We start from the raw sequence: 57,671 nt of genomic DNA, 5'->3' as shown, positions 1-57,671 counted from the left end.
CGGATACCAGCTTCCAGCAGGACGTCATCGAGGCGGACAAGCCCGTCCTCGTCGATTTCTGGGCGGAATGGTGCGGCCCCTGCAAGATGATCGGCCCCGCTCTGGAAGAGATTTCGGAGGAACTGGCTGACCAGGTCACCATCGCCAAGATCAATATCGACGAAAATCCCGACGCGCCGGGCAAATATGGCGTGCGCGGCATTCCGACGATGATCCTGTTCAAAAATGGCGAGGCGGCCGCGACCAAGGTCGGCGCCGCGCCCAAGAGCGCGCTCAAGGGCTGGATCGAAAGCGTCCTCTGATCAGGACCCGAAGGGCCGGCTCATGTCAACGGGATCATGACCGTTTCGGCATAGGCCGGCCTTTCCCGGAGCCTGTTGTACCAGGCGCGCACATGCGGCACATCGGGCCGCTCCATCTCCAGCGTGAAGAATGTATGGGCATAGGTGCCCATGGGTATGTCCGCGACGCCGAACGCCTCCCCCGACAGCCAGGGCTGCGTGGCGAGCGCCCCGTCCAGAATCAGCATGGCATCGCCGGATTGCCGGGCGGAACGGGCGATCGCGGCGCTGTCCCGGTCTTCGGCTTTTCTGCGGACGAGGTTCACAAAGGCGTCCCGCTGCGCATCGGCAAAGCTGAACTGCCAGTCCATCCATTTGTCGCCTTTGGCCCGTAGCGCGGGATCAGTGGGCCACATCGTTCCAGGCGCATAACGGCTGGCCAGATAGCGCAGGATCGCGTTTGACTCCCACAGCAGCAGATCGCCATCCTCTATGGTCGGGACCAACCTGTTCGGGTTCATCGCGACATAGGCGTCGCTCATGCCGAACGGGCCGCCGACATCATGGCGGACATAGGGAAGTCCGATCTCGCCAGCGAACCAGGCCACCTTCTTCACATTATGGGAATTGAGGCGACCCCAGATCGTCAGCATGTCTTCATCCCTTTTCCATCAGCGAAACAGCCGGTCCGCCGCCATGTCCCAAAGCCGGGGCGAGGAAGCCCCCAGCAGTCCACGCTGCAAATCACCCACGACATAGGGCGATCCGTCCAGCCGCTGACAAAGACCGCCCGCCTCGTTGAGGAAGAGCGTGCCCGCTGCATGATCCCAGGGCAAAGTCCGCGCGAAGACCGAAATGTCGTTCTGCCCCAGCACCAGGCGCGGATATTGCTCGGCAGCGCAGCGGGGAATATCCACAAGCTGGAAGGTGGACTGCGACCGGCGCTGGATATCGGCGCGCTCCTCCGGGGTCATGAAATAGACCGCCAGAGCGGCAACCGGCAGGTCGGCCCCGGTTTCCCGCGCATGGACCTGTTGCCCGTCAATATGGCTGCCCGCGCCCAATATGGCGTGGCACAGCCGCCCGGTCAGCGGATCCAATATCCATCCAGCCAGGATGGTGCCCGCGTCGGCCAGAGCCACCATGATACCGAAGGGCGGCTTTCCGGCGGCGAAATTGCCGGTCCCATCGATCGGATCGATGATCCAGTTCAGCCCATCGCCCGCCCGCTCCAATATCGCCGGGTCGGCCGCGCAGGCTTCCTCCCCGATGACCCCGGCTTCGGGCAGGATGGCCGACAGCCCTTCGGCCAGCCTGATCTCGCTTTCCTTGTCGGCAATGGTGACGAGATCGTCGGCCGCCGACTTCTCGCTGATCTCATGGCTGGCGAGATTCTGGTAGCGCGGCATGACGACATCCCGGGCCACCTCGCGCATCAGCGCGACCACCGGCCCATGCAGTTCGGTCGGCATCAGCTCCGATAGTCCGCGTTGATCGAGATATAGCCATGCGTCAGGTCGCAGGTCCAAACCGTCGCGCGGCCTTCGCCCAGCCCCAGATCGACGCCGATCACGATGTCCTGCCCCTTGAGGTGGGCGGCCACCGGCGCTTCGTCATAGCCCTCGACCGCCAGACCGCCGGATGCGACCTGGGTCGCGCCGAAGCGGATGGAGAGCTTGTCCCGATCAGCGGGCTCTCCTGCCTTGCCGACGGCCATGACGACACGGCCCCAATTGGCGTCTTCGCCCGCGATGGCGGTCTTCACCAGCGGGGAATTGGCGATGGACAAAGCGATGCGATGCGCGCTGGCGTCGCTTTCCGCACCCTCGACGGTGATCTCGACGAACTTGCTCGCGCCTTCGCCGTCGCGCACCACCAGGTGGGCGAGTTGGCGGCAAAGATCGCCCAGCGCGGCCGCGAAGGCATCCGCCCCGGCATCGTCCATCGACGCCAGCAACGCATTGCCCGCCTTGCCGGTGGCGAAAGCCAGCACCGTGTCGCTGGTCGAGGTGTCGCTGTCGACCGTGATGCAGGAGAAGGTCCGTCTGTTGACGGAGGACAGCATCTGCTGAAGCAGCCGGGGATCGATCGCCGCATCGGTGAAGATATAGCCCAGCATCGTCGCCATGTCGGGCGCGATCATGCCCGACCCCTTGATGATCCCGACCAGTTCGACGCGCTGGTCCCCGATCATCGCCGAAACATGCGCGCCCTTGGCATAGGTGTCGGTGGTGCCGATGGTGTTGGCGGCATCCTCCCAGCTACAGGTCTCGGCGGTGAAGGCCGCTTCCAAGCCGGCTTCAGCCTTGTCGACGGGCAAGGGGACGCCGATCACGCCCGTCGAGGAAATGAACACGTCCGACGGCTTGCAGAACAGGTGATTGGCGACCTTGGCCGCGATCGCTTCCACCGCCGCCCGGCCGCGATGGCCGGTAAAGGCATTGGCGTTGCCCGCATTCACCACCAGGGCCCGCGCCGAGCCGAGCGGAATCGCATCCCGGCACCATTCGACCTCGGGCGAGGGGCATTTGCTCTGCGTGGTCACGCCGGCGACCGCCGTGCCTTCGTCCAGTTCGACATAGGTCAGGTCGCACCGGTCCCAATTCTTGTATCGCGCACGCGCGATCCGGAGCGTGACGCCGGAAATGGACGGCAGGATCGGGAAGGATGGGGGCGCGAGGGGAGAGCGTGTGGTCATCGGCGCGGGATGATGGAAATCGCGCCGCGCGTCAATCCGCGGGGGGCGTCGCCATCATCCTATGGCCAAAGGCTCGGACATAGGAAATCCCGATAGATCCGCTTGTGCGAACTGAAACAGGTTCCGGCTATATGTTGGCTTTCATGATGATCGAACGGGGTTGCGCCCGCGGCGAGGCCGCATCAGAGGGCCGATATCGAAAGGATGAGTAAAGTCGCGCCACGCAACTTTATGCGCGCACCGCCGGGATATATGTCGCTCAGCTTTCATTTTGCGGACGATAGGCCACAGAATGCCACTGGCCGCCCCCATCCTGCTCATGGGGCATTCGATAAGGACTATCGGCTGTGATTGCCGTTCAGCATGGCTTCACCGCATCTTTGCTCTGATTGACTAAAGCCTGTGTGGTCCCTAAATCGCCGCGCATGTCTGTGCGCGTTGCCTCAGGGCTGCGCGTTCCCCTTTTGTCAGGAACTTGCATGTTCGGCGCACTCGCCAAGTCCATTTTCGGCTCATCCAACGACCGCTACGTCAAGTCGCTGGGTAAGACCGTCGAACGCATCGCCTCTTTCGAACCCGCCATTTCGGCGATGAGCGACGAGGAACTGACGGCGCAGACCGTGAAATTCCGTGAGCGGCTGGCGCAGGGCGAAACGCTGGACGACCTGCTGCCGGAAGCCTTCGCCACGGTGCGCGAAGCCGCCAAGCGGACGCTGGGCCAGCGCCATTATGATGTGCAGATGGTCGGCGGTATCGTGCTGCATCGGGGCGAGATCGCCGAAATGCGGACCGGCGAGGGCAAGACGCTGGTGGCGACGCTCGCCACCTATCTCAACGCGCTGGAGGGGAAGGGCGTCCACGTCGTCACCGTGAACGACTACCTCGCCAGCCGCGACTGCGAATGGATGGGGCAGGTCTATCGTTTCCTGGGCCTCACCACCGGCGTGATCGTGCCCAACTTGTCGGAAGACCAGCGCCGAGAGGCCTATAATGCCGACATCACCTATGCGACGAACAACGAACTCGGCTTCGATTATCTGCGCGACAATATGAAATATGACCGCGCGTCGATGGTGCAGCGGCCCTTCAACTTCGCGATCGTCGATGAGGTGGACTCGATCCTGATCGACGAGGCGCGCACGCCGCTGATCATTTCGGGGCCGACCGACGACAAGTCGGAACTCTATGTCGCGGTCGACACCATCGTGAAGCGGCTCGACGAAGCCGATTATGAGAAGGACGAGAAGCAGCGCACCGTCACCCTGACCGAGGACGGCACCGAGAAGATCGAGCGCATGCTGGAAGAGGCCGGGCTGCTGCAGGGCGCCAACCTCTATGATTTCGAGAACACGGCCGTCGTCCATCATGTCAATCAGGCGCTGCGCGCGAACGTGATGTTCCGCCGCGACATCGATTACATCGTCAAGGACGGCAAGGTCATCATCATCGACGAGTTCACCGGCCGCATGATGGACGGCCGCCGCTGGTCGGACGGCCTGCACCAGGCGGTGGAAGCCAAGGAAGCGGTGAATATCGAGCCGGAAAACCAGACGCTCGCCTCCATCACCTTCCAGAATTATTTCCGCATGTACCCGAAGCTGGGCGGCATGACCGGCACGGCCGCTACCGAGGCGACCGAATTCTACGAAATCTACAAGATGAACGTCGTCACCATCCCGACCAACCGGCCGGTGCAGCGGATTGATGAGGAAGACAGTTTCTACAAGAATCTGGAAGACAAGTTCCGCGGCATCGCGCGTACCATCCGCGAGCATCAGGAAAAGGGCCAGCCCGTGCTGGTCGGCACCGTTTCGATCGAAAAGTCGGAAATGCTGTCCGAATTCCTGAACCAGGAAGGGGTGAAGCATGCCGTCCTCAACGCCCGCTTCCACGAAAGCGAAGCGCATATCGTGGCGCAGGCCGGCCGCAAGGGCGCGGTGACGATCGCCACCAACATGGCCGGCCGCGGCACCGACATCAAACTGGGCGGCAACCTGGAAATGCGCGTCGAGGATGAACTGCGCGACATGCCCGAGGGGCCGGAACGCGACGCCGCGATTCGCCGTATCGAGGCGGAGATCGAAGCGGAGAAGCAGGAAGTGCTCGCCGCCGGTGGTCTGTTCGTGCTCGCGACCGAGCGCCACGAAAGCCGCCGTATCGACAATCAGCTCCGTGGCCGATCGGGCCGTCAGGGCGATCCTGGCCTCTCGCGTTTCTACCTCAGCCTTGACGACGATCTGATGCGCATATTCGGACCGGACACGATGTTCGCGAAGATGATCCGCTCCAACCTGGAGGATGGCGAGGCGCTGCCGCCTTCGAAATGGTTGAGCAAGGCGATCGAGACCGCGCAGAAGAAGGTCGAGGCGCGCAACTACGATATCCGCAAGCAGGTCGTCGAATATGACGATGTGATGAACGACCAGCGCAAGGTCATCTATGAGCAGCGCGCCGATATCATGGATGCCGAGACGGTCGATGACGTCGTCACCGACATGCGCCACGAGACGGTCAATGATCTGGTCGGTTCTTCCTGCCCGCCGGGCACCTATCCCGAACAGTGGGACATGGAACGGCTCAAGGCGCGCACCGCCGAGATTCTGAACCTTGAACCGGATTTCGACGCCTGGCTCGCCGAGGATCATGTCGATCCGGAAATGATCGAGGAACGGCTGACCGCGCTGGCGGATGAAGCCGTCGCCGGAAAGATCAAGGAACTCGATCCCGAAAACTGGCACATGATCGAAAAGTCGATCCTGCTCCAGAGCCTGGACCATCATTGGAAGGAGCATCTGTCGACGCTCGACGCGCTCCGCCAGGTCGTGCACCTGCGCGCCTATGCGCAAAAGACGCCGATCAACGAATATAAGCAGGAAGCCTTCGCCCTGTTCGAGCGGATGCTGGACAATATCCGTGAGGACGTGACCGGCTCCATCGCCCGCGTTCAGTTCCGCATGGAGGAACCGCTGCCGGAATTCGATCTGCCGGTCCTGCCCGACTTCATCACGACGCATATCGACCCGTTTTCGGGCGAGGACAATAGCGCGGATATCGACGGGAGCCAGTTGGGCATCACCACCACCATCCCGCGCCCGCCCGTCGGCAGTGCTCAGGCGGGCGAGTTCGCCAATCTGGACATCAGCCGCAACGCGCCTTGCCCCTGCGGCTCAGGTCAGAAATACAAGCATTGCCACGGCGCGCTCAGCTAAGCGCGCCGTCTCATGCAGCCCGGCCCTGTTCTGTCCGGTGTGGCCCGGTCATTCGGAGGGCGGCCGGTCGTGAAGCTGCGCCCATAGGCGGGCGGTGCCGGCCTCCTGTGCTTTGTTCACATATTGAGCGGCAATCAGCCACCCCTTGATGGGCCTCAGCGGCAGCACTGCCGTTAGGATCAGCACGGGAATGCCGACGGCCAGATGCACCCACAGGCCCGGCCGGGCCAGGATTTCCAGCATCACGATGAAGATCACGCCCGGCACGCAGGCAAAGAGCTGGACGAAAACCGCTGGTCCGTCGGCCGGATCGGCAAAGTCGTAGCTGAGACCGCAGACTTCGCACCGGTCCCTGACGGTCAGGAACCCATGGAATATATGCCCCTCGCCGCAGCGCGGGCAGCGTCCGAAAGGTCCGGTCTCAAGGGGTGAACGTTGCGGCCAGCGCCTTCCATCGCTCGCCGTCGTCGGATCGCTGCTCATCTTTCATCACCCATTTTCATGTCATTCTGCATTGCCCGCCATGTCATGATGCAAAGCTTCTGTTTCAATTGGGCCTTTTGCCCTAGCGGCAGCATTGATCCCGGCTTTCCCTTACGGAAAGCTGGACTCTACCTTTAGATAGATTGCCGGAAACGCTATCCTGTGTTACATGGATGGTGATTTGGATGCCCGACAGCAAACAAGTCGCGCTCCCGGCTTTCCCTTGCCCGGGGGCGCTTTTTTATCCGGTTGAAAGAGTGACACGTCCCGCTCGACGGTCAGTGCCTCGTCTTGCCGATATGCGCATCGGCAGATGCCTGGTCCCGTTCCATGGCGTCATGCAGAACCTGATCGGGGCAGGACATGGACAAGGCCCTCACCTTGTAACGCAGCGCCAGTTCGCGATGGGCGGCAATTTCCTGAGCCGGCCCCCTGCGCCTGACCGCGGCCTCGGCCTTGGCAGCTTCTTCTTTGGCTCGGCGGAACAGGTATCGGGCGTCGGTATCGGCAGACATCATCACCTCCGATGGTCAGACTGCGACCCTAACATGCCCCATATGGGTGCGCTTTAATGAAGATCAAACTTCCGCCAGGAGTATCTGGCGGACAGGGTGGGATTCGAACCCACGGTGAGCGCAAACCCACGGCGGTTTTCAAGACCGCTGCCTTAAACCACTCGGCCACCTGTCCGTTGGCACGCTTCCTAGCGAACGGGGCGGCCATGCCAAGCGCAAAATGAGCGGGGCGCTGTTTCGTCGCCCAAATCCAGCTTTGTACCAATAAGGGGATTCACGCCACGGCATCGCTGTGCAACAAATGAGGACAAGGAGATTCTTCAATGCGTTCGTCCATTCTGTCGTTATTGCTGGGGCTTGCCGCCGTTATGGTGGGCAGCCTGACGGCAGACAGCGTGATGGCGCAGGAGGATGTCGGATTCCGCGCCTATCTGGAGTCCCTTCGGCCCAAGGCCCGCGCCATGGGCATCAGCGACGCGACCCTCAACAGCGTCTTCCCGACACTGACGCCCAATCCCCGCGTGGTCCAGCTTGACCAGAACCAGCCGGGCGGTGGCGCCTATTCGCCCATTCCCAATTTCGAGCCTTATCGCCGCCAGCATGTCGATGCCGCCCGAATCAGCCGCGGCCGGACCGCCTACAGCACCAACCGCGCCCGGCTCGCCCGGATCGAGGCCGAGACCGGCGTGCCGGAGGAGATCATGGTCGCCATCTACGGCCATGAAACCAACTACGGCTCCTATACCGGCGATTTCGACCTGATCCGCTCGCTGGCGACGCTGTCCTACGAAGGGCGGCGGCGCAGCCTTTTCGAGCCGGAACTGCTCGCCACACTCAAGATGCTGGACAATGGCGTTCCCCGCAGCCGCCTGGTCGGGAGTTGGGCAGGCGCGACCGGCTATCCGCAATTTCTGCCCAGCGTCTATCTGCGGCTGGGCAAGGATGGCGACGGCGACGGCCGGGTCGATATCTGGAACAGCGAAGCCGATGCGCTAGCCTCGATCGCCAATTATTTCGTTCATGCCGGATGGCGGCGGGGTCAGCCCTGGGGCATCGCCGTGTCGGTGCCGGCGGGCCTTGATCGCGCGGCCATCACTCCGCGCACCAACCCGGCGCGTTGCGAGCGGGTCTTCAGCCGGCACAGCCGCTGGCTGACCATGGCCGAATGGCGCCGCATGGGTATCGTCCCGTCGGGCGGCACCTGGCCCGCTGATCAGGTCCTGGCGACGTTGCTGGAACCGGATGGACCCGGCAAGACGGCCTATCTGCTGACCAGCAATTACCGGGCGATACTGGATTATAACTGCTCCAATTTCTATGCCTTGTCGGTCGGCCTGCTGGCGGATGCCGTCAGGCAATAGACCTCTTTGCGATCGGCCCGGTCAGGGCTAATGAAAGCCAAGGCTCATCAAGAATCCATCATCCGAAGGCAGTCCTGCATGAAGAAGTCCGTCGCCGCCCTCCTGTTTGCCGGGTTGCTCTCCCAGCCGCTGACCGCAGCCGCGCCGCCCTATACCAGCGAGGCGCCGATCGCCTATCTGAAGGATTTGTCTTCCGGGGCCGTGCTGTACGACAAGGGGGGTGAAACGCGGATGCCGCCCGCCTCCATGGCGAAGATGATGACGGTCCATGTCGCGTTCCGCCTGATCCAGAAGGGCGACCTGAAGCTCGACCAGAAATTCACCGTCCGCCCGGAAACCTGGCAGCAATGGCACGGGCCTCAGGCAGGTTCGACCATGTTCCTCTCGCCCGGCGAGCAGGTGTCGGTGGAAAATCTGCTCCATGGCATCGTGACCTTGTCCGGCAACGACGCCTGCGTCGTCCTGGCCGAGGGGATTGCCGGAACCGAACAGGCCTTCGTCGCGCTGATGAACCAGGAAGCCAAGCGCCTCGGCCTCAAGAACAGCAATTTCGGCACGTCCAACGGCTGGCCGGATGAAGGCGTCACCTATGTGACGGCACAGGATCTCGCTTCGCTGGCCGAAGCGACGATCGAGGAAACGCCCAGTCTCTACAAGAAATTCTACGCCACCCGCGCCTTCACCTGGGGCAAGACGATGGGCGGTGCGGATATCGAGCAGGGCAACCGCAATCCCATATTGGGCAAGGTTCCGGGCGCCGATGGCCTCAAGACGGGCCATACCGAGGAAGCGGGCTATGGCTTCACTGGCTCGGCCGAACAGGAAGGCCGCCGCCTGGTGATGGTGGTCGCCGGCCTGACGAGCGCCAACCAGCGCATCGCCGAGTCCGTGCGGTTCATGGACTGGGGCTTCCGCGCATGGAAGGCGCAGCCGCTGTTCAAGAAGGGACAGACCGTCGAAACGGCCGAAGTCCAGCTTGGCAGCGCCACCAGCGTTCCGCTCGTCGCGCCGCAGGACATGGCCGTTACGCTGCCGCGTGCCGCATCGTCCAACATTTCGGTCAAGGTCTCCTATACCGGACCGATCAAGGCACCCATCGCCAAGGGGCAGAAGATCGCCCAGCTCATCATCTCCACCCCCGACACCCCGCCGCAGGTCCTGCCTCTGGTGGCCGGTGAGGACGTGTCCGAAGCAGGCATTTTCGGCCGTCTCTGGAACGGGCTGAAGTCGTTCTTCGGGTGACGCGCGGCCGTTTCATCTCATTGGAAGGCGGGGAAGGCGCTGGCAAGTCGACCCAGCTTCGGGCACTTGCTGCGGCTCTGCGCGCACGCGGTCTGGAGGTCGTCGAAACCCGTGAGCCGGGCGGCAGTGAGGGCGCGGAAGCCATCCGCAATCTGCTGCTGACCGGCGGTGCGGACCGCTGGAGCCCGCGGGCTGAAGCGCTGCTCTTTGCCGCCGCCCGCGCCGATCATGTCGAAAGGACGATCCGCCCCGCGCTCGATCGCGGCGCATGGGTCCTGTCTGATCGCTTTCTGGACAGCAGCCGCGCCTATCAGGGCATGGGCGAATTGACGGATTCCGACATATTGACGCTCCACCGGATCGGCAGCGCAGGCTTTCTGCCTGACCGTACATTGTTCCTGACCCTGCCGGAAACGGAGGCGACCGCCCGCGCACGGACGCGGGACGGCGAGACATCGGACCGTATCGGCGGCCGCGACCGGGCCTTCCACCAGCGCGTGGCCGAGGCGTTTTCCCGTTTCGCAGCGCAGGAAGCGGAGCGAGTGTATTCCGTTGACGCATCGGGCACTGCCGAGGCCGTGACGGAGCGGTTGCTGATATCTCTCCACGACCTGCTGCCATGACGTCACTTCTGGGGCATGACGCGCAGACCCGCATGCTGCTCACCGCCGCGCGCAGCGGCCGCATGCACCATGGCTGGATTCTCGCAGGCCCCCACGGCATCGGAAAGGCCAGCTTCGCCCGCGCCATGGCCCTTCGCCTGCTGGCCGAAGCCGCTGGCCCGGCGCTGTCCGGCGAAGGTCTGGATGTGCCGCAGGACCACCCGATCCGCCGCCTGTTCGAAGCCGATGCCCATCCCGACTATGCCGAACTCTATTGCCTCGAAAAGGAGAGCGGCACGGCGCGCAATATCACGGTGGACCAGATACGCGGGTTGCAGCGGCTGATCCAGTCCGCCCCGTCCATGTCCACGCGCCGCGTCGTCGTGATCGACAGCGCCGACGATCTGGAACGCGGCGCGGCGAATGCACTGCTCAAAAATCTCGAAGAGCCGCCTGCCGACATGCTGTTCCTGCTGGTCAGCCATGCCCCCGGCCGCCTGTTGCCGACGATCCGTTCCCGCTGCCGTACGCTCCGGTTCGACCGGCTGGACGACAATGCGATGCGCATGATCCTTCGCGCCCAGGATGAAAGCCTTTCCGACCAGGAACTCACGGCGCTCATCCATGCAGGGGAGGGGTCGCCGGGCAAGTCCCTTCGTTATGCGGGCCTGGGCATCGCGGATATGGAACGGTCGCTCGGCGCCATTGCGGCCGATGGCGATCCGGGCAACCGCCAGCGCCTCATCCTCGCCAAATCGCTTGCATCCAAGGCTGCGCGGCCCCGCTATGAGGCCTTTCTGGAGCGAGTCCCGGCCTTCATCGCCGATGCCGCGCGCAAGCGGCACGGCGCCGATCTGGGCAAGGCGCTGGATCATTGGGAAGCGGCCCGCCAACTCGCTGGCGGTGCCATCATCCTTTCGCTGGAACCGGGCGCGGTGGTGTTCGAACTGGCCGGTCACGTCGCAGCCCTTGCGCGTTGAAAAGCGGCTTTGCCCAAAGCTAAACAGCGGCTAGGGATGGCGCCATGTCCAAGCCCTATACCATCACCACCGCCATCAGCTATCCCAATGGCCGTCCGCATATCGGCCATGCCTATGAGGTGATCGCCACCGATGCGATTGCCCGTTTCCAGCGGATGATGGGCCGCGACGTTTTCTTCCAGACCGGAACCGACGAACATGGGCTGAAAATGGCCCAGACGGCGCGCGGCCGGGGCATTGAGCCGCGCGAACTGGCCGACGAAATGTCAGGACATTTCAAAATGATGAACGATGGATTGAACATCAGCTATGATCGTTTTATCCGCACCAGCGAACCGGACCATCACCGGGCGAGCCAGGCAATCTGGCGGGCGATGGAGGCCAATGGCGATCTTTATCTCGGCCGCTATGAAGGCTGGTATTCGGTTCGCGACGAGGCCTTTTACGACGAAAAGGAACTGACCGAGGGAGAGGGGGGGCAGAAGCTTTCCCCACAGGGCACGCCGGTCGAATGGACGGTCGAGGAGAGCTGGTTCTTCCGCTTGTCCGCCTATCAGCAGAAGTTGCTGGACCTCTATGCCGGCCAGCCCGATTTCATCCAGCCGGACAGCCGCCGCAATGAGATCATGCGCTTTGTCGAAGGCGGCCTGTCCGACCTCAGCGTCTCGCGGACCAGCTTCGACTGGGGCGTGAAGGTGCCGGGCGCCGACGGTCATGTCATGTATGTCTGGGTCGATGCGCTCACCAACTATCTGACTGGCTGCGGCTATCCCGATGATGCGGAACGGATGGCCCGCTACTGGTCTGAAGGCGGCGATATCACCCATGTCATCGGCAAGGATATCGTCCGTTTTCATGCAGTTTACTGGCCGGCATTCCTGATGAGTGCGAAGCTGCCGCTGCCCAAAGAGATATTCGGCCACGGCTTCCTCCTCAACCGGGGAGAGAAGATGTCGAAATCGCTCGGCAATGTCGCTGATCCGATGGAACTGGCGGAGCGTTTCGGCGTCGACCAGTTGCGCTATTTCCTGTTGTCCGAAGTCACGTTCGGCAATGACGGCAGCTATAGTGCGGAGGCGATCGTCGCCCGTTCGAACAGCGATCTTGCCAATAGTTTCGGCAATCTTGCCCAGCGGACCTTGAGCTTCATCGCCAAGAATCTGGAAGGCCGCCTGCCCGAACCGGCCGCCCAGCCCGTCGATGGCGAATTGCTCCAGACCGTAGCCGAAGCGGCCGGGCTCTTCCGGACCGCCATGGCCGAACTGGCGCCTTCGGTCGCGATCGAGGCGTGGATGCGCGCCGTTTTCGCGTGCAACGCCTATATCGATGCCCAGGCGCCCTGGGCACTGCGCAAGACCGACCCGGCGCGCATGGAGGCTGTCCTCGCGACCCTCTATGAAGCCATCACCCATCTTGCCATCATGATCCAGCCCATCATTCCGGCCAGCGCTGCCGCTCTGCTCGACCAGATGGGCATAGCGCAGGAGGAGCGCGGCTATGCGGCGATCGGCACGGGCGGCTATGCGCGGCTTCGCGCCACGGGCTTCACCCTGGGCACGCCCAAGCCGCTTTTCCCCCGCCTCGAACTGCCCGTGGAAGAGGGATGATTGCATGCTGATCGACAGTCATTGCCATCTGAATTACAAAGGGTTGATCGAGGATCAGCAGAATGTGCTTGAACGTGCCCGCGCGTCCGGTGTCGGCCTGATGCTCAACATCGCCACCCGCGAAAGCGAGTGGGACGATGTGTTGGGCACGGCGTTGCGGGAACCCGATGTCTGGGCCACGGTCGGCATCCATCCGCATGAAGCCGATGAGCATCCGCATGTCGACACGGGCAAGCTGGTCGAACGCGCCGCCCATCCCCGGGTCGTGGGTATCGGCGAAACCGGCCTCGATTATTATTATGACCATAGCGACCGGGAACGGCAGCAGCGCAGCTTCCGATCGCACATCGCCGCCAGCCGTGAAACCGGGCTCCCGCTGATCGTCCACACCCGCGATGCCGAGGAGGATACGCTTGCCGTCATGCGCGACGAGATGGGGAAGGGACGCTATGGTGGGGTCATCCACTGCTTCACGGCCAGCGGAGCCTTTGCCGACGCGGCGCTGGAACTGGGCCTCTACATCAGCATTTCGGGCATCGTGACGTTTAAAAATGCCAAGGATCTGCAGGAAACGGCGGCACGGCTGCCATTGGACCGGCTGCTGATCGAAACGGATTCCCCCTTCCTTGCACCGATGCCCCATCGCGGCAAACCCTGCGAACCCGCCTATGTGGCTGACACGGCCCGCTTTCTAGCCCAGTTGCGGGGGGAGAGCGTGGACCAACTGGCGGCCGCGACGTCCGCCAATTTTCGCACGCTGTTCAGCAAGGCCGCATGAGCCTCAAGCTCACGATATTGGGCAGCGGGACGTCTTCCGGCGTGCCGCGGATCGGGAATGACTGGGGCGCCTGCGACCCCGATGAGCCGAAAAACCGCCGTACGCGGGCGTCCATCCTTGTCGAAAGCCCCACCACGCGACTGCTGGTCGATACTTCGCCGGATATGCGCGCCCAGCTTCTGGCGGCCAATGTCATCGATATAAACGCGATCCTGTGGACTCACGACCATGCCGATCACAGCCATGGCATCGACGATGTGCGGCAACTCTATCATCATCGCGGGCAACCCATTCCCGCCTATGCTCGCGCACAGACGCTCAAGCTGCTTCGGGAACGCTTCGGCTATGCCTTTGAAGGCCGCAGCGGCTATCACCCCACAATAGCGCCGCAGGACCTGCCCGATGGACTGCGCATCGGCGATATCGACATCGCCTGCACCGATCAGCCCCATGGCGAGATTTTCTCGACCGGCTTTCGATTCACACATGATGGCCATAGCATCGGCTATGCCACTGATTTCCATGAGATGACGCCGGATATGATGGCGCTTTACGATGGCCTGGATATCTGGGTGGTCGACGCCCTGCGCGAAAAGCCCCACCCGACGCATCCCCATCTGGCCCTGACGCTGGACGGCATAGAGGCGCTCCGCCCCAGGCGGGCCATATTGGTGCATATGGATCAGAGCATGGACTATACGACGCTGTGCCGGACACTACCACATGGCGTGGAACCGGGATATGACGGCCTGGTCGCCATGGTGGGCAATGCGGCAGGCGAGGGGTAGGGGTCATGGATACCGATCAGGCAATGTCCAGTCTCTGGTATGTGCTGGCACTTGTCCTTGTCGGATCGGCTCTGGTCGCGCGACGTGCGCCATTGGGCGGCCTGTTTCGCATGGCGCTGCTATGGGTCGTGATCTTCGCTGGCCTGCTGGGTCTGTTCAAGGCCGGGGAGAAATTCGGTCTCTTTTCAGGTCGTATCGGCGGGGAAGAGGGCCCCGTTGCCTCCCGCGCCGATCAAGCGCTTCCTCCCCTGCCGCAAGCCCGCGCGGAGGGGCAGGTCCTGCGCATTCCCATTTCCTCCGATGGCCATTATTGGGTCGAAGGCACGGTTAACGGCACGCCGACGCGTTTTCTGATCGACAGCGGTGCCAGCTTTACCGCCCTGTCGGTGGGTACCGCTCGCGCCGCCGGTCTCAATTTCGATCTGAACGCGCCAGGCGTTCCCATGATGACCGCCAACGGCAAGATCGACGCCAAACGCTCCAGCATCTCGACGCTCGCCATCGGCCCGATCCGGGCGAGCGACCTGGACATCGTCATTTCGCCCGCCTTCGGGGAAGTGAACGTCATCGGCATGAACATGCTTTCACGGCTGAAAAGCTGGGGCGTGCAGAATGGTGAAATGGTGCTGACCCCATGACGTCACCTCGACCCGTGCACCCTTCCACCCCCAGCCAGCGCCAACGGCTCAAGGCCATCATCGGCGGCTCCACGGGCAATCTGGTGGAATGGTATGACTGGTATGCCTATTCCGCCTTCACCCTCTATTTCGCCCCGCATTTCTTCCCCAGCGAGGACCGCACAGCCCAGCTTCTGAGCGCGGCGGGCATTTTCGCGGTCGGTTTTCTGATGCGGCCGATAGGCGCCTGGCTGATGGGCGTATATGCCGATCGCCATGGGCGCAAGAGCGGCCTGACGCTCTCCGTCGCGCTGATGTGCGCCGGGTCCCTGCTGATCGCCGTTACGCCATCCTACCAGACCATTGGCGTGGGCGCGCCGCTGCTGCTGGTCCTCGCCCGGTTGATGCAGGGCCTGTCCATCGGTGGCGAATATGGCGCCAGCGCGACCTATTTATCCGAAATGGCGGGACGTGACCGGCGCGGTTTCTATTCCAGCTTCCAATATGTGACGCTGATCGCGGGCCAATTGGTGGCGATCTGCGTGCTGCTGCTGTTGCAGAGGATTTTGAGCGAGGCGGAACTGGACGCCTGGGGGTGGCGCATACCGTTCCTGATCGGCGGGGCGCTTGCGGTGATCGTGTTCTGGCTGCGCCGTGGGCTCTCGGAAACCCAAAGCTATGCTGTCGCCAAGGCGGAGGGCGCACCCAAATCCGGCTTCATCGAATTGGTGACGCGGCATCCGCGGGAAACGCTGACGGTCATGCTGCTCACCGCAGGCGGCACCATCGCCTTCTATGCCTATTCCATCTACATGCAGAAATTCCTGGTCAACACGACGGGATTGAGCCGGGAAACTGCGTCGCAAATCAACGGTATAACGCTGTTTGTTTTCATGTTGTTGCAGCCGTTTGCCGGTGCCTTGTCCGACCGCATCGGCCGCAAGCCGTTGATGGTGGGCTTCGGCCTGCTGGGGATGATCGGCACTTATCCGATCTTCGCGACACTCGCCGTCACCAGAGACCCGGTGATCGCCGGTCTGCTCGTCATGGCGGGGCTGATCATCGTGACCGGCTATACCTCGATCAACGCGGTGGTGAAGGCGGAGCTTTTCCCGGCTCATATCCGGGCGCTCGGCGTAGCCTTGCCTTATGCGCTGGCCAACACCTTGTTCGGCGGCACGGCCGAGTTCGTCGCGCTCTGGTTCAAGCAGATCGGAATGGAGCAGGCCTTTTACGTCTATGTCAGCCTGATGATCGCCATTTCGCTCATTGTCTACATCCGCATGCGCGATACCAGACAGCATAGCCGCATCCTGGAAGACTGAGGCGACCGGGGTAAGCTGCATATTGATTTAACATAATATATATTATCGGACTTTAGTAGGGCTGGCCAATGGGCTGCTCAACCCCTATCCCGTCAGCAGTTCAGCAGTCAGGTTGCCTCATGCCGTCCGATTTGAAAGCCAGTCCCGCCGACATCATGCCGCTCGCCGATGTGATGGCGCGTCTTCGTGATCCGGAAAGCGGCTGTCCCTGGGATATCGAGCAGGATTTCGCCAGCATAGCGCCCTACACGATCGAGGAAGCCTATGAGGTCGCCGACGCGATCGAGCGTGAGGATATGGCGGCGCTTCGCGACGAGCTGGGCGATCTGCTGCTGCAGGTCGCCTTCCACAGCCGGATGGCTGAACAGAGCGGCCATTTCGCGCTTCAGGACGTGATCGACGGCATCACCGAAAAGATGATCCGCCGTCATCCGCATGTTTTCGGCGAAGGGACGCGCCGGGAAGACGGCCATGCCCAGTGGGAGGCGATCAAGGCGGCCGAACGGGCCGAAAAGGAGCCAGATCCCAGCGCTCTGGCTGGGGTCGCGATCGCGCTTCCGGCCTTGCTGCGGGCGGAAAAGCTGCAAAAGCGCGCAGCCCGAACCGGCTTCGACTGGCCCGATACCGATGGCGTGCTTGCCAAGATCGAGGAAGAATTGCACGAGGTCGGCGCCGCCAGCTCCCAGGCCGAAAAGGAGGAGGAGATTGGCGACCTGCTCTTTGCCGTCGTCAATCTGGGCCGCCATCTCAAGGTCGATCCGGAGGTTGCCCTGCGCGCTGCCAATCGCAAGTTCGAGGCACGCTTCCGGGCGATGGAGGACATGGCGGGCGACCGTTTCATCGCCCTTCCCCTCGATGAAAAGGAAGCCCTGTGGCAGCGCGCGAAGCAGCAGTTGAAGCAGCCTTGATCCGGCCGGTCACGACAGCCGATCATGACGCCATCTGGTCGATAGTGGAACCCGCTATCCGCGCGGGCGAAACGCTGGCCATCCCACGCGACATGAGCCGGGAAGAGGCTTTGCGCCTCTGGACCAGCCCCGAACGGACCGTCAGGCTTTTGGAGGAAGATGGCGAAATTCTGGGCGTCTTCTACATTCTGGCGAACCAGGCCGGTGGCGGATCCCATGTCGCCAATGCGGCCTATGTCACCGCGAGCCACGCCAACGGGCGTGGCGTGGCGCGCCGCATGTGCGCGGCTTCGCTCGATCTCGCACGGCAGCAAGGCTATCGTGCGATGCAGTTCAATTTCGTGATCGCGACCAACCACCGGGCAGTGGCGCTTTGGCAGGCGATGGGTTTCGGGGTCATCGGCCGGCTCCCAGCCGTATTCGATCATCCCAAGGAAGGCCTGGTCGATGCGTTCGTAATGCATCGTTTCCTTTAGGGGCCTTTCTTACCGGGCCCTAATCGTCTCGCCGCTTGAGAAACCGCGCCAGCGCGGAATCGGACAGCCGGACATCGACCATCATATCCTCGCCATCGGCCCGGCTGCCGGTCACTTCGCCATGCTCATGCAGCCATGCCATGGCCGCGCCGTCGGACAGGGGTACGCGCAGATGGTGCATTTGCGCCCCGGCGGTCAGCCTGCCGCTGATCACGCGCTGGAGGCCGTCGACCCCCTCCCCGGTCAGGGCGGACAGGATCACCACGTCTTCACGCCGTGCCGCGGTTTCCCGCGCGAGTGCCGCCGCTTCCCCGTCCAGCAGGTCCAGCTTGTTCCATGCTTCGATGATAGGCGGCGGTTCGCTGCCTTCGCCCGCTTCGAGGGCCCCCTCCCCGGCCACGCCCAGTTCGCTCAACACGTCCATGACGTCATCGCGTTGCGCTTCGGTATCGGGATGCGCGATATCGCGGACGTGAACGATCAGATCGGCGGACAGCACCTCTTCCAGCGTGGCACGGAAGGCCGCGATGAGTTGCGTGGGAAGATCGGAGACGAAGCCCACCGTATCCGACAGGATCGCCTTGTCCAGCCCCGGCAGGGCGATCTGCCGCATGGTGGGATCGAGCGTCGCGAACAGCAGATCCTCGGCCATGACGTCAGCGCCGGTCAGCCGGTTGAACAGGGTGGACTTGCCCGCATTGGTATAGCCCACCAGCGCTATGACCGGCCACGGCGCCCGTTGCCGCCGTGCCCGGTGAAGCCCGCGCGTCTTGGTCACCTGATCGAGTTCACGGCGGATTTTCGCCATCCGGTCGCGGATCATGCGGCGGTCGGCCTCGATCTGCGTTTCACCCGGACCGCCCAGGAAGCCGAAGCCGCCCCGCTGCCGTTCCAGGTGGGTCCAACTGCGCACCAGGCGGCCCGCCTGATAGTCGAGATGCGCGAGTTCGACCTGCAAACGGCCTTCATTGGTCGCGGCCCGTTCGCCGAAAATCTCCAGAATCAACCCCGTCCGGTCGATGACCTTCGTTTCGGTCGCCTTTTCCAGATTGCTCTGCTGCACGGGGCTGAGCGCATTGTCGACGATGACCAGTTCGGCCTCTTCCATCCGCGCCAATGTCGCGATCTGGTCGACCTGCCCGCTGCCGAACAGCGTCGCAGGCTTGCGATCGCGCACGCGGAAAGCCTGCGCCGCCCGCACATCAATGCCGATGGCGAGGGCAAGCCCTTTCGCCTCCTCCAGCCGGGCATCGCTGTCGCGGCGTTCCGGGCCATGGACGTCCGCGCGCACGACCACGGCCCGCGCTCCGCGTGAAACTTCGTCAGCGGAATCTCTGTTGAAAACGGCCATGAGGGCTTAACGCTTCTGTCCCCGACCCGCTTCATCCGAAGCCGGGCCGGGATAAGAAAAAGCGATCAATCCTCGCCCTCGCCTTCGCCGGTGAGGTCGAGAGCATGGAGCGGCTGCACCGTCGAGATCGCATGCTTGTAAACCAGCTGGACCATGCCGTCGCGTTCCAGCAGCATGCAGAACAGGTCGAAGGCGGCGATTTCGCCCTGCAGCATGACGCCGTTCACCAGGAACATAGTCACCGGGCTGCCGGACTTGCGCACCGCGCTCAGGAAGATTTCCTGCAGCAGCCTGGACTTGCCGTTGCCGTCGCTTGCCTTGCGCAGATCGGTCAGATCCATGGATGCCGCGGGCATGACGGTGGAAATCGCATGTTTATAGACCAGTTGCGACTGACCATCCCGCCGCAGCAGCACGGAAAAATTGTCGAACCAGGTAATGATGCCCTGAAGCTTCACACCCTTGACCAGGAACATGGTCACCGGGGTCTTGCTCTTGCGCAGGCTGTTCAGGAAAATGTCTTGGAGGTTGTTCACTTTGTCGGCCATGGTCTTCACCAGTCCTTTATTGGCGGGACGTTACCCGCTCTCGCACCCTTAAGCAGGGTGTCTTGCCTGCTCCCGCTTGTCGGAAGCAAGGGGAACCTACCGCAATTGCGAAGAGCCGTCCATGCCCTGATTGCGGTAGGAGCGATCAGCCTGCCTCAACCATCCTTTCCATCCGTGATACCCAGAAGCTTCAACTTCCGGTGGAGCGCCGAGCGCTCCATGCCGATGAAGGTGGCGGTGCGGGAAATATTGCCGGAGAAGCGCCTGATCTGGATGCGCAGATATTCGCGCTCGAAACTTTCCCGCGCCTCGCGAAGCGGCGCACCCATGATCGCGGACTGCCCCATTCCTTCCGATCCACCGTTGCTGGTGAGTTCGGCAGGGAGCATGTCGAGTTCGATGCGCCCGATCCGTTCGCCGGGCGCCAGGATCATCGTGCGCTCGATGACATTGCGGAGCTGGCGGACATTGCCCGGCCATTCATTGGCCTGAAGCGCCGCCATGGCGTCACTCGCGATTTCTGGCGGCGGCACGCGTCGATCGGCGGCGAAGCGCGCGAGATAATGCTCGACCAGGGGCGGGATATCGTCGCGGCGTTCGGCGAGCGAGGGAATGACCAGCGGCACCACGTTCAAGCGGTAGAATAAGTCCTCGCGGAACCGGCGCTCCTCGATTTCGGTCGCCAGGTTGAGCGCGGTCGAGGAAATGACGCGCACATCCACCTTCACCTGCCGCTGCCCGCTCACGCGGGTGAAACTCTGGTCGGTCAGGACGCGCAGGATCTTCGCCTGGGTCGTCAGCGGCATGTCGGCGATCTCGTCGAGATACAGCGTGCCGCCATGCGCCTGCTCCAGATAGCCGGGACGCACCAGTCCGCTCGGATCCTCGACGCCGAACAGCTCTTCCTCAACCCGGTCGGGGTCCATGCGGGCGGCGGCCACGATGATGAAGGGGGCGTCCGCCCGCCCGCTCCAGCTATGCAGCATCCGCGCCGCGACTTCCTTGCCGACGCCCGCCGGGCCCGAAATCAGCACGCGGCTCCCCGTGCCGGCGACTTTCTTGATCGTTGCGCGCACGGCATTGATGGCGGCGGACGTGCCGGTCAGTTCGTCATCCTGTCCGAAACGGGCGCGGAGCACCTGATTTTCGCGCCGCAGCCTTTCCGTTTCGGTCGCCCGCGATACCAGATGCAGCAGCCGGTCGGCCTCGAACGGCTTTTCGATGAAATCCGCCGCGCCCTTCCGGATGGCGGCCACCGCCGTGTCGATATTGCCATGACCGGAGATCATCAGAACCGGAATAGTTGCGTCGCGCCGCTTGATCTCGTCCAGCAGTTCCAGCCCGTCGAGCCTGGAGCCCTGCAACCAGACGTCGAGCAGCACCAGCGAGGGCCGGCGGGCATCCAGCGCCTCGATCGCACTGTCGCTGTTGGCGGCGGTGCGGGTGGCGAAGCCCTCATCCTCCAGCACACCCGCCACCAGATCGCGAATGTCCTCTTCGTCATCGACTATCAGAATATCAAGCGCCATTGGCTGTCACTTTTCCAGTGGTTTTCCCATGGGGCAAGGCAATCACCTGCCCCTCTTCGAGTTTCTCCAGCGCGGCGATGGGGAATCGCAGCGTCACCCGCGCGCCCCCGCCCTCCGCATCGTCGAAGCGAATTTCGCCCATATGTTCCTCGACAATCTTCTTGACGATGGCGAGCCCCAAACCCGTCCCCTTGGTGCGGGTGGTCATATAAGGCTCCAATATGCGCTCGCGTTCGGGTGGCAGGCCGATGCCGTCATCCTGCACCTCGATCAGCAGATGGGTTTCGTCCTGGTGGACGGCCATGCGGACATGGCCACGCACATCGCCGTCGCCAGCCGCGGCCTTGGGCTCGATCGCCTCCACCGCATTCTTGACGATGTTGGTAAGCGCCTGCCCCAATTGCCGCCGGTCGCAGACCAGTTCGATATCCGCGTCCGCCGACCGGTATTCGAACCGGACCTCAGGATGCGCGACCTCATGCAGGAACAAGGCGTGGCGAGCGATGTCGTCCACCCTCTCGCGCCGGAATACCGGCTTGGGCATCCGTGCGAAGGAGGAGAATTCGTCCACGATCCGCCGCAGGTCGCCCACCTGCCTGACGATGGTCCCGGTCAGCCGGGTGAAGGTCGCCTTGTCGCTGGTGACTTCCTCGGCATAGCGTCGCTGCAGCCGCTCGGCCGCCAACTGGATCGGCGTCAGCGGATTCTTGATCTCATGCGCGATCCGCCGCGCCACGTCGGACCATGCCGCGCGCCGCTGGTCGGACAGTTGCTGCGTAATATCGTCGAAGGTCAGAATGTGGCGGGAGGCATCCTCGGACACCTTCACCGCCAGCGTGCGCACATCGCCATGGGTCCGGATCTGGACGATTCCCGCCCCTTCTTCCGACTCCAACAGTTCCGCCAGTTCAGGCGACACGTCCGTGAGCGGACGACCGACCGGATCATCGCCCTCCCGCACCAATATCGCCGCGGCAGAGCTGTTCAGCAACAGGATGATGCCGTCCTTGTCGACCGACAGCACGCCGGCCGACACGCCGGACAAGATCGCCTCACTGAAGGCGCGCCGCTCATCCAACTGGCTGTTCGCCGCCACCAGCGCACCGGTCTGCGCCTCCAGCCGCTGAGTCATGCGGTTGAAGGCCGAGGCCAGAGTACCAATCTCGTCGCGCGCCTGCGGGCTGGTTACCCGCGCGGACAGGTCGCCCGCCGTGATCCTGCGTGCCGCCATCACCAGTTCATTGACCGGCCGCACCATCCAGTCGGCCACCTTGAGCGCGATATAGACCGCCACCCCCACCAGCAGCAGCGACCCGACGAACAGAAGGATGTTGAAGCGCAACTGCAACGCGCGGGATTGGGCGGCGAAAATGTCGTAATCCGACAACACCTTCTGCGCCCGCTCGACATTGCTGAACGCCGTCGAGCCGGAGTCGCGGGTGGCGTAGAGATAGATTTTGGCGTCCGGATAGAGCAGCGTCACTGCCTCGATCTGGTTGGGCTTGGCCGCCACCACGACGTTTTCGCCCGCTTCCAATCGCTTCATCACATCGGGGGAAAGCATCTCTGACGCTGGTCGGCTGTCCGGATCGACGGTCGCCGCGGTCCGTGCCACGCCGTCCTTGCCCACCTCTATGATCGCTGATCGGTTCAGCTTCCGCGTCACGACCTGATAGATATAGCCTTCCGCAAAGCGTGGACTGGAAACCTTGGACTGGGTCAGATAGTCGCGCAGGTCGCCTGCCATGGTGGTGGTTTCATCCCCCACCTCACGCAGATTCTGTTCATAATAACCGCGCGCCAGATCGCTCGCATTTTGCAGCATTCCGCGTGCGCTGTCGGAAAACCAGAATTGCACGCCATATTGGAACAGCAGCGAGGCGAAGATCACCACCAGCAGCATCGGCACACTGGCAACGATCGAGAAGATGGCGACCAGCCGGACGTGCAACTGCCCATCGCTGCCAATGGCCGACTGGGCCACGCGCCGCTTTGCCACCCGCCGCCCGAGGAGTACCAGCAGGGCGATCGCGGGAACCAGGTTGGCCACCAGCAGCAGCGCCACGATGGGCGGAGTGAGCAGCGTGTAGCTCTGCCCTTGTCCGTTCAGCAGGAAATAGGTGATCCCCGCCATCCCCAGAAACAGAACCAGGGTAACCGCCTCGACCAACGCCGCCAGTCGACGGCGCAGGAAAGGCGGAAAATGTCTTTTCCAGGCCCGGCCCCGCGCCGGAAGTGTCACTGCGCCTTCCATAGTGGCGTGGTTACAACATTAATGTGCCCGATCAAACACAGTATTTCACGGCGCTGCGCCTTCGGTCGGAAAGCGCTGTCGCTTCGTCCGGCCGCCTCAATCGCCAATGCGAAGCTGCATCGGATCAAGCCCGTAATCGGTCAGTTTCTTGCGCAGCGTGTTCCGGTTGATGCCGAGCAGGCCAGCCGCGCGGATCTGGTTCCCGTCCACGCTTGCCAGCGTTTCCTGGAATAATATGGGTTCCACCACGGCCAGCAGATCGTCGTGCAGATTGCGGTTCGGCTGGGTAAGACCGACCCCCAATTGGCGCTTCGCCCATTCCCGCACCGCCTGCCCCAGCAAGTCGGCGGGCGCGGCATAATCGGCGGGGACGGCTTCCAGCGGCAGGCTGTTGCGCAGAATATCGGCGGTGATCACATTTTCCCGGCTGAGGACAGCCAGCCGCTGCATCAGATTCTGCAATTCGCGCACATTGCCCGGCCAGTGATAGGCCATCAGCAATTGCGCCGCCTCCTCGGAGAGGGATTTTCGCGGCAGTCCTTCCTGCGCGGCTCGGTCCAGGAAGTGCCGGGCCAGCAGGATCACATCCTCGCGCCGCTCGCGCAGGGCAGGCAGGGCAATCGGCACGACATTCAGGCGATAGTATAAATCCTGCCGGAACCGATTTTCCTCGATCAGCCGCGGCAGATCCTTGTTGGTGGCAGCGATGATGCGGACATTGACCTTGACCGACTTGGAGCCGCCGACGGTCGTCACCTCGCCCGATTGCAGCACGCGCAGCAGCCGGGTCTGCGCCTCCATCGGCATGTCGCCGATCTCGTCCAGGAACAGCGTACCGCCTTGCGCCTGTTCGAACTTGCCCGCCGTGCGCGCATGGGCGCCAGTGAACGCGCCCTTCTCATAACCGAACAGTTCCGCCTCGATCAGTTCACGCGGAATGGCCGCCATGTTGATCGGAACGAAGGGTTTGGTCCGCCGCTGCCCCAGGCTGTGGATCGCCTCGGCCACCAGTTCCTTGCCGGTGCCGGATTCGCCCAGCACCAATATGCTGAGGTCATTCGACAATACGCGGGCGATCGTCCGGTAAACCTCCTGCATCGCCGGAGAGCGGCCAACCAGCGGCAGGCCGTCATGGGGCAGGCCCGCATCGGCCGTTCCTTCCTCCACGCCCTTTCTCGAACCCAGCGCGTCGGAAACCGCCCGCGTCAGTTCATTGAGGTCGAAGGGCTTGGGCAGATATTCGAAAGCGCCCTTTTCCGTGGCGCGGATCGCCGTGTTCAGCGTGTTCTGCGCCGACAGGATGATGATGCTGAGGGCAGGCCGATGCGCCAATATGTCGGCAATGCCGTCCAGCCCATCTCCATCGGGCAGCATGACGTCCGTAATCAGCACGTCGGGCGAAAAGCTTTCCACCAGGGCAGTGCGTTCCCGGATGGAGGCCGCCGTCTTGACCCTGTGCCCCTGCCGCCGCAGCGCTTCACCGACGACCACGCAGATCGCCGGATCGTCATCCACCACCAGAATCGCGCCTGTCGCCCCCATTACCCCATTCCCATCGGCAGCAGGATGCGGAAGGTCGATTCCCCCGCTTCCCGATCGCGCGAATATTGAACGAACCCGCTCATGTCCCGCACCAGCTTGTCGACCAGCGCCAGGCCCAGGCCCGTTCCATCCCGCCGTCCGGTGATGAACGGATTGAACAGATGGTCCAGAATATGCTCCGGCACGCCCGGCCCGTTGTCGACCACCAAAATCTCGATCGGCAGCACGGCGCTGCCCTTGCCCCTCCCCACCACGACGGACACGCCGTGACGGAAGGCCGTCTCCACCCTGATGCGCGGCTTGGCGGTGTGTTCCAGCGCCTCGGCGGCATTTTTGAGCAGGTTGATCATCACCTGCACCAGTGCATCGTCGTTGATGTTGGCAAAGGGGAGCGATGGATCATAGCTTTTCTTGATCCGGATATTCCTGGCAAAGCCCGCAGCCGCGATATTGGCCGCCCGGTCGATCAGCGGGTAGATGTTGCCGCTACGGCATTCCAGCGTCCGGTCGGTGGTGAAATCCTGCATCCGGTCGATCAACGCCGCGATCCGGTCCACTTCATTGCAGATCAACTGCGTCAGCGCCGCGTCGCGCCCGTTATGGCCCGATTCCAGCAATTGCGCCGCGCCACGAATGCCCGACAGGGGATTCTTGATCTCATGCGCCAGGATCGCCGCCGCGCCGATCGCCGATCGCGCCCCCCCTGCGGTGCCGCGATGGCCGATCTTGCGCGCCTGGCTCTGGGCATGGATCGACACCACGCGCCACCCTTCATGATCGACGATCGGCGCGATCATCAGATCGACCTCCATCTCCGCCGTCCGCCCGGCATGGACGCGGATATCGTAGGCCGCGATCGGCTTGTTGCTGTGCCAGATATCGAAGCGGGCGCCCATTTCCGCCATCCGGATCGTGCGCGCGATATCGCTGCCGACAATGGCCGATCGCGCCATGTTGAGCAGCGTTTCCGCCCGCACGTTGGCGTCCGCGATGCTGTTGTCCGGCCGGATCACCAGCGTGGCCACCGGCAGCGCCGTCATCAGTTCGGAAAGCGAAGGCCCATCCTGTTGCGGTCGAAGCGACGGGATGGTCGTCATATCTGCCGTCATGCCGCCTTGCGCGTCTCGACCGGTCCCTCGTCGGCGATCAGCGGTTCGTAGAAGCGCGCCAGCATGTCGAGCACGACATCACCGTCCGGTTCCTGATTAACGGCATTGCGGAACTCGGCCGATCCCGGCAGCCCCTTGGTATACCAGCCGATATGCTTGCGCGCCATGTTCACGCCGGTCAGGCCGTCATAATGATCGATCATCGCGCGATAATGCTCGACGATCACGCGATATTGCTCCTCCAGCGCCGGGTCGGCCAGGCGCTCGCCGGTGCGGAACCAGTGCATCACCTGTCCGATCAGCCAGGGCCGTCCATAGGCGCCGCGCCCGATCATCACGCCGTCCGCGCCGCTTTGTTCCAGCGCGGTTTCCGCGTCATCGATGGAGCAGATGTCGCCATTGACGATCACGGGCAGCGACACCGCCTCCTTGACGCTGCGGACGAAGGCCCAGTCGGCGCACCCCTTATACATCTGGCAACGGGTGCGGCCATGGACGGTGATCAGCTTCGCGCCCAGATCCTCGGCGATCCTCGCCAATTCCGGCGCATTGAGGCTGGCATGGTCCCAGCCCATCCGCATCTTGACGGTGACGGGCACATCCACGGCCTTCACCGTCGCCTCAATCAGGGCAGCGGCCAACGGCAGATCGCGCATCAGGGCACTGCCGGCATCGCCATTGACGACCTTCTTCACCGGGCAGCCCATATTGATGTCGATGATCGCGGCGCCGCGATCGGCATTGAGCTTGGCGGCCTCCGCCATCTCGATGGGCGAGCAGCCCGCGAGTTGCATCGAGACCGGCTCCTCCACCGGATGCCATGCCGCCTTCTGCAAGGATTGGCGCGTTTCGCGGATCATCGCGGCGGTCGCGATCATCTCGGTCACGTTGAGACCAGAGCCATAGCGCCGCACCAGCGTGCGGAACGGCATGTCGGTCACGCCCGTCATGGGCGCCAATATGACCGGCATGTCGATCGTCACAGGTCCGATGGATATGGGGGAAAGGGTCTTCATCAACTCGTCATCAATCTGGCATTGCCTAAAAAACAGGCAGCCCTTAGCCCAAATCGTCCCGCGCAGCAAGCAAGCCGGGGCTGGCGGTCCAAAGCGCCCTGCGATACAGGCGCGACCATGACCGAAAAAACCGTCGCATTGCTGGTCGCAGCAGGACAGGGAAGCCGCGCGGGCGGCGATGTTCCCAAGCAGTTTCGGCTTGTCGCGGGCAAGCCCGTCCTCGCTCACGCCGTCGCTGCGCTGGCCAGCCACCCCACCATCGATTCCATCATCGTGGCGGTCGGTCCCGGACAGGAGGAAACCGCCCGCGCCGCATTGGGGGATCGCCCCGTCGCGGCGATCGTCGAAGGCGCAGACAGCCGCCGCGGCTCCGTGCGTGCGGGGCTGGAGCATATCGCAACGTCAGGCGGTGCCGCTCGCATCCTGATCCATGACGCTGCCCGCCCTTTCCTGCCGCTCGCGGTGATCGACCGCCTGCTCGCCGCGCTCGACCGGGCGCCTGGTGCGATCCCCACCCTGCCCATCGCCGACACGCTGGTCAGCCATGCAGGCGAAGTGGTCGACCGGAACGCGCTGGTCCGCGTCCAGACACCCCAGGCCTTCCATTTCGACGCGATCCTCGCCGCGCACCGGCAATGGGACGATTCGCGGGAAGCCACGGACGACGCGCAGATGCTGAAGGCGCAGGGAGGCGCGATCCTCCTGGTCGCCGGAGACGAAAGGCTCGAAAAATTGACCTATCCACAGGATTTCGCTCGCGCCGAAGCGCAACTTGGCGCCGCACGCAGCATCCGGGTCGGCATGGGATATGACGTCCACCGTCTCGCGGAAAAGGAAGAGCTTTGGCTGGGTGGCATCAAAATTCCCCATGATCGCGGGCTTTCCGGTCATAGCGACGCGGACGTCGCGCTTCATGCGATTGTCGATGCCTTGCTTGGCGCACTCGCAGAAGGCGATATCGGCAGCCATTTCCCGCCATCCGATCCGCAATGGCGCGGCGCGGCCTCCCACCGATTTCTGGAATATGCGGGGGAACGTGTCGCGAAACGGGACGGCATCGTCGAGCATATCGACCTGACGCTGATCTGCGAGGCGCCGAAAATCGGCCCGCATCGCGACGCCATGCGCGCCCGCATCGCGGAAATACTGGGCCTACCCCTCGACCGGGTCAGCGTGAAGGCCACCACCACGGAGCGGCTGGGCTTTGCGGGACGCCGCGAAGGCATCGCCGCACAGGCGGTTGCGACTCTCTCCCTCCCCGCGCTATCCTGACCGCCATGCCAGACAGCATCCTTCCCGCGCCGCTCGTCGAACTTGCCGAGCGCGTCATCATCGCCAACCGTCGCGCGGGCCGCACCATTGCTGTCGCCGAAAGCTGCACCGGTGGGCTTGTGTCGGCGGCGCTCACCGAAATCGCTGGGTCGTCGGAAGTTTTCGAAGCCGGGTTCATCACTTATTCCAACGACATGAAGAGCGAACTTCTCAAAGTTTCGCAGGATGTCATCGAAACCTTCGGCGCGGTTTCCATCGCCACCGCCTGGGCCATGGCGCAAGGCGCGCTCAACAAGAGCCACGCCCATGTCGCCGTCGCGATCACCGGCATAGCCGGCCCTGGCGGGGGATCGGAGCAGAAACCCGTCGGCACGGTCGTTTTCGCCCGCGCGGAACGGGGCGGCAGCCCCGACAAGATCGTGGCCGACATGCGTCATTTCGGCGATACGGGCCGGGGCGGCGTTCGCCTTCAGGCGGCGCTTTGCGCGCTCGAACTGCTGTTGCCCGATTCGCCCGCGCCGTAAAGTTCCGCCGCGCGGGTTTCGAAGGCGCCGATCATCTTGCGCAGCGCCTTGTCGAACATCTGCCCCGCCAGCATTTCGAACAGCCTGCTCTTGAATTCGAACTCGACCTCGAAATCGACCAGCACCCCGCCCTTGCCGTCGTCACGGAAGGTCCATTCATTGTGGAGGTGCTTGAGTGGCCCGTCGAGATAATCGACCCGCACATGGTCGGGCCGATGCTTGTGGACGCGGGACGTAAAGCTTTCCTTGATCCCCTTGAAGCCGACGATCATGTCCGCGACCATTTCCGACTCGCCGTCGGAACGGACCCGGATCGCGCTGACCCAGGGCAGGAACTCGGGATAGGCTTCGACATTCGCCACCAGGTCGAACATCTGTTCGGGCGTGTAGGGAAGCGGCCGCGTTTCGTTATGCTTGGGCATGATGCTTACTGGGCGGCCTTTGCCAGTTGCGCCTCGCGCGCGGCCCTCATTTCGGCGAAATCCTTGCCCGCATGATAGCTGGAACGGGTCAGCGGACTGGACGCGACCTGGAGGAAACCCTTGGCCCGGGCAATTGCGGCATAAGCGTTGAACGCCGCCGGAGCCACGAATTCCATGACCTTGGCATGTTTGGGCGTCGGCTGGAGATATTGCCCCATGGTGAGGAAATCGATGTCGGCCGATCGCATGTCGTCCATCACCTGATGGACCTCCAGCCGCTCCTCACCCAGGCCCAGCATGATGCCGGACTTGGTGAAGATCGACGGATCGAGCTTCTTCACCGTCTCCAGCAAACGCAGCGAGGCATAATAGCGCGCACCTGGGCGGATGGTCGGGTAAAGCCGCGGCACCGTTTCCAGATTGTGGTTATAGACGTCCGGGCGCGCGGCGACGATCATTTCGACCGCCCGTTCATGCTTGTTGCGGAAGTCCGGCGTCAGGATCTCGATCGTCGTGTCCGGAGTCGTGCGACGCAGCGCCTCGATCACCTTCACGAACTGCGATGCGCCGCCATCAGGCAGGTCGTCGCGATCGACCGAGGTGATGACGATGTGCTCCAGGCCCATTTCCGCGCAGGCGTCAGCCAGATTCTGCGGCTCATTGGGATCCACCTTGCGCGGCATGCCGGTCTTGACGTTGCAAAAGGCGCAGGCCCGGGTGCAGACGTCGCCCAGGATCATCACGGTCGCATGCTTCTTGGTCCAGCATTCACCGATATTCGGGCAGGCGGCCTCCTCGCACACCGTCGCCAGCCCCTTTTCCCGCATCAGCTTGCGAGTCTCATGATAGCCTGGGCTGGTCGGCGCCTTGACGCGAATCCAGTCCGGCTTGCGGACACGTTCGGGGCGGCTGGTGGAACGATCGCCGGGGATGGGTGCAATATCGGTCATGCGCCCCAAATAGCGATGCAAGCCCCCTCTTGCCAGCCCCAACATTGTTGTGCACAGACCCACGCATGACCGATTTTGCTGACATGCTCACCGGCTATCGCCGCTTCCGCAACACCGGCTGGACCCAGCAGCGGGAACGATGGAGCGAACTGAGCGAAGGCCAGAGCCCGCGCGTGATGGTCATCGCCTGTTCCGACAGCCGCGTCGATCCCGCACAGATTTTCGATACCCATCCCGGCGAAATCTTCGTCGTGCGCAATGTCGCCGCGCTGGTGCCGCCCTTCGAAACCAATCCCGGCCATCATGGCGTCTCGGCAGCGCTGGAATTTGCCGTCCAGGTGCTCAAGGTGGGCGAGATCGTGGTCATGGGGCATGGCAAGTGCGGCGGCTGCAAGGCTGCGCTCACGCACGCGCTGAAGGATGCGCCTCCGGGTGAAGGGGGCTTCGTTCACAACTGGATACAGTTGCTCGACGAGGCGCGTGAAAAGGTGGTCGACCGCTTCGGAGACGACAATAGCAGTCGCGACGCCGAGCGCGCGATGGAGCAGGAAGGGGTCAAGGTCAGCCTGACCAACCTGCGCACCTTCCCCTGCGTCCGGCAGAAGGAGCGGGCTGGCGAGATCAAGTTGATCGGCGCCTTCTTCGCCATTGCCGACGGCCAGCTTCACTTGCTGGACGAGGCGAGCGGCGAATTCCAACCGGCACCGCTGGAGGCCTGATGACCTCGCCGATCCCCAGCGGCAATGTTGCCCTGTTGATCGATGCAGACAATGCTTCCGCCGACCATTTCGACCCCGTGCTCACCGTTCTGGCGGAACTGGGCACCGTCAACATTCGCCGTGCCTATGGCAATTGGAGCAAGCCCGCGCTCAAGGGCTGGGCGCGGCAGGCGGTAACGCAGGCGATCGAGACGCAGCAGCAGTTCGACCTCACCAAGGGGAAGAATGCCACCGACATGAAGATGACGATCGACGCCATGGACCTGATGGCGTCGGGACGCGTCACCGGTTTCGGCCTGATGTCGAGCGACAGCGATTTCACGCCCCTCGTCACCCGCATCCGGCAGCAGGGCATTCCCGTCTATGGCTTTGGCTCGGACAAGACGCCGGTAGCCTTCCGCAGCGCATGCACCCGCTTCATCGACGTCGTTGCCCTGACCAGCACAAGGCAGGAACCCGTCGAAGAAGAAGTCGGGACGGAGGAGGACGACACCGATGTAGACGGCACCGGAGTCGCTCCGGACCTCGTCAAGCTGCTCATCGACGCCTACAACGCCGTGAAGCGCGATGATCAGGGATTTGCGCGCCCTAGTGAAGTCGGTCAGCTCGCAGGCAACCGTTCCAGCTTCGATACCCGCAATTACGGCTTCAAGCGGCTTTCCGATCTCGTCCGCTCGATCAAGAATTTCAAGGTGGAAAGCCGCGACGGACAGACCTGGATCAAGCGGGTGCATTGATGAGCATTATCGCCCGCCATCTGATGATCCTTGGGCGGGTGCAGGGCGTCTTCTACCGCAACTGGACCGTTGAAACCGCTAACAGCCTCCACCTGGCCGGCTGGGTGCGAAACCGGATGGACGGCAGCGTGGAAATCCTTGTTGAAGGTTCCACCGAAGCCGTGGACCAGTTCATCGCCTTCGCCCATGACGGACCGCCCGCGGCGCGCGTGGCCCGTATCGAGATCAGCGAGATCGCGCCGGAGGGACTTTCTTCTTTCAGTAAGCGACCGACCGCCTAGATAACCCCCGGCCGTCTCTTCCCCGCTCCCTTTCACGCATAAAAAAAGGCCGATCCCGAAGGACCGGCCCGAAAGTTTTAGGAGAGGATGCCTGAAAGGCGCCCCCTATGTGCACCGCAGCAAATCATTCCGCAAGTGCGAATTGAACAGTTGCAAAATTTGCAAGCGGTCCCATTTCCGGGCCTCATTCCGTCAGCGCGTCAGCTTCTTGTAGGCTAGGCGCGTCGGACGGTCGGCGGCGTCGCCCAGGCGGCGGCGCTTATCCTCTTCATACATCTCGAAATTGCCCTCGAACCATTCGACATGGCTGTCGCCCTCGAAAGCCAGGATGTGAGTCGCCAGACGGTCGAGGAAGAAGCGGTCGTGGCTGATGACCACCGCGCAGCCGGCGAAATTCTCGATCGCCTCTTCCAGCGCGGCGAGCGTTTCGACGTCCAGATCGTTGGTCGGTTCGTCGAGCAGCAGGACGTTGCCGCCCTTCTTCAGCATCTTGGCGATATGGACGCGATTGCGCTCGCCGCCCGACAGCTTGCCGACATTCTTCTGCTGGTCCTGCCCCTTGAAGTTGAAGGCACCGACATAGGCCCGCGTCGACATGTCGTGGCCGTTGACCTTCACATAATCGAGGCCGTCCGATACTTCTTCCCAGACATTCTTCGACGGATCGAGATGGTCGCGGCTCTGGTCGACATAGCCCAGGCGCACGGTCGAACCGATGTCGATCTCACCTGAATCGGGCCGTTCCTGTCCGGTGATGATCTTGAACAGCGTCGACTTGCCCGCGCCGTTCGGCCCGATCACACCGACAATGCCACCCGGCGGCAGCATGAAGGACAGGTTTTCGAACAGCAGCTTATCGCCATAGGCCTTGCTGATATTCTTCGCCTCGATCACCTTGCCGCCCAGACGCTCGGGCACCTGGATGACGATCTGCGCCTTGCCGGGGGTACGATTTTCCTGCGCGGCGACCAGTTCCTCGAACTTCTTGATACGCGCCTTGGACTTGGTCTGACGGCCTTTGACGCCGGCGCGGATCCATTCCAGCTCGTCCTTGATCGCCTTCTGGCGGCCGGATTCCTCGCGGGATTCCTGCTCCAGGCGCTGGGCCTTCTTTTCCAGATAGGTGGAATAATTGCCCTCGTAAGGGAAATATTTGCCGCGATCGAGTTCGAGTATCCAGCCCACGACATTGTCGAGGAAATAGCGGTCGTGGGTGATCATCAGCACCGCGCCCGCATATTCCTTGAGATGATTTTCCAGCCATTCCACGCTCTCGGCGTCGAGATGGTTGGTCGGTTCGTCGAGCAGCAGGATATCCGGCTTCTGGATCAACAGGCGGGTCAGCGCGATGCGGCGCTTTTCACCGCCCGACAGGCTTTCCACCGACCAGTCCGACGGCGGGCAGCGCAACGCCTCCATCGCGATTTCGAGCTGGTTGTCGAGCGTCCAGCCGTCGACCGCGTCGATCTGTTCCTGCAACGTGCCCATTTCCTCCATGAGCGCGTCGAAATCGGCATCCTCCGGCGGATCGGCCATCAGCATGCTGATCTCGTTGAAGCGGTCCATCTTGTCCGCAATCTCGCGCGCGCCGTCCTTGACATTCTCCAGCACATTCTTGCTGGGGTCGAGCTGCGGTTCCTGGGGAAGATAGCCTACCGTGATATTCTCACCCGGCCAGGCCTCGCCGGTGAAATCCTTGTCGATGCCGCCCATGATCTTCATCAGCGTCGACTTGCCCGCGCCGTTGGGACCGACGATGCCGATCTTGGCGCCGCGATAAAATTGCAGGTTGATGTTGCTGAGTACCGGCTTCTGGGCACCGGCAAAGCTCTTGGTCATGTTTTTCATGACGAAGGCATATTGAGACGAGGCGGACATGGCTGAAGCAGCTCCGAAAGGACAAACGTTAGAAATCCGGGCGGGGTTAGCGGAGGCGGACGCCATTGGCAAATGGGGGATGGCCGGGTAAGCCTTCACCCATGCGAAAAATCCGATCGGGCACGCTCGCCGCCCTTTTCCTCGGCAGCATCTTAACCACCACGCCTTCCCTCGCCGCGGCCTCCTCCGACAGCAGCACGATTCGCGAGGCCGCGCTGAAGGACAGCATCGCGTGGGATTTTACCGAGGGCCTGACCACCGAAGTCGGCCCGCGCCCCGCGGGCACGCCCCAGGAAGCCCGCGCCCGCGATTGGGCCGTCGCAAGGCTGAAGGCGCTCGGGTTCGCCAACGTCCGTGCGGAACCCTATACCATGCCCGTCTGGCTGCGCGGCCATGACGAGGCGCACATCCTGTCGCCCTTCCCGCAAAATCTGGTCCTCGCCGCATTGGGCAACAGCGCCTCCACCCCGGACAAGGGCATCGAAGGGGAAATCGCCTATTTCCCGACCCTCTCTGATCTCGAAGCGGCACCCGACGGCAGCCTGAAAGGGAAAATCGCCTTTGTCAGCCATGCCATGCACGCGACGCAGGACGGCAGTTCCTATGGCTATTTCGGCGCCACCCGCAGGCAGGGGCCCAGCATCGCTTCGAAAAAGGGTGCCATCGCCATATTGATCCGCTCCATCGGCACGGACAATCACCGCCAGCCCCATACCGGCGTACAGATGTGGGCCGAGGGCGCGAAACCCATTCCCGCAGCAGCACTCAGCGTACCCGATGCCGAACAGCTTGTCCGCATGGTGACGCGAGGCCAGCCGGTCCGACTTCACCTGACGCTCACCTCGAAGATGCTGAAAGACCAGCCATCGGGCAATGTCATCGCCGAAATTCCGGGCAGTGATCCCAAGGCCGGTGTGGTCGTCGCTGCCTGCCACCTCGATAGCTGGGATCAGGGAACGGGCGCGATCGACGATGGAGCAGGCTGCGGCATCGTGGCTGCGGCCGCGCTTCAGGCGGGCAAGGCCGGGACGCCCCGCCGCACCATCCGCGTGCTGATGGCCGGCGCCGAGGAAGTCGGCGGCAATGGCGGCCGCGCCTATTATGATGCCCATGGCAAGGAAGCTCATGCCATGGCGATGGAATCGGATTTTGGCGCCGACCGGGTGTGGCGCGTCGATTTCAAGCTGCCGCAGGGACATGACGCCCTCGCCCGTCGGATCAGCGCGGGGCTGGCTCCCCTGGGGATCGGTGTCAGCCGCGTGCCCGCTGGTGGTGGCTCCGACATCGAGCCGCTGGTGAAGGCCGGCATTCCCGTCATCGATCTTCAACAGGACGGGTCACGCTATTTCGACATTCACCACACGCCGGACGACACGCTGGACAAGATCGATCCTGCCCAGTTGCGGCAAAATGTCGCGGCCTGGGCGGTTGCGCTTTTTGAAACCGCAAATGCCCCGGAATCGCTAGGCGTTAACTGAACTTTTATAGTAGACAACTGCTTGTCGCGTGATTCTGTCGCTTCACCGACGCAGAAAAGCATTGATTTGTGCAGCGCACACGTTAATGCGGGTCGCTCGCGTAAGTCACGATTTAGACGTGTCTGACGCGGCAAAATGCTATGGGAGCCGTACACAATGAAGAAGATCGCTGTTGTTTTCGCTTCGGCCGGCCTGATGGCCCTCGCCGCTTGCGGTGAGAAGCCGGCCAACGAGACCGCGAACGCTTCGAACGCTGTTGTCGAGAACGTTGTCGAGAATGCCGCTAACGCTGCTGACAACGCTGCGAACGCTGCTGAAAACGCCGCGAACGCTGCTGCGAACGTTGCGGGCAACGCTGCGAACGCCAAGTAATCTTCGCTTCAGCGAGATTTTCGAAAGGGCGGATCGTCTGGGACGGTCCGCCCTTTTTCATGTGACTGAAGTTTCTGCGGGAAACCGTTCAAAGCAAGATTGACGGGCGGCGGTCTTCGCCGCTAAGGCCCGCAGGGCGCCGGGGAGTAGCGCAGTCTGGTAGCGCGCCTGCTTTGGGAGCAGGATGTCGCAGGTTCGAATCCTGTCTCCCCGACCACTTTCCAGCAATTCGGTTCTGGCGACCGCATGCGCTTTTGGTTGCGTCATGCGTCAATGAAAGAACAGCCAGAGAAGAATGATAACCGGGATTGGCACGCCCAGCAGCCACAGCAAGATCCCCTTGCCCATCGCATCCCTCCTTGATCCGGTTGCAAATCGGAAAACCTACGTAGGCACCCAGATGTTCCGGTCAGGACGTATCTGCTGACGGCAAAACACCGCCACCGCCGGTCCTTCCACAAACCCGGCTGCGATGGCGTCCCTGGGGGATGATCTGGAATATGCGGGGATTCAGTTCAGGGCGAGACGAGCCGAAGTCCAGCACACTCCAGTTCTCTTAAGACAGGCTCTCAAACCGTGGAGCGCACATAGTTATCCAGCCGCGCGATCATGGCGGACTTGTCAGCCTTCGGCAGCCACGCCGCCTCGAAGCCATTGCGGGCAATCAGCGTGATTTCGGCACTGGTCAGATGGCTCCGATCCGCCGCGCGGATCAGAACGTCATTCAGATATTCGCTACCCATATAAGCAGGATCATCCGACGAGATCGTAACCTTTAGCCCCGCGTCCAACATGGCTCGCACCACGTCGACCGGCTGTTTCATCCCAGCGCGCAAAGTGCCGGAAAAGGAAGGGCAGACCGTGAAATAGATGCCGCGCTCACGTGCGATGGCTACCAGTTCCGGCGATTGCACGATGTTGCCGCCGTGATCGATACGATCCACCTTCAGGTCCAACAAAGCCGTGCGGATATGGCGCAACGTATCGACCTGATCGACATCGCAATGGGCCGTCACATGCAGGCCATGCGCGCGTGCCTTGGCAAAATGGGCTCGGAATTTTTCCGGCGGGTTGTCTTTCTCATCGGAATCCAGCCCCACCCCGACCAGATGCTCCTTGAACGGCAGGGCCGCATCCAGTGCAGCCATCGCGCTTTCCGCCGAAAGATCGCGCACAAAGCAAAGGATAAGCTGTGATCGGATACCCAGCGTGGCCTGCGCGTCGCGGCGGGCCTGCGTGATTCCGCCGATCACCGCAGCCATGGGCACCCCGCGCTTCAAATGTTCCTGAGGGTCAAAGAACATTTCAGTATAAACAACGTTCTGCGACGCCGCCTTGGCCAGATAGGCGTAGCTAAGGTCATAGAAATCCTGCTCCTTGAGCAGGACTTTCATTCCGTCGTAGTAGATTGCGAGAAAACTAGGCAGATCGTTGAACTTATAGCTGGCCCTCATCGCCGCCACATCGGCAAAAGGCAGTTTCAGGCCGTTGCGTTGCGCCAGTGCGAACTTCATTTCCGCTTCCAACGTGCCCTCGAGATGCACATGATATTCCGCCTTGGGCATACCGGCAATGAGCCGCGCCAGTTGAGGATCGGCAATCGCCGCGGCAGCCCTCACCGGCCGGGGCATTGCGGCCAGAGCGGCCAAGCTCACCATCAAACCTCGCCGATGGATCTGCATTGCCCCATATCCCTTTTGCCTGATGATCGCCGACCGGGTTGTCGGCGACGCGCCTGGCAGCGTCAAACGGGCTTTGTGCAACAAGGCATTGACAATTTTAGGCCGGGGTGGCCGTTGTCCGGGTCCGCAACGCCTGTGTGTCTGGAACAGCGGCCTTCCTGCGGAAATTGGTAAAGAACTGCCTCTCTGGAATTGGTCCACGCACTCTAGTTCGTCGTCAGACTTCAGAGCGCGTAATCGATCTGCGCCCAGAATTTCCTCGTATCCGCGTCACCCGCGTAGCTGGCGATGCCCTTGCGCTCATAATCGGCATATTTGACCAGCGCGCTCAGATGCTTGTTCAGCTTCATCGTCAGTTGGGCATTATATTCGTCGCCATAATGGATCGACAGCCGATCGCTGCTGAAATGATGGTAGATGAAGGAGGCGACCAGCGGGCCTGCTTTCCCGACCTTGGGCACCGTATAGGCGATGCCGCCATAATAGTCCTGAAGGCCGGTGCCCGGCGTGGTCAGGAACTTGTCGGCCCAGCCGTTGAACTTGTGCAGCGTCGCGAAGGGCGTCTGGAAGGCGAAGCCGCCCGCGATCCCGGTCGCTCCTGCATCGGACCCGAGCAATTCATAGCCCGCCGTCAGCTTGAAGGCGGAGACGTCCAGCCCGAGCTCGGCCAGGGCATAGTCTGCCGAATAATGGACCGGATTGGTGGCATAGTCGCTCTGCCGGGCATAGCTGGCGAGATAGCTGACCTTCACCGTCTTCGACAGCGGCTGGGCACCCACGAAGCGCGCGCCGTAGGTCTGGCTGCTGTTGCGGCGGAGGGTCAGCACCGCCTCATCTTCATCCACCAGATAGGCGAAGCCCGTCAGTGTGCCCAGTTTCGTCTTGTAGGAGACATTGGCAAAGACGTCATCGCCGTCGATCTGCGTCGGCCGGTTGGCCGCGCCGAACTTACCGCCGTCAATGCCCCAGATGGTCCGCGCGGCAATCGCGTAGGTGACGTCGATCCTGAGGTTCTTGATCCCCATATATTCGACGCGCACCGCATCGAAGGTCTGCTCATTCTGGCGCCATGCGACCGAACCGACAAAGCGCTGATCGTCCAGATTGATCCGCTGCCGCCCGACCGTCACGACCAACGGCTTGGTGCGATATTGGATCTGCACCCGGTTGGCCTCGACCGTTTCAGGATCGGCGACAATCGGATAGAGCGTCTTGCCGTTGACCCCGCTATTATAATCCTCGTCGATCGCCAGCGTACCTTCGGCTTCTGCGAGAAACGCGAACGGGCCCTTGGAAATCTCCCCACCGGCCCGAACCCGCATGGTCACCGCATCGGCGTCACGCGCCAGACCGGCCTGATCGACCGTTTCATAGCGCAGCCGCGCCTCCACGATCGGCTTGAACACGATATCCTGGGCCAGCGCCGGCGTCGTGACCGCAAACATCCCTGACACGGCAGACACGGCCGACGCCGGCAACAGGATAGAAACCTTCTTCATAAATCCCCCTTATATTGCTCCCGATGGCTTTTCTGGGCCTTGTCCAGAGCATCCTCTCCCAGTCGGATTTCTTGATTTCAGGCCGCGAGCGTCGCCGGATTGCGGTAACGCTCGTGCAGGAAATGGATGACGGCCGAGCGCGCATCGGCATATTCGGGCACATCGATGGCCTCCAGCCGGTTGCGCGGACGGGCCAGCGAAACGGCGCGGTCCTCACCGATCCGCGCCGCCGGGCCGTTGGTCATCATGACCACCCGGTCCGCCAGCAGGACCGCCTCATCCACGTCATGGGTAATCATCAACACGGTGTTGTTGAGCCGTGCCTGCAAATCCATCACCACATCCTGAAGGGCCGCCCGCGTCAGGGCATCCAGCGCGCCGAACGGCTCGTCCATCAACAGCACGCGCGGGTTCATGGCGATGGCGCGGGCAATGCCGACGCGCTGCTTCATGCCGCCGGACAGTTCGCCGGGACGCCTGGCGGCGGCATGGCCCATCTGGACCAGTTCCAGATTGTGCATGACCCATTCCTTGCGTTCGGACTTGCTCTTGCCGCCCGCCGTCTTGTCGACTGCGAGCCGGACATTTTCCTCCACCGTCAGCCAGGGAAGCAGCGAATGGTCCTGAAAGACAACCGCCCGGTCCGGCCCCGGCGCATCGACGATCTGCCCATCCAGGAAGATCGCGCCGCGCGTCGGCTTGACCAGACCCGCCACTGCGTTGAGCAAGGTCGACTTGCCGCAACCCGAATGGCCGATCAGCGCCACGAACTGTCCCTTGTCGACCTCCAGATCGATCCCGTCGAGGGCACGAAAGCGCCCGGCCTTGGTGGGAAATTCGACGGTGATGCCCTCTAGCGCGAGATAGCTGCGCTGTTTCATGAGCCTGTCTCCTCCTAGCTCGCGCGGCCGATGACACGGCCGGCGAATGCGACGATGCGGTCCAGCGCGAAGCCGACAATGCCGATCCAGATCAGCGCGACGATGGTGTCCGTCAGCAGCGAGCTGTTGTAGCTGTCCCAGATGAAGAAGCCGACGCCGGTGCCGCCCTGCACCATTTCGGCTGCGACGATGGCAAGCCAGCTCATGCCCACCCCGATCCGAAGGCCCGTGAACATGTGCGGTACCGTGGCGGGCAGCATGATGCGGGTGAAATATTCGAACGGATTGAGCGCCAGCACCTTGGCGACATTGCGATAGGCCGCCGGAATGGTCTGCACGCCTGCCGCCGTGTTCAATATGACCGGCCAGATCGCGGTGATGAAGATCAGGAAGATCGCCGAAGGCTGCGCCTGCTGGAAGATGGCCAGGCTGATCGGCAGCCATGCGAGCGGCGGAACGGTGCGCAGCACCTGGAACAGGGGATCGAGCGCCCGAAAGGCAAAGACGCTTTGCCCGATCAATATGCCCAGCGCCACGCCGACCACCGCCGCCATGCTGTAACCGATCAGCACCCGGCTGAGGCTGGTCAGCACATGTCCGGCAATGCCGACATCGCCGCCATTCTGAATGCTGAAATGGGTGAGGCCGATATCCACGCCCTTGAAGGGATGGACTATGACGTCATGGCTTTCCTGCCACACCTTCAGCGGGCTGGGGAAAACCGCGTCCGGCGATCCGCAAAGCAGCTGCCAGAAGGCCAGCAGCCCCACGAGCATCACCAATGTCGGCAGCATGCTCGCCGCCATGCCCCGCATCCGCCGCATGAGCGGATGCACAGGTGCCGCGACCGGCTCGAAACTGCGGCGTGCGATCGCTTCCTCGGGATAGGGGAGGATGACCCCCAGCTCGGTGGTGGAACCGCCCGCCGAAGCCGACGGCCCCTTCTTGCCGTTGGGTGATGGCGAAGCCATGCTCTGTTCCTTTCCCATCAGACGCGCTTGATCGTCAGGCTGGCCAGATAGGCCTTGGGATTGGCGGGATCGAAGCTCTTGCCGTCGAAGAATTTCTCGACGCCGCGGCTGTCGCTGGCCGGTCCCTTTCCGCCCAGCATCGCAGCAGCCTTGCGCCAGATGTCCGACCGGTTGACCTTGGCGATGACAGCCTTGGTATCGAGCGACATGGGCAGCTTGCCCCAGCGCTGTTCCTCGGTCAGGAACCACAGATCGTGGCTCATGTAGGGGAAGCTGGCATAGCCGTTCCAGAACTTCATCCTGAAGGGGGCGTTGGGATATTTCCGTCCATCGCCCATGGTGAAATTGCCCTGCAAACGGTCGGCGATGTCAGTGATCGGGCATTTCAGATAATCGCGGCCGGAAATCGCGCCCGCCAGACGCGTGACATTGTTCGGATTATCCGCCCAGCGCTGCGCCTCCAGCACCGCCGCGGTGATCGCCTGCGCGGCCCTGGGATATTTCGCGACCCAGTCGGAGCGCATCGCAAAGCTCTTTTCGGGATGGTTCATCCACATCTGGCCGGTCGATACCGCGGTATAACCTAGCTGCTGCGCGACCAGCTGGTCGTTCCAGGGCTCACCCACGCAGAAGGCATCCATGGTATCAGCCTTCATGTTCGCGACCATCTGCGGCGGCGGAATGGTGATCAGCTCGACATCCTTGTCGGGATCGATGCCCCCGGCCGCCAGCCAGTAGCGGATCCACAGGTCATGCGTGCCCCCTGGAAAGGTCATGGCCATGGTGATCTTCTTGCCCGACGCCTTCCGCTGGGCGATCACGCCCTTCATCTTGGCGGCGCTGATGTCAGCCTTGGCACCCAGATATTCCTTGGACACCGAAATGCCCTGGCCATTGACGTTGAGGCGGGCGAGGATGCTCATCGGCGTTGCCCTGCCGATCGCGCCCAGCGTCAGCAGATAGGGCATGGGCGTCAGGATATGCGCACCGTCGATGCCGCCACCGGCGCTGCCCAGCACCAGATTGTCGCGCGTCGCTCCCCAGCTCGCCTGCTTGGCGACCTGCACGTCGGGCATGCCATATTTCGCGAAAAAGCCGAGTTCCCTGGCGATGATCAGCGGCGCCGCATCGGTGAGCGCAATGAAACCCAGCTTCGCGCCGGTCACTTCCGGGCCGGTTCCAGCCGCGAAGGCGCCTGACGGGAACGACTGCTGCACTGCCGCAAACAATGCTGCCGTTCCCGACGTCTTGAGCAGTCCGCGTCGGCTGACGCTGTCCGGATTATCCCCCTCTGCCATTCCCCATGTCCTTTCCCTGTCGTCGTCCCGCCGCGCCAGGCGCGCAGCCAGCCATCGCCGGAAACACGATCCGACGCGCAGAAGTCGATGTTGAGAGCCGCCGGCAGCATCCATGCCACCAGCGAAAACCAAATAAAAAAGCCGCCAGAACAAAGGTCGCGTGACCTGTCCGGGCGGCGTCATTGCCAGTTCGATCTCTTAACGATCGAGGTGGAACCATTCCTTCATCGGTCGGGTTCCACCATTTTGCCGAAGCGCCCCTGCTTCGACGAAAGGGAAGCTGTCACCGATTCATTCGAGTCGCAAGCGAAATTTTTGCGTTGCACAAATCACAACTGTTCAGGGACGAGATTTCAGCAGCCACCACAATATGGCAGCCGCCATGGGCCAGCATTCGCTGTCATTTCGATAGCGCAAGCCGCAGGGATGGGATTGCTCCGCTTCGTCCGGGCGTTCCGGAATGATCGGAACGGGCTTGCTGCGGACCGTTGCCCTGAACCGCAGCAACCACGGCCTTCTTCGATCAAGCAGCACGGGATTGCTCCACTGCGATACGCTCATAGGCCGAAAAAAGCTGGTCGAAATGGTCGTCCATGGTCGTGACCGACGGGGCCAGGCGCGTGGCCAGATCACGCTGGCGGTCCCGGCCTCCTTCGGCAAAATCGATGATGGCAGCGGCAAGGCTGTCCGCCTGCCCCGCGCGATAGAGCAGGCCGCCGCCACTGCGCGCCTGATCCGACGCGCCGCCTTCATCCGGCACGATGACCGGCAGACCGCTGGCGCGCGCCTCGGCCGCGACCATGCAGAAGGTCTCCGCCTCGCACCCATGGACCAACGCATCTGCGCTCGCCAGCAATTCCGCCAATGCCGGCCGGTCATGTACGGGTGCCAGCAACTGGATATGCGGATTATTGGCGGCGGCGCGGCGGACGCGCCCCCTCTCCCGTCCATCGCCCACCAGCACCAGTCCCACCGGCGTCGAGAACCCCGCCGATGCCACTGCGTCGATCACCATCGGCCAGCGCTTTTCGGGCGCATGGCGGCCAACCCCCAGCAACAGCGTTGCGTCGGGGCGCAGACCGCAGCGTTCCAGCAGCCGCGCACGCAACTGTTCATTGCGACGGGACGGGCTGAAATGTCCTGGCTCGACGCCCATGGGCAGGGTCATGACGCGCTTGAGCCGTCCCGCCTCCAGACGTTGGGTCAGGCTGTCGCTGGCGCTGACGACCAGGTCGAAACTTTCATCCAGCCGGCGCAGGTGCCGCCAGAACCATTCGAACCCGCGATCGATCGTCTCCCGGCTCAATACCGAACCGAACCAGCGATAGGCATATGCGGACAGCGGATCGGCATGCATGATGAGGGCGCGGGGCGCCTTTCCCGGCCAGCGGGCCACCATCCCGGCACTCGCCCAGGGCGAGGACGCTTCGACCAGATCGGGTTGCAGCCGATCGAGCAGGGCGTGAAGCGACTGTTCATCGTCGAAATAGGAATAGCGCCGGTCGAGCGGAAAGCGCCGCGCGGGCATCATGACGATCTTCCCGCCGCCTGCCTCTACGACGCGATCGCTGTCGGACGGAGCCAGGATGATGATCTCATGGCCCGCCTGCGTTCCTGCGCGCAGCTTGCGCTCCACATAGGTCTTCACGCCGCCACCGCTCGGCGCATAGAAAGCGCAGACATCGACGATGCGCATGGTTATTTCTCCAACGGACCGAAGGAGAACAGCCCCCGGCGATAATTGACGATGATGCTGACATGGGTCGGGCCATTACCCACAGGCGCGCTGGCCGCGGCGGCAGACGGCTTGGACCATCCCAGCTTCGGATTGCCCGCAAAGCCGATACCGTCCACCGACACGGAAAAACGGCGATTGCCGTCCCGGTCGTGCAGCAAGCTGAGTGAATAGGTGCCGGGCCCCGGCGCGCGTATGCAAAGCTGCACCGTCCCCGAAGATGGCACCGACTCCTCGACCCTGCGGAACGGCTTTCCAGCGGAGATCAATATATTGTCGTCGGCCAGGAAATCGGCGTCGTTCGCTGGGTAGAGTTCCAGCTTCAGCCGCCCCTTGCGGTCTTTCAGGCCCTTGACATCCACCAGATAGGCGGGGCCGTTTTCCTGGGCACGGCACTGACCCTCGGCCTTGCCCAGATCGGGCGTCGACCGGATCGCCGCACTGGCAAGAATGATCGCCCCGATCATTATGCCTGATTTTCCCGCAGCAGGCCGGTCACACCCAGAGCCATGCCGACCAGCAGATGCGCCGCCAGGATGAGCGATGCCATCAGCGCCATGGCCGAGACGATCTCGCTATCGCGCCCGATCAGGAACGCCGCGATACCGGCGAACACCACATCCTTGTTCGGCAGGAAGGGCAGGCGCGACACCAGTTGACGCAGCGTACCCAGCAAGATCCACCAGCTCAGTTCGATGGCGGGCAGCAGCATGTGCCACATCATCGCCGCCAGCAGCGTGGTCGCGACGATGCGCAGCAGGTGAATGAAGGTGACGATCCACAATTCGCGCTTCGGCAGCGTGAACAGCCGCTTGCGCAGCAGCATCGCGACCAGCGAGGTCGCCAGCACGAACAGGATCGATCCGCCCACTTCCCACGTATTGAGCCGCGCATCGACCGCGCGCAGAAGCGGCACGGCAAAGGCCACCATCACCAATGTCACGCCATTGCCGACCAGTGCCGACAGGATCGTCACATCCTTGATGGCGCCGAAGGGAGCGGTGGTGATCTTCGCATTGCGCCGCGCCCAGGCGTAGAAATAGACTTCACCCAAATAGCCGAGCAGGATTTCGTTGCTGACCAGTTTGCGCAGCAGAGCGCCGAACCCATCGGCCGGGATCGACCACAGACGGCGGAAGATTACCCATTCGGAGAGTGGCCCGGCCAGATAATAAAGCGCAAAGGCCGCCCAGAAGGCGACGCTGCCGGGCAGCAGCGCCCACAGGCTGGCAGGATCGATGCCGTGGAACTGATGCAGGGCGACCACCAGGATCAGCACCGACACCAGTGGTCCGGCCCAACGGGTCCAATTCCGCCCGGACTGGATCAGGGGTTTGGGATCGAGCAGTGGATCGATCGGTGCGGCAGAACGTGAAAGCAGGCCGGTGGAGCTGTTGCCGGTCATAAATGGCTCGTCATTGTTGACTGATGGGGTTGACGGCACGGGATGCGGGCAACCTCAGCCGTGCGCGCGCAAATTTTATCGAACCTGTCGAGATAAGCCGTGGAAGCAGCATCCAGCGTGAAGCGGCGGGTCAGCCTGAGACTGACGAAATCATCCTGTGGCATCGGCGCTTCACGGATCGCGGCAGCGAAGGCGGTCACGTCCCCGACCGGCGTTAGGCGGCCCAGTGCCCCATCGGCAAGAAGCGACCGCATCGCTGCGCTGCACTCCGTGGCGACGACCGGCAGTCCGACGGCCAGCGCCTCCAGCAGAACGGCGGGCACGCCTTCATAGTCGGAGGATAGCAGGAAGGCATCGGCGCGGCCGATCTGCAAGGCCGGGTCGGCAACATGTCCCATGAAGCGCACTCGATCACCCATGCCGAGGCGGCCGGCGCGGGCTTCCAGAGCCTTTCGCGCAGGGCCGTCGCCGAAGATCAGCAGACGGTCGTCGGCATCGGCCACCCGGGAAAAGGCATCGAGCATCAGCGGTATGTTCTTCTGCCGCGCCAGACGCCCGATCGCGACGAACAGCCGCCCCTTCCCACCCCGTGCCGCCCGCACGGCGCGGAGGCGATCGATCTGCTCCAGGGACAGGGCGGGATCGGGAATGATGCTGACCGCGCCATTCTTCGGGCGAATGAGAGCAGCGATCTCCTGTTCCAGTCCCGGCGCCATGGCCACGAAATGGTCGATGAACCGTCCCTGGATGCGCAACCAGAGCCGATAGGCCATGCGCGCCGGCCAGATCATGTCCCGCCGCTCAAGGTCGTTGCTGATCTTCGCCAGGATCGGCGGGCAGGCGCGGCCCAGCAGCAATTTCATGGCGACGGCCACGACGGCATAGCTGTTCCCGGCGCAAAACAGCGCATCGGGCCGTTGCCTGCGGATGAAGGCAGGCAAGGTGGCGATCATCCAGAGCGTCTCGAACGCTGATACCGAAAAGGGCGGCTGCCGGGGAATATGGGCGTCCAGCCCCGCCCCCAACTCCGCCCGTATCGCGCCATCGCTACGACCCAGGAACAAAGGCGCATCGACGCCCTGTTCCCGCCAGCGGCGTATCAATCGCAAGGCGACGCGTTCGACGCCGCCCGGCTCGAAACTGTGCAGGAAGGTCAGGATGCGCATGCGCGCTCCGCCAGCAGGTCGCCATAGCGCGCCGGACGATGGGTTCGCCCCAGCCACCGCAATACGCGGTCGATGCTGGCGAGCAGCGCGGGCACATGAGCGTCGCCCGGATGCACCGCCACCCGTGCGACCGGCGCAAACCGCAACAGCGGCGGCAACAGGCGAGCCGCCAGCAGTGAGGAAGCGATGCGCGACCGGCTGCGGCTGGCCCAGGTGACCACGGGCCCGCGTGCCAGCACCTGTCCCGATGGCGGATGCCACACCTTCATATGATCCTCCGCCAGCGCGAAGCCGCACTGTGCCAGCGCGTCAAGCGCCGGCGCGCCATAAAGCCAGGCAGGCGCGACGAAACCGGCGACCGGCCGTCCGGTGATCTGTTCGATGAGATCGCGCCCATCGACCATCCTCCGGGACGCGGTCGCGGCGTCGATGCCCAGAAATTCGCCCTCCCCGGCTGTCATGTGGCGGGCCTTGAACCGCTCGACGGCGCCGTCATGAACGGCCATGTCCTTGTGGAACCAGCCATGCGCGAACATGCTTACCCCCGCATCCGCCCATGTCCGCAACCGCGCCGCGAAGGGCGAACCGACGGCCAGCGGATGCCGCCCCCAATGGTCCGGCACCACCAGCATCGCCAGTTCGCCCGGCCCGGCATGGGGCGACAGGTGATCGAGCAGCCGGTCGACTTCCGTCTCGAACCGCGGACCGACATCATGAATGGAAAGAAGAAGCCGCTTCACGACAGGTTCACGCCCCCCGACTGCCCGTGCATAACGGTCGCGCTATGGTGCCGGGTGATGACTTGTCTGTGACAGTTATTGCCATATTTGCCTTCGCGCTCCTTTCAGGGAGACGCCACGGCAGAAAATGACCGCAGTTGGCGGATGGAAATTTTTCAGCGGCGGTCGAAAATAGGACAAAGTCACCTCAAGGCTTCGCGCCCGATGACATTTCCCAGAGACAACCGAGATAGGATGAACAGAAGCCCGATCGACCCACCTCAGCGTACCGTCCTCATATACATATTGAAGGTGGAGATAATCTGCTGCGCAGAAAAACAGCTACAAGCCGGTTCATCCATATATGAATGACATTTAATTGGGCACTATGGTCGGTAAATCGACTGATATTTCAAATAAAAATGGGACGATATATTTCCACTAATATCCAACGCACTGAAAATGACGCGAAAATGAAAATAACATTACCGTATATGTGACAATGATTGTAACAAAACTGTTGTGATCAACGCCTAGTGGCCGCCCCGCAAACATCCTTCAGGGATAAAAAGGGGTTCACATGATTCGCTCTTCTTCCACCACGCTGCGCGCGTCCCTTTGCGGCCTGCTGCTGGCGTCGGTTTCCGCGCCTGCCCTTGCCAGCACGGTCGACGATCAGGCCGCCGCTGCGGAGACCGCCAGCGCAGCCGATGATGCGGGCCTCGGCACCATCGTCGTCACCGCCACCAAGCGTGAGACCAATCTTCAGGAAACGCCGATCTCCATGGCGGTGATGAGCACCGAGGCGCTCAAGGACCGCCACGTCGCCAGCCTGTACGATCTTGCCGACGGCGCAGTGCCGTCGCTGCGCATCGCGACCTTCGAAGCGCGCCAGTCGGCGCTCACCATCGGTATCCGCGGCATCGTTCCGCTCGACGCCAACCAGCCCGCTCGCGAACAGGGCGTCGGCATCTATGTCGACGGCGTCTATATGGGCCGTCAGCACGGCCTGAACGCCGCGTTGTTCGACATTGAGCGCGTCGAAGTGCTCAAGGGGCCGCAGGGCACGCTGTTCGGCCGGAACACCGAAGGCGGCGCGCTCAGCATCGTCAGCAAGGCGCCGACCGGTGAATGGGGTGGCCGCGTCGAGGCGGGCGCTGGCAATTATGGCGGCCGTACCGCCAATGCCCACATCAACCTGCCCTCGATCGCCGGCTTCGCGATCAAGCTCGACGGCGTGATCCAGCATCAGGACGCCACCACCCGCAATCCGCTCGCGGGCGAGGCCGGGTGGAACTATTATAACCGCAAGGGCCTGCGCGCCGCCGTGCGCTGGCAGCCGACCAGCACCATCACCAACGACTTCGCCTATGACGTCGCCAAGGATGAGAACACGCCCTTCTACAGCCAGTTGCTGAACTACAACCCCAACAACTGCGTCAACGGCACCCAGGCGTCGCAGCCGGCCTGCAAACTGCCGGGCACCAACTATACCACATTGACGGGCGGTCCGGTGAAGCCACTGCTGCCCGGCCTCGTCGTCAATGGCGACACCCGCATGGGCGTTGCCGATATCGGCGTGCCGCAGCAGGTCAGCGTCGACCGGACGCACGGCTTCACCAACACGCTGAAATGGCACCTGGGCGATGAATTCGAGCTGCGTTCGATCACGGCATGGCGCGGCGTCGATGCGACCCAGTGGGACAATTCGGGCGGCGCCCACCGTCCGCCGCTGGTCAACCTGACCACTTCGTGCACCGCTGCCTCGCCCTGCCCGTTCAGCCGCTACAGCCTTGCCGACCTGCGCCAGCGCCAGTTCAGCCAGGAATTGCAGGCGGTCGGCACGATCGGATCGGTCGATTATGTCGCGGGCCTGTTCTATTTCAACGAACATGTCAGCGACGACGCCGCGACGCCCAGTTCGATGGGCGCTGTCGCCCTCGTGAACAATGGCGTGGTCACCGGCGCCCGTTATGTCCGCATCCCCTTCTGCACCGCCTCCACCCCGGCCTTCGTCGGCTCGGCGGTCAACGGCTGCTCGATCGACCGCGCTTCGGAAGTCTGGTCGAAGAGCTACGCCGCCTATGGCCAGCTCACCTGGAACGCCACCGACGCGCTGCACATCACCGTGGGCGGCCGCTATACGCGGGACGAGAAGAAGGGCGTGCTGCACTATTCGCGCAACGTGAACTATGACCTCACACCGCCGGCTGCGAGCGTGGGATACAAGCCGCTGGACGCGACATGGAACCGCTTCAACCCGATGGCGACCATCGCCTATGACGTCAGCAACGACGTGCACGTCTATGCCAAATATGCGACGGGCTATCGTGCTGGCGGCGCCAGCTCGCGCACGTCCAACTATCAGGCCTTCAACCCTGAAGACGTGAAGTCCTATGAAGTCGGCCTAAAGTCGGACTTCTGGAACAACCGCGCCCGCTTCAACCTGGCCGGTTACATCATGGACCGCAAGAACAGCCAGGTCGACATCAGCTCGATCCAGTTCGTCGGCACCAGCAGCTTCAACAATCTGGTCACCATCAATGCGCCGGGCATCACCAAGATCCGCGGCATCGAGGCCGACCTGACCGTCGAGCCGATCGACGGGCTGACGCTGAACGCCTCCTATGCCTACACCTATACGAAGATCCCGCCGGTGCTGATCACCGCGACCGACACGGCGGGCCGTTCGACCAGCGTCTATCAGAATTTCTACATCGTGTTCACGCCGCGCAACGCCGCGAGCGGGTCGATCGACTATGCCCTGCCGATCGGCGGCGGCGACACGAAGCTGAAGTTCCACTTCGACGGCAACTATTCGCAGGCCACCCAGGCCTTCGACCAGTTCGCGACGAAGAATGACAGCTCGCTGATCTTCAACGGCCGCATCTCTCTGGCGGATATCGGCACGGGCAATGGCCGCAGCCTGACCTTGAGCCTCTGGGGCCGCAATCTGTTCAACGAACAATATGTGTTCCGCCGCGACCCGTCGAACAGCCTGCCCGCCGCACCGACGAGCAACGTGACGCAGGGCAGCATCGCCAACGTGCTGGGCGATTATGGCAACTTCAACGCGCCGCGTACCTATGGCGTGGAAGCCAGCGTGAAATTCTGATCTTCAGAAACGGAAAAATGGCGCGCCGGTCGGGCGCGCCATTTTTTTACCTGTAATCGGCGATTGCCGACATCGATCCTCCCCATCATGCGATCGGGAGGATCATCATGTCTCCGATCCACTCCTGCGCATCACCCGACAGGTTGGGACGGGAGAAGCACATCGACTTTGAGGCCCGGTTGCGCATCGCCCAACTCGACCGATCCTCCGTGCAGGCGAGCGATCGAGGCCACCAACGGCAGACCGAAGCCATGGCCATCAGCATCCGCGCTACCTGCCAGGCGTCCAAACCGATCCAGCGCCTTTGCCCTGTCGGCAGGGGCGATGCCAGGGCCGTTATCTGCCACGGTCAGCAAGACCTCACCCGCCTGTTCGCGGGACAGGCTGATGCGAACGTCCGTACCGGCCGGCGTGTGCCGGAGGGCATTTTCCACCAGATTGACGATCATCTGAGAGAGAAGCTGCCGGTCGCCATGCACCATGGCCTGCTCCAGCGACTGCGTGACAAGGCGATGGGCGCTATCCTCGGCCACTGCATCCAGTTCTTCGACACATTCCTCAATCAGGCTTGCGAGATCGATGGGCGCGAAATTCGCCCGCCGTGCCCCGCCATCGATTTCCGCCAGGCGCAGCAGCGCCGAAAAAATGCCGAGCAGGGCATCGGCCTGCGCCTGTGCTTTCCCGATTTTATCGCGCACAGGCGCTGCCTGCGGATCATGGGCGATCAGGTTCAACTGGTTGCGCAGTCGCGCCACGGGCGTCCGCAGTTCATGCGCGACGCCATTGGCCATGTGGCGCATGTCTTCCATTCTGTCGGTGACGCAGCCCAGCATCCGGTTGAAAGCCTGAGCCTGAAGGTTAAAAACGGTATCCGACCCGTTCACCGGCACGCGCCGCGACAGATCGCCCTTGGAAATGGCGTCCATCGCGCGTCGCATTTCCACCATGCGCTTCCGAATGATCAGTGTGAAAGTCATGGCGGCCGCCAGCACCACCGCAACAATCGACCCGAAACCCAGCAGATAGATGTGCTTGCGCGACGCGCCATCATTGTCGGACGGTTCGGTTTTGGCGATCACGGCCAGCCGCACCCCCTGCCCCACATCGCGAACAAGAGCGCGGCCATGCGAAAGCCCGCCGATCCGGTCGGCCCCGTCGATATAGGAGAGGCCGACAGGCAAGGGGCGGTCGATGCGCATATTGCTCACGACCGGCTTGCCATCCTTGAGCAGGATGAAACCCAGATCAGCCATATCGCGGTCCTGGATGGCGGCGATCAAGCGGCTGCGGATATCCTCCAAGCGGTCTGCCTCAACCGCGGCCGGGGCGATCATCATGCTGACGGCCGTCATGCGCCGTTCGATCAGATGATCGGTCGTGGAACGGCCAGAGAAATAAATGCCCAGCGCAGTCGCCAGGGTCACAGAAAGGAAGAGAAGAAGAAAGGCGATCGTCAGCGCGCGGAGGGATTTCAGGAGCATCACTCCCGCAGCATATAGCCCAGCCCCCTGATGGTGATAATGGGATCTTCGCCACCAAATTCCGTCAGCCTGATCCGCAACCGGCGGATATAGGCATCCACCAGATTGGTGGCAGGCTCGAAATCATAATTCCAGACCCGCTCCAGCAGCATCGCCCTGGTCATGGGCGTGCCCGCGTTGCGCGCCAGTTCGGTCAGCACCTTGAATTCGGTCTTCTGCAAACGGAGCGTCTTGCCGTTCCGCCACGCGCTGTGCCGGGCCGGGCTGACCACAACGTCTCCCGCCCGCAGGGTTTCGTCTTCCCTTTGCTCGGTCCAACCCCGTGCCCTGACCAGGGCCTGAAGCCGCGCATTGAGTTCGGCGGGGTCGACGGGCTTCACGACATAATCGTCGGCGCCGCTTTCCAATCCCTCGATCTTCTGCCGGGATTGGCCCAGAGCCGTCATCATGATGACCGGCGTCAGGATATGATGGTCGCGCAAGTCCTTGAGCAGCGACAGCCCGTCCATCATCGGCAGGATGCGGTCCAATATGATCGCGTCGAAATGGGTGCTGCCCAGCGCCTGATTGGCACGCCGCCCATCGCCCGCGATCGTCACCCGATGGCCGAACCGCGCCAGTTGCTCACCCAGCTGCGCCGCCAGTTCTTCGTCATCCTCGACGATCAGGAGTTGCAATGACAATGGCTCGCCCCGGTTTCAACATGTCATGATGAAAGCCGATATGACGATCGCATTGCATTTCGATGACAGGCAAGGGCCGTTCCGGGCGGGAGAAGAATGGAATTTGCGGGTGGGAAATGCCGTTCGGGGAAAGCCATGGCAATCCTCCGCTCGGGCGAAGGACAGCTTTCCTGCAGCCCAACCAGTCCGCCGCCTCAGGCGTTCATACCGGCTGCCCTGCGCGCAGCGGATCATATCTCACGATCTCACGCAAGCTGACCAGCGTTTCAAAATCACGGACATTCTCGTCGGCGGCCAGAACCTCGTCGGAAAAGCGCTGATAGGCCTCGATCGAGGGTACCGCCACCATCAGCAGGAAATCGGTGCGTCCCGTCACGTTCCAGGCGCCGATCACCTCGGTGCGCTCCGCCAATTTGTCGGCGAACGTCTTTTCCAGGCGAAGGCCGGATTGATTGAGTTCGACCAGAACATGGATGGTGATCGAGGGAGACAGGCGCATCGGATCGACAAGGGACACGTCCGCTACGATCACGCCCGATGCCCGTAACCGGCGCAGCCGGCGAAGGACTGCGCTTTCCGAAAGCCCGACCGTCTGCGCGATCGAACGGGCAGGTTCCAGATTGTTGCGCCTCACGACCGCAATGATTCGCCGGTCGAATGGATCCAGTTCGACGTTTTCCATCATCAGCTTTCATATTATGCCGGTTTCAGGCTTCATATGCTGAATTTCGCCAGCCTTCGCCAGCCTGGTCTTCTTATAGAGAGGGCATGAATACCGCCCCCTCCGCATCGCCCGTTGCAGCATCACCGCTTCAAAATGCCATCCCCTATCTGGCGTTGGCTGGATCGATCATCTCCTTCTGCGTGGGCACATCCTTTGGCAAACATCTGTTTCCGCTGGTCGGCGCTCCGGGAACCGTCGCCTATCGCGTCGGCTTTTCCGCGCTGATCCTGCTTCTGCTGTTCCGGCCGTGGCGTCGTCCCCTGGCGCGGCCCGATCTGTTCGCGACGATGCGTTATGGCGCAGCGCTAGGCCTCATGAATTTCTGCTTCTACATGGCCTTGCGGACGATCCCCCTGGGCCTCGCGATCGCGATCGAATTTCTGGGTCCTCTGACCGTATCGCTCATCTACTCGCGTCGTCCCGTCCATTTCGCGATGGTGGGACTGGCGGCACTCGGCCTGCTCCTGCTGCTGCCGCTACACCAGACCCAACATGCGCTGGACCCCGCCGGCATTGGCTTTGGACTTGGCGCAGGGCTGTTCTGGGGCCTTTACATCATCTTCGGCAAACGCACGGGCCATATTGCCGGTGGGCAGGCGGTAGCGGTCGGCATGATGACGGCGGCGTTGATCGTGGTCCCGATCGGCGTTCACGAGGCGGGCGGCACCTTGCTGGCGCCCGCGCTGATCCTGATGGGCCTCGTCACCGCTCTCCTTTCCAGCGCCATTCCCTATTCCCTCGAAATGGTCGCGCTCAAACATATACCGGCGAACCGGTTCGGCGTGCTGCTCAGCGTCGAACCGGCCGCTGGCGCGCTGGCGGGCGCCCTGTTGCTCGGCGAGCATCTGACGATCGTGCAGTGGCTGGCGATCGGGCTGGTCGTCGCGGCGTCGGCCGGTTCGGTATTGTCAGCCGACCAGAGCGCGTCCGCCTGAGCGAAGCCCTTAACCGTTCAGATGCGCCCACACGTGCGAGATGACCACCGATCCCTCGCCCACCGATGACGCGACCCTTTTGACCGAGCCGGCCCGGACATCGCCCACCGCGAATATCCCCGGCCGGGAAGTGGCATAAGGAGATGAGCCGCCGACAAGCTCTCCCGTCTTCACAAATCCCTTCTCGTCGAGATCGATAAGGCCCGATAGCCATTCCGTATTGGGCGCGGCGCCCACCATGACGAACATCGCGCAGACCGGCAGCGTGCGCCGGATCCCCTCGCGAACATGGCGGATGGTGACTTCATTCAGCTTTTCCGCACCCTCAAGCGCAACGACCTCGGCACCATATTCGATGGTGATGCGCGGATCGGCTTCCAACCGGCTGGAAAGATAGGCGGACATGGACGCGGCAAGCGACTGTCCCCGGACCAGCAGGCGGACATGGTCGGCCGAGCGGCTGAGATACATGGCCGCCTGCCCCGCCGAATTGCCGCCGCCGATGACCACGGCCTCCGCGCCCTTGCAATAGCGGGCTTCATTTTCGGTCGCGGCATAATAGATGCCGGTCCCTTCGAACTCGGCGAAACGGTCGATCGGCAGGCGCCGATATTGCACGCCGGTCGCCACGACGACCGCGCCCGCCCGCACTCCCTGCCCATTTTCGAAAGTGGCGCAGAATTCGCCGCTTTCCATTCGCTCCAAAGCGACGACGCGACGCGGCATCACAAAACGGGTGCCGAATTTCATCGCCTGCACCTCGCCGCGCCAGACCAGGTCAGCGCCGGAAATGCCGGTGGGAAAGCCCATATAATTTTCGATCCGGCTGGACGTGCCAGCCTGGCCGCCGATGGCGATATCCTCCACAAGCAAAGCGCGCAGCCCTTCCGCGCCTGCATAGACGCCGGCCGCGACCCCGGCTGGACCGCCGCCGACGATCAGCAGGTCGAACGCCTCGCAATCCTCCAGATCACGGTTGAGGCCTAGCAGCGCCGCAACCTTGTGCGGCGTGGGATCCTGCACGACCCTATCGCGACCGAAGATCACCGCAGGCTCATCCGGCGAAACCGCGCAACTCTTCGCCACTCGCCGGGCGTCCTCGCTGCCCAGCGCATGGGACGCAAAAGGCAGGCGGTTTCGGCTGGCAAACTCGGCAATGCATCTGATGTCGCGGTCGCTTTCCTCGCCGATCAGCACAAGTGTGCCTTGCCGGGAATCGAGTTGGCGCCGCCGACGGGCCGCCAGCACGGTGATGATGATGTCCGACATCTCCGGAATTTCCGACATCAGACGCAGCATCTCCGGCCTTGGCACCTTTACGACCTGCGTATCCCGCGCCGCCCGCATCGGCATCGACCAGACGCCGCCGTTCAGGAAAGAGATTTCGCTCATGAATTGGGTAGGCCCCAATGTCGAGGGTAGCTGGCGTTCGCCGCTGAACGGATCGACCACCTCGATCTCGCCATCCTCGACATAAACGAAGCAATCGACCGGGTCGCCGGGCTGAACGACGAAACTCCCCGCCGCATAGGAGGCTCGTGAACCCGCCGCCCGGATCGCCTCGACATGGGATGGCGCCAGCGGCACCCGCTGCATCTCGCGCAAATCAAGGCCGATGGTTTCCATGCCTCTTCTCCACCGCTGCACATGCACGGCCATTGTGCATGGTTCGATCACGGTCGGCCAGCGCAATATGGATGGACCCACTCGACCGGCTTCGAACTTCCCTTTCGCGCCCAGATGACCGACCTTGGTTGCCGCTCACAATCGATCGGACAAGCGATCCGCCTGCAATGACCGGGATTGTCAGGCGGCTTTCAGGAAGGATGGGTCGTGGTGGGCCCGGCAGGACTCGAACCCGATTGCAAAATATGCTAGTATTCTCGCACGATCGTTGCATTTCCGCCGATCTTCAGCGCAACTGTGAGACAAAGTGTGAGACAAAACGAGTCGGGCGACGAGATGGCGGCGGTCAAATATGTTCGGAAACGGAATGACGTTTTCACCTATGAGCGCCGCATCCCGACCAAGATCATTCAGGACGCAGAGGCATGGCAGCGCCATTTCGGCGGCAAGCGCCTATGGCGGCGGTCGCTGAAAACGAGGGAGAGCGGCAGCGCCTTCTATTCCGCAGCCGAAGCCGTCCATACCGACTATGAGCGGCGCGAGCGCGAAGCGTTGAGGGAGATGAGCGCCGGTGCGATTGTGGAGGCGGTGCCAGCCCAGGCTCCGGCGTTGGTGCGCTTTGCCCGCCCCGTTACTCAGCACGATCTCGAGATGCTGGAAGCCGATCGCCGCAGGATGGAGGCTCGGACGCTTGAGCAGTTCTACCTTCGCGCCGAGAGCAGCGCCGCTCATGGTGAAGCCTTCGCCGATCTCCTGGACCAATACGAACAAGACGGGGCTGAGCGGCGGCATGCGATCGTTACTCAAGGCTTTGAAGATGCAGAGCGGCCTTGGCTCCCCTCTCCCAAGCGCGATGCGCGGGAAGCGATTGAGGCGCTTGGCCTGGACGCGCCGGAAGGCTCCCTTGCGTTCGGCGCGGTAGTGGCAGCAATCCGGCGCGGTTATCTCGCGGGAGCGCATGATGTGAACGAAATGCTGCAAGGTAGGCTGAAACCTCGCATTGCCGCTCCCGAAGCCGCTAAGGTCCAGCTTTTCAGTGAGGCGGTGGCGGCATATGTCGCCCAAAAGACGCTCGCCTCTCGCACGGCGCAGGAAGTCAAAACGACCTCCGCTGAGTTTGTCGAACTTGTCGGCGATAAGCCGCTTGATGCCCTAACGCGGGCCGATTTTGAGGCCTTCGTGGAAATGCGCGCGAACCGCGTTGTAGGTGGCAAGTCGCGCGATGCGGTCGCTAGACCGGCATCGGCTTCAACTGTTGGCAAGGCTCTAACCCTTCTACGCTCAGCAATCGGCCACGCTATTGATCGCCGGCAGTTTCAGGGGCCGAACCCTGCACTTGGGATCAAGGTGGATGCCTATATCAAGCAGCCTGACAAGGCGGTCATGCCAGACAAGCGCCCCCTCAAGGTGGGTGAAATCAACAAGCTGTTAGAGCACCCTTGGTTTGTGGGGTGCGCTGGCACAACGCCCAAGCTATCACACCGTCCAGGCTCAATCAGGCTCGATGGTGCGGAGTATTGGGCACCAATCACCGCGATCTTTACCGGCTGCCGGGTGAGCGAGCTTGGCGGGCTGCGCGTGGCTGAAACCCTGATTGACGATCCGAACCCGCATTTCGTCATTCGAGATAACGAGTATCGCACCACCAAAGGCGATTATAGCCGCGACGTGCCTATGCTCGATGCACTGCTAGAGCTTGGCTTTGCAGACTATGTGCAGCGAATTAGGGACAGCGGCGCTGATCGGCTGTTCCCCGATTGGGAACCTCCTGCCACGAAGAACGGCGATCAGGCGTGGTTCAATTCTCGACTGGTGAAGGCGTGGAACCGCACGGTCATTCCTGCACGCCTGGGCGATGGCATGATCAAGGGTGCGCGGCGTGACGTGACGTTCCATTCC

The 57,671-nt window shown here is 62.7% G+C and carries 52 protein-coding genes and 2 tRNA genes (1 of these 54 running past the window's edge); 24 read left to right on the top strand and 30 right to left on the bottom strand.

Annotated elements, in window-relative coordinates:
* Nucleotides 1-302, top strand: the 3' portion of a protein-coding gene (gene trxA, locus MJ601_RS00270) for a thioredoxin TrxA (RefSeq protein ID WP_242122590.1). It extends 19 nt beyond the left edge of the window; the window shows 302 of its 321 coding nt (coding positions 20-321); the start codon falls outside the window, past its left edge; it ends in the stop codon at nt 300-302.
* A gap of 20 nt (nt 303-322) precedes the next feature.
* Here trxA and MJ601_RS00265 read toward each other — a convergent pair whose 3' ends face one another.
* From MJ601_RS00265 to argJ, 3 genes are read right to left on the bottom strand one after another with little or no spacing between them, the layout of a single operon-like run.
* Nucleotides 323-934, bottom strand: a complete 612-nt coding sequence (locus tag MJ601_RS00265) for a glutathione S-transferase family protein (RefSeq protein WP_242122589.1) — start codon at nt 932-934, stop codon at nt 323-325.
* 18 nt (nt 935-952) lie between these two features.
* Nucleotides 953-1,753 (bottom strand): inositol monophosphatase family protein, encoded by an 801-nt coding sequence (locus tag MJ601_RS00260; protein ID WP_242122588.1) that lies wholly within the window; start codon nt 1,751-1,753, stop codon nt 953-955.
* Nucleotides 1,753-2,979: a bifunctional glutamate N-acetyltransferase/amino-acid acetyltransferase ArgJ gene (gene argJ / locus MJ601_RS00255; protein WP_242122587.1), complete on the bottom strand. Its 1,227-nt coding sequence runs from the start codon at nt 2,977-2,979 to the stop codon at nt 1,753-1,755. The genes MJ601_RS00260 and argJ overlap by 1 nt, the downstream gene beginning before the upstream one ends.
* Before the next feature lie 479 nt (nt 2,980-3,458).
* Between argJ and secA the strand changes: the two genes are divergently transcribed.
* Nucleotides 3,459-6,188, top strand: coding sequence for a preprotein translocase subunit SecA (gene secA, locus MJ601_RS00250; RefSeq protein ID WP_242122586.1), 2,730 nt, complete (start codon nt 3,459-3,461; stop codon nt 6,186-6,188).
* 48 nt (nt 6,189-6,236) lie between these two features.
* On the opposite strand, the gene MJ601_RS00245 is transcribed toward secA, so the two are convergent.
* The 3 genes from MJ601_RS00245 to MJ601_RS00235 form a co-directional block, all read right to left on the bottom strand.
* On the bottom strand, nt 6,237-6,671 hold the full coding sequence (locus MJ601_RS00245) for a DUF983 domain-containing protein (protein WP_242122585.1): 435 nt from the start codon (nt 6,669-6,671) through the stop codon (nt 6,237-6,239).
* Nucleotides 6,672-6,949: 278 nt separating this feature from the next.
* Nucleotides 6,950-7,186, bottom strand: coding sequence for a hypothetical protein (locus MJ601_RS00240; protein WP_242122584.1), 237 nt, complete (start codon nt 7,184-7,186; stop codon nt 6,950-6,952).
* 85 nt (nt 7,187-7,271) lie between these two features.
* A tRNA-Ser gene (locus tag MJ601_RS00235) sits at nt 7,272-7,361 on the bottom strand.
* 148 nt (nt 7,362-7,509) lie between these two features.
* Here MJ601_RS00235 and MJ601_RS00230 point away from each other — a divergent pair.
* From MJ601_RS00230 to MJ601_RS00180, 11 genes are all read left to right on the top strand, one after another.
* Nucleotides 7,510-8,547 (top strand): lytic murein transglycosylase, encoded by a 1,038-nt coding sequence (locus MJ601_RS00230; RefSeq protein ID WP_242122583.1) that lies wholly within the window; start codon nt 7,510-7,512, stop codon nt 8,545-8,547.
* Nucleotides 8,548-8,625: 78 nt separating this feature from the next.
* A complete protein-coding gene (locus tag MJ601_RS00225; protein ID WP_242122582.1) occupies nt 8,626-9,789 on the top strand; it encodes a D-alanyl-D-alanine carboxypeptidase family protein in 1,164 nt (387 codons plus the stop codon).
* Nucleotides 9,786-10,412: a dTMP kinase gene (gene tmk, locus MJ601_RS00220; RefSeq protein WP_242122581.1), complete on the top strand. Its 627-nt coding sequence runs from the start codon at nt 9,786-9,788 to the stop codon at nt 10,410-10,412. Before MJ601_RS00225 ends, tmk begins: the two co-directional genes overlap by 4 nt.
* Nucleotides 10,409-11,371, top strand: a complete 963-nt coding sequence (locus tag MJ601_RS00215; protein WP_242122580.1) for a DNA polymerase III delta subunit-related protein — start codon at nt 10,409-10,411, stop codon at nt 11,369-11,371. Before tmk ends, MJ601_RS00215 begins: the two co-directional genes overlap by 4 nt.
* A 44-nt stretch (nt 11,372-11,415) precedes the next feature.
* A complete protein-coding gene (gene metG / locus MJ601_RS00210; protein ID WP_242122579.1) occupies nt 11,416-12,978 on the top strand; it encodes a methionine--tRNA ligase in 1,563 nt (520 codons plus the stop codon).
* 4 nt (nt 12,979-12,982) lie between these two features.
* Nucleotides 12,983-13,756: a TatD family hydrolase gene (locus tag MJ601_RS00205; protein WP_242122578.1), complete on the top strand. Its 774-nt coding sequence runs from the start codon at nt 12,983-12,985 to the stop codon at nt 13,754-13,756.
* Nucleotides 13,753-14,544 (top strand): MBL fold metallo-hydrolase, encoded by a 792-nt coding sequence (locus MJ601_RS00200; protein ID WP_242122577.1) that lies wholly within the window; start codon nt 13,753-13,755, stop codon nt 14,542-14,544. The genes MJ601_RS00205 and MJ601_RS00200 overlap by 4 nt, the downstream gene beginning before the upstream one ends.
* Before the next feature lie 5 nt (nt 14,545-14,549).
* Entirely contained in the window at nt 14,550-15,182 is a 633-nt protein-coding gene (locus MJ601_RS00195; RefSeq protein WP_242122576.1) for a retropepsin-like aspartic protease family protein, read from the top strand.
* Nucleotides 15,179-16,486, top strand: coding sequence for an MFS transporter (locus MJ601_RS00190; protein ID WP_242122575.1), 1,308 nt, complete (start codon nt 15,179-15,181; stop codon nt 16,484-16,486). Before MJ601_RS00195 ends, MJ601_RS00190 begins: the two co-directional genes overlap by 4 nt.
* A gap of 119 nt (nt 16,487-16,605) precedes the next feature.
* The gene (mazG, locus tag MJ601_RS00185) at nt 16,606-17,394 is read left to right on the top strand and encodes a nucleoside triphosphate pyrophosphohydrolase (protein ID WP_242122574.1); all 789 of its coding nucleotides are present in this window, start codon (nt 16,606-16,608) and stop codon (nt 17,392-17,394) included.
* Nucleotides 17,391-17,870 carry a GNAT family N-acetyltransferase gene (locus tag MJ601_RS00180; protein WP_242122573.1) on the top strand — a complete coding sequence of 160 codons (480 nt, stop codon included), beginning with the start codon at nt 17,391-17,393 and terminating at the stop codon, nt 17,868-17,870. Before mazG ends, MJ601_RS00180 begins: the two co-directional genes overlap by 4 nt.
* Before the next feature lie 19 nt (nt 17,871-17,889).
* Here MJ601_RS00180 and hflX read toward each other — a convergent pair whose 3' ends face one another.
* The 7 genes from hflX to dusB form a co-directional block, all read right to left on the bottom strand.
* Nucleotides 17,890-19,221 (bottom strand): GTPase HflX, encoded by a 1,332-nt coding sequence (gene hflX, locus MJ601_RS00175; protein ID WP_242122572.1) that lies wholly within the window; start codon nt 19,219-19,221, stop codon nt 17,890-17,892.
* Nucleotides 19,222-19,286: 65 nt separating this feature from the next.
* Entirely contained in the window at nt 19,287-19,769 is a 483-nt protein-coding gene (hfq, locus tag MJ601_RS00170) for an RNA chaperone Hfq (RefSeq protein ID WP_242122571.1), read from the bottom strand.
* Between the two features lie 155 nt (nt 19,770-19,924).
* A complete protein-coding gene (gene ntrX, locus MJ601_RS00165) occupies nt 19,925-21,298 on the bottom strand; it encodes a nitrogen assimilation response regulator NtrX (protein WP_242122570.1) in 1,374 nt (457 codons plus the stop codon).
* The gene (locus MJ601_RS00160; RefSeq protein ID WP_242122569.1) at nt 21,288-23,552 is read right to left on the bottom strand and encodes a sensor histidine kinase; all 2,265 of its coding nucleotides are present in this window, start codon (nt 23,550-23,552) and stop codon (nt 21,288-21,290) included. The genes ntrX and MJ601_RS00160 overlap by 11 nt, the downstream gene beginning before the upstream one ends.
* Nucleotides 23,553-23,648: 96 nt before the next feature.
* A complete protein-coding gene (ntrC, locus tag MJ601_RS00155; protein ID WP_242122568.1) occupies nt 23,649-25,094 on the bottom strand; it encodes a nitrogen regulation protein NR(I) in 1,446 nt (481 codons plus the stop codon).
* The gene (locus tag MJ601_RS00150) at nt 25,094-26,203 is read right to left on the bottom strand and encodes a two-component system sensor histidine kinase NtrB (protein WP_242122567.1); all 1,110 of its coding nucleotides are present in this window, start codon (nt 26,201-26,203) and stop codon (nt 25,094-25,096) included. Before MJ601_RS00150 ends, ntrC begins: the two co-directional genes overlap by 1 nt.
* On the bottom strand, nt 26,200-27,219 hold the full coding sequence (dusB, locus tag MJ601_RS00145) for a tRNA dihydrouridine synthase DusB (RefSeq protein WP_242122566.1): 1,020 nt from the start codon (nt 27,217-27,219) through the stop codon (nt 26,200-26,202). The genes MJ601_RS00150 and dusB overlap by 4 nt, the downstream gene beginning before the upstream one ends.
* Before the next feature lie 117 nt (nt 27,220-27,336).
* Between dusB and MJ601_RS00140 the strand changes: the two genes are divergently transcribed.
* The gene (locus MJ601_RS00140) at nt 27,337-28,491 is read left to right on the top strand and encodes a bifunctional 2-C-methyl-D-erythritol 4-phosphate cytidylyltransferase/2-C-methyl-D-erythritol 2,4-cyclodiphosphate synthase (RefSeq protein ID WP_242122565.1); all 1,155 of its coding nucleotides are present in this window, start codon (nt 27,337-27,339) and stop codon (nt 28,489-28,491) included.
* 5 nt (nt 28,492-28,496) lie between these two features.
* The gene (locus tag MJ601_RS00135; protein ID WP_242122564.1) at nt 28,497-29,015 is read left to right on the top strand and encodes a CinA family protein; all 519 of its coding nucleotides are present in this window, start codon (nt 28,497-28,499) and stop codon (nt 29,013-29,015) included.
* On the opposite strand, the gene MJ601_RS00130 is transcribed toward MJ601_RS00135, so the two are convergent.
* Nucleotides 28,961-29,437, bottom strand: a complete 477-nt coding sequence (locus MJ601_RS00130) for a type II toxin-antitoxin system RatA family toxin (RefSeq protein ID WP_242122563.1) — start codon at nt 29,435-29,437, stop codon at nt 28,961-28,963. The two genes, MJ601_RS00135 and MJ601_RS00130, sit on opposite strands and share 55 nt — an antisense overlap.
* A 5-nt stretch (nt 29,438-29,442) precedes the next feature.
* On the bottom strand, nt 29,443-30,432 hold the full coding sequence (lipA, locus tag MJ601_RS00125; RefSeq protein ID WP_242122562.1) for a lipoyl synthase: 990 nt from the start codon (nt 30,430-30,432) through the stop codon (nt 29,443-29,445).
* A gap of 20 nt (nt 30,433-30,452) precedes the next feature.
* Between lipA and MJ601_RS00120 the strand changes: the two genes are divergently transcribed.
* The 3 genes from MJ601_RS00120 to MJ601_RS00110 are packed head-to-tail and all read left to right on the top strand — an operon-like array spanning nt 30,453 to nt 32,124.
* Nucleotides 30,453-31,106, top strand: a complete 654-nt coding sequence (locus MJ601_RS00120) for a carbonic anhydrase (RefSeq protein WP_242122561.1) — start codon at nt 30,453-30,455, stop codon at nt 31,104-31,106.
* On the top strand, nt 31,106-31,843 hold the full coding sequence (locus tag MJ601_RS00115) for an NYN domain-containing protein (RefSeq protein ID WP_242122560.1): 738 nt from the start codon (nt 31,106-31,108) through the stop codon (nt 31,841-31,843). The genes MJ601_RS00120 and MJ601_RS00115 overlap by 1 nt, the downstream gene beginning before the upstream one ends.
* Nucleotides 31,843-32,124 (top strand): acylphosphatase, encoded by a 282-nt coding sequence (locus MJ601_RS00110; RefSeq protein ID WP_242122559.1) that lies wholly within the window; start codon nt 31,843-31,845, stop codon nt 32,122-32,124. The genes MJ601_RS00115 and MJ601_RS00110 overlap by 1 nt, the downstream gene beginning before the upstream one ends.
* A gap of 192 nt (nt 32,125-32,316) precedes the next feature.
* Here the strand turns inward: MJ601_RS00110 and ettA are convergent, their stop codons facing one another.
* On the bottom strand, nt 32,317-34,002 hold the full coding sequence (gene ettA / locus MJ601_RS00105) for an energy-dependent translational throttle protein EttA (RefSeq protein ID WP_242122558.1): 1,686 nt from the start codon (nt 34,000-34,002) through the stop codon (nt 32,317-32,319).
* A 101-nt stretch (nt 34,003-34,103) separates the two neighbouring features.
* On the opposite strand from ettA, the gene MJ601_RS00100 reads away from it, so the two are divergent.
* From MJ601_RS00100 to MJ601_RS00090, 3 genes are all read left to right on the top strand, one after another.
* Nucleotides 34,104-35,480 carry a M28 family peptidase gene (locus tag MJ601_RS00100; protein ID WP_242122557.1) on the top strand — a complete coding sequence of 459 codons (1,377 nt, stop codon included), beginning with the start codon at nt 34,104-34,106 and terminating at the stop codon, nt 35,478-35,480.
* A gap of 156 nt (nt 35,481-35,636) precedes the next feature.
* Entirely contained in the window at nt 35,637-35,852 is a 216-nt protein-coding gene (locus tag MJ601_RS00095) for a hypothetical protein (RefSeq protein WP_242122556.1), read from the top strand.
* 140 nt (nt 35,853-35,992) lie between these two features.
* Nucleotides 35,993-36,069, top strand: a tRNA-Pro gene (locus tag MJ601_RS00090).
* A gap of 352 nt (nt 36,070-36,421) precedes the next feature.
* Here the strand turns inward: MJ601_RS00090 and add are convergent.
* The 10 genes from add to MJ601_RS00040 form a co-directional block, all read right to left on the bottom strand.
* Nucleotides 36,422-37,534: an adenosine deaminase gene (gene add / locus MJ601_RS00085; RefSeq protein ID WP_242122555.1), complete on the bottom strand. Its 1,113-nt coding sequence runs from the start codon at nt 37,532-37,534 to the stop codon at nt 36,422-36,424.
* 224 nt (nt 37,535-37,758) lie between these two features.
* Nucleotides 37,759-39,033, bottom strand: a complete 1,275-nt coding sequence (locus tag MJ601_RS00080; protein ID WP_242122554.1) for an alginate export family protein — start codon at nt 39,031-39,033, stop codon at nt 37,759-37,761.
* Nucleotides 39,034-39,110: 77 nt separating this feature from the next.
* On the bottom strand, nt 39,111-39,914 hold the full coding sequence (locus MJ601_RS00075) for an ABC transporter ATP-binding protein (RefSeq protein WP_242122553.1): 804 nt from the start codon (nt 39,912-39,914) through the stop codon (nt 39,111-39,113).
* A gap of 14 nt (nt 39,915-39,928) precedes the next feature.
* Nucleotides 39,929-40,885: a nitrate ABC transporter permease gene (gene ntrB, locus MJ601_RS00070; protein ID WP_242122552.1), complete on the bottom strand. Its 957-nt coding sequence runs from the start codon at nt 40,883-40,885 to the stop codon at nt 39,929-39,931.
* Nucleotides 40,886-40,902: 17 nt separating this feature from the next.
* The gene (locus MJ601_RS00065) at nt 40,903-42,183 is read right to left on the bottom strand and encodes a CmpA/NrtA family ABC transporter substrate-binding protein (RefSeq protein WP_242122551.1); all 1,281 of its coding nucleotides are present in this window, start codon (nt 42,181-42,183) and stop codon (nt 40,903-40,905) included.
* A gap of 523 nt (nt 42,184-42,706) precedes the next feature.
* Nucleotides 42,707-43,879 (bottom strand): glycosyltransferase, encoded by a 1,173-nt coding sequence (locus MJ601_RS00060; RefSeq protein WP_242122550.1) that lies wholly within the window; start codon nt 43,877-43,879, stop codon nt 42,707-42,709.
* A 2-nt stretch (nt 43,880-43,881) separates the two neighbouring features.
* Nucleotides 43,882-44,385, bottom strand: coding sequence for a DUF2141 domain-containing protein (locus tag MJ601_RS00055; RefSeq protein WP_242122549.1), 504 nt, complete (start codon nt 44,383-44,385; stop codon nt 43,882-43,884).
* A complete protein-coding gene (locus MJ601_RS00050) occupies nt 44,385-45,323 on the bottom strand; it encodes a hypothetical protein (protein WP_242122548.1) in 939 nt (312 codons plus the stop codon). Before MJ601_RS00050 ends, MJ601_RS00055 begins: the two co-directional genes overlap by 1 nt.
* On the bottom strand, nt 45,320-46,489 hold the full coding sequence (locus tag MJ601_RS00045; RefSeq protein ID WP_242122547.1) for a glycosyltransferase: 1,170 nt from the start codon (nt 46,487-46,489) through the stop codon (nt 45,320-45,322). The genes MJ601_RS00050 and MJ601_RS00045 overlap by 4 nt, the downstream gene beginning before the upstream one ends.
* Entirely contained in the window at nt 46,477-47,229 is a 753-nt protein-coding gene (locus MJ601_RS00040; protein ID WP_242122546.1) for a DUF2334 domain-containing protein, read from the bottom strand. Before MJ601_RS00040 ends, MJ601_RS00045 begins: the two co-directional genes overlap by 13 nt.
* A gap of 559 nt (nt 47,230-47,788) precedes the next feature.
* On the opposite strand from MJ601_RS00040, the gene MJ601_RS00035 reads away from it, so the two are divergent.
* The gene (locus MJ601_RS00035; protein WP_242122545.1) at nt 47,789-50,323 is read left to right on the top strand and encodes a TonB-dependent receptor; all 2,535 of its coding nucleotides are present in this window, start codon (nt 47,789-47,791) and stop codon (nt 50,321-50,323) included.
* A 131-nt stretch (nt 50,324-50,454) separates the two neighbouring features.
* Here MJ601_RS00035 and MJ601_RS00030 read toward each other — a convergent pair whose 3' ends face one another.
* The 3 genes from MJ601_RS00030 to MJ601_RS00020 all read right to left on the bottom strand — a co-directional run bounded on the left by MJ601_RS00030 (nt 50,455) and on the right by MJ601_RS00020 (nt 53,172).
* Nucleotides 50,455-51,804 (bottom strand): sensor histidine kinase, encoded by a 1,350-nt coding sequence (locus MJ601_RS00030; protein WP_242122544.1) that lies wholly within the window; start codon nt 51,802-51,804, stop codon nt 50,455-50,457.
* Nucleotides 51,804-52,487, bottom strand: a complete 684-nt coding sequence (locus MJ601_RS00025) for a response regulator transcription factor (RefSeq protein WP_242122543.1) — start codon at nt 52,485-52,487, stop codon at nt 51,804-51,806. Before MJ601_RS00025 ends, MJ601_RS00030 begins: the two co-directional genes overlap by 1 nt.
* A gap of 202 nt (nt 52,488-52,689) precedes the next feature.
* On the bottom strand, nt 52,690-53,172 hold the full coding sequence (locus tag MJ601_RS00020) for an Lrp/AsnC family transcriptional regulator (RefSeq protein WP_242122542.1): 483 nt from the start codon (nt 53,170-53,172) through the stop codon (nt 52,690-52,692).
* 83 nt (nt 53,173-53,255) lie between these two features.
* On the opposite strand from MJ601_RS00020, the gene MJ601_RS00015 reads away from it, so the two are divergent.
* Nucleotides 53,256-54,146, top strand: coding sequence for an EamA family transporter (locus MJ601_RS00015; protein WP_242122541.1), 891 nt, complete (start codon nt 53,256-53,258; stop codon nt 54,144-54,146).
* A 9-nt stretch (nt 54,147-54,155) separates the two neighbouring features.
* On the opposite strand, the gene MJ601_RS00010 is transcribed toward MJ601_RS00015, so the two are convergent.
* Nucleotides 54,156-55,772: an FAD-dependent oxidoreductase gene (locus MJ601_RS00010; protein ID WP_242122540.1), complete on the bottom strand. Its 1,617-nt coding sequence runs from the start codon at nt 55,770-55,772 to the stop codon at nt 54,156-54,158.
* 336 nt (nt 55,773-56,108) lie between these two features.
* Here MJ601_RS00010 and MJ601_RS00005 point away from each other — a divergent pair.
* The coding region (locus MJ601_RS00005; protein ID WP_242122539.1) for a site-specific integrase at nt 56,109-57,671 on the top strand (1,563 nt) is incomplete at its 3' end.

The sequence above is a fragment of the Sphingobium trunci genome, from assembly GCF_022664535.1.
GTDB lineage: Bacteria > Pseudomonadota > Alphaproteobacteria > Sphingomonadales > Sphingomonadaceae > Sphingobium.
This window is presented reverse-complemented; position numbering and strand designations above follow the sequence as displayed.

Coding starts and splice junctions, on each gene's coding strand:
- MJ601_RS00265 (WP_242122589.1), bottom strand. CDS start 934: ATGCTGACGATCTGGGGTCGCCTCAATTCCCATAATGTGAAGAAGGTG.
- MJ601_RS00260 (WP_242122588.1), bottom strand. CDS start 1,753: ATGCCGACCGAACTGCATGGGCCGGTGGTCGCGCTGATGCGCGAGGTG.
- argJ (WP_242122587.1), bottom strand. CDS start 2,979: ATGACCACACGCTCTCCCCTCGCGCCCCCATCCTTCCCGATCCTGCCG.
- secA (WP_242122586.1), top strand. CDS start 3,459: ATGTTCGGCGCACTCGCCAAGTCCATTTTCGGCTCATCCAACGACCGC.
- MJ601_RS00245 (WP_242122585.1), bottom strand. CDS start 6,671: ATGAGCAGCGATCCGACGACGGCGAGCGATGGAAGGCGCTGGCCGCAA.
- MJ601_RS00240 (WP_242122584.1), bottom strand. CDS start 7,186: ATGTCTGCCGATACCGACGCCCGATACCTGTTCCGCCGAGCCAAAGAA.
- MJ601_RS00230 (WP_242122583.1), top strand. CDS start 7,510: ATGCGTTCGTCCATTCTGTCGTTATTGCTGGGGCTTGCCGCCGTTATG.
- MJ601_RS00225 (WP_242122582.1), top strand. CDS start 8,626: ATGAAGAAGTCCGTCGCCGCCCTCCTGTTTGCCGGGTTGCTCTCCCAG.
- MJ601_RS00215 (WP_242122580.1), top strand. CDS start 10,409: ATGACGTCACTTCTGGGGCATGACGCGCAGACCCGCATGCTGCTCACC.
- metG (WP_242122579.1), top strand. CDS start 11,416: ATGTCCAAGCCCTATACCATCACCACCGCCATCAGCTATCCCAATGGC.
- MJ601_RS00205 (WP_242122578.1), top strand. CDS start 12,983: ATGCTGATCGACAGTCATTGCCATCTGAATTACAAAGGGTTGATCGAG.
- MJ601_RS00200 (WP_242122577.1), top strand. CDS start 13,753: ATGAGCCTCAAGCTCACGATATTGGGCAGCGGGACGTCTTCCGGCGTG.
- MJ601_RS00195 (WP_242122576.1), top strand. CDS start 14,550: ATGGATACCGATCAGGCAATGTCCAGTCTCTGGTATGTGCTGGCACTT.
- MJ601_RS00190 (WP_242122575.1), top strand. CDS start 15,179: ATGACGTCACCTCGACCCGTGCACCCTTCCACCCCCAGCCAGCGCCAA.
- mazG (WP_242122574.1), top strand. CDS start 16,606: ATGCCGTCCGATTTGAAAGCCAGTCCCGCCGACATCATGCCGCTCGCC.
- hflX (WP_242122572.1), bottom strand. CDS start 19,221: ATGGCCGTTTTCAACAGAGATTCCGCTGACGAAGTTTCACGCGGAGCG.
- hfq (WP_242122571.1), bottom strand. CDS start 19,769: ATGGCCGACAAAGTGAACAACCTCCAAGACATTTTCCTGAACAGCCTG.
- ntrX (WP_242122570.1), bottom strand. CDS start 21,298: ATGGCGCTTGATATTCTGATAGTCGATGACGAAGAGGACATTCGCGAT.
- MJ601_RS00160 (WP_242122569.1), bottom strand. CDS start 23,552: ATGGAAGGCGCAGTGACACTTCCGGCGCGGGGCCGGGCCTGGAAAAGA.
- ntrC (WP_242122568.1), bottom strand. CDS start 25,094: ATGGGGGCGACAGGCGCGATTCTGGTGGTGGATGACGATCCGGCGATC.
- MJ601_RS00150 (WP_242122567.1), bottom strand. CDS start 26,203: ATGACGGCAGATATGACGACCATCCCGTCGCTTCGACCGCAACAGGAT.
- dusB (WP_242122566.1), bottom strand. CDS start 27,219: ATGAAGACCCTTTCCCCCATATCCATCGGACCTGTGACGATCGACATG.
- MJ601_RS00140 (WP_242122565.1), top strand. CDS start 27,337: ATGACCGAAAAAACCGTCGCATTGCTGGTCGCAGCAGGACAGGGAAGC.
- MJ601_RS00135 (WP_242122564.1), top strand. CDS start 28,497: ATGCCAGACAGCATCCTTCCCGCGCCGCTCGTCGAACTTGCCGAGCGC.
- MJ601_RS00130 (WP_242122563.1), bottom strand. CDS start 29,437: ATGCCCAAGCATAACGAAACGCGGCCGCTTCCCTACACGCCCGAACAG.
- lipA (WP_242122562.1), bottom strand. CDS start 30,432: ATGTTGGGGCTGGCAAGAGGGGGCTTGCATCGCTATTTGGGGCGCATG.
- MJ601_RS00120 (WP_242122561.1), top strand. CDS start 30,453: ATGACCGATTTTGCTGACATGCTCACCGGCTATCGCCGCTTCCGCAAC.
- MJ601_RS00115 (WP_242122560.1), top strand. CDS start 31,106: ATGACCTCGCCGATCCCCAGCGGCAATGTTGCCCTGTTGATCGATGCA.
- MJ601_RS00110 (WP_242122559.1), top strand. CDS start 31,843: ATGAGCATTATCGCCCGCCATCTGATGATCCTTGGGCGGGTGCAGGGC.
- ettA (WP_242122558.1), bottom strand. CDS start 34,002: ATGTCCGCCTCGTCTCAATATGCCTTCGTCATGAAAAACATGACCAAG.
- MJ601_RS00100 (WP_242122557.1), top strand. CDS start 34,104: ATGCGAAAAATCCGATCGGGCACGCTCGCCGCCCTTTTCCTCGGCAGC.
- MJ601_RS00095 (WP_242122556.1), top strand. CDS start 35,637: ATGAAGAAGATCGCTGTTGTTTTCGCTTCGGCCGGCCTGATGGCCCTC.
- add (WP_242122555.1), bottom strand. CDS start 37,534: ATGCAGATCCATCGGCGAGGTTTGATGGTGAGCTTGGCCGCTCTGGCC.
- MJ601_RS00080 (WP_242122554.1), bottom strand. CDS start 39,033: ATGAAGAAGGTTTCTATCCTGTTGCCGGCGTCGGCCGTGTCTGCCGTG.
- MJ601_RS00075 (WP_242122553.1), bottom strand. CDS start 39,914: ATGAAACAGCGCAGCTATCTCGCGCTAGAGGGCATCACCGTCGAATTT.
- ntrB (WP_242122552.1), bottom strand. CDS start 40,885: ATGGCTTCGCCATCACCCAACGGCAAGAAGGGGCCGTCGGCTTCGGCG.
- MJ601_RS00065 (WP_242122551.1), bottom strand. CDS start 42,183: ATGGCAGAGGGGGATAATCCGGACAGCGTCAGCCGACGCGGACTGCTC.
- MJ601_RS00060 (WP_242122550.1), bottom strand. CDS start 43,879: ATGCGCATCGTCGATGTCTGCGCTTTCTATGCGCCGAGCGGTGGCGGC.
- MJ601_RS00055 (WP_242122549.1), bottom strand. CDS start 44,385: ATGATCGGGGCGATCATTCTTGCCAGTGCGGCGATCCGGTCGACGCCC.
- MJ601_RS00050 (WP_242122548.1), bottom strand. CDS start 45,323: ATGACCGGCAACAGCTCCACCGGCCTGCTTTCACGTTCTGCCGCACCG.
- MJ601_RS00045 (WP_242122547.1), bottom strand. CDS start 46,489: ATGCGCATCCTGACCTTCCTGCACAGTTTCGAGCCGGGCGGCGTCGAA.
- MJ601_RS00035 (WP_242122545.1), top strand. CDS start 47,789: ATGATTCGCTCTTCTTCCACCACGCTGCGCGCGTCCCTTTGCGGCCTG.
- MJ601_RS00030 (WP_242122544.1), bottom strand. CDS start 51,804: ATGCTCCTGAAATCCCTCCGCGCGCTGACGATCGCCTTTCTTCTTCTC.
- MJ601_RS00020 (WP_242122542.1), bottom strand. CDS start 53,172: ATGATGGAAAACGTCGAACTGGATCCATTCGACCGGCGAATCATTGCG.
- MJ601_RS00015 (WP_242122541.1), top strand. CDS start 53,256: ATGAATACCGCCCCCTCCGCATCGCCCGTTGCAGCATCACCGCTTCAA.
- MJ601_RS00010 (WP_242122540.1), bottom strand. CDS start 55,772: ATGGAAACCATCGGCCTTGATTTGCGCGAGATGCAGCGGGTGCCGCTG.